This is a genomic window from Soonwooa sp., assembly GCF_032062245.1.
Lineage (GTDB): Bacteria > Bacteroidota > Bacteroidia > Flavobacteriales > Weeksellaceae > Soonwooa.
Window position 1 is genome coordinate 288,358 of sequence record NZ_DAMBQF010000001.1, and the last position, 54,059, is coordinate 342,416.

The 54,059-nt window shown below is 35.3% G+C and carries 53 protein-coding genes, 1 tRNA gene and 1 pseudogene (1 of these 55 running past the window's edge); 31 read left to right on the top strand and 24 right to left on the bottom strand.

Annotated features, from left to right (window positions below; all coding sequences use genetic code 11):
- Positions 1-532 carry the 5' portion of an ABC transporter ATP-binding protein gene (locus RT037_RS01300; protein WP_313027403.1) on the bottom strand. 170 nt of this gene lie to the left of the window's left edge, so 532 of the gene's 702 nt are visible here — the first part of the coding sequence; its start codon is at positions 530-532; the stop codon falls past the left edge of the window.
- 12 nt (positions 533-544) lie between these two features.
- Complete coding sequence (locus RT037_RS01305) at positions 545-2,011, bottom strand: DUF5687 family protein (protein ID WP_313027406.1); 1,467 nt, start codon at positions 2,009-2,011, stop codon at positions 545-547.
- 201 nt (positions 2,012-2,212) lie between these two features.
- On the opposite strand from RT037_RS01305, the gene dnaB reads away from it, so the two are divergent.
- From dnaB to RT037_RS01350, 9 genes are all read left to right on the top strand, one after another.
- Positions 2,213-3,832, top strand: coding sequence for a replicative DNA helicase (gene dnaB, locus RT037_RS01310; protein WP_312322188.1), 1,620 nt, complete (start codon positions 2,213-2,215; stop codon positions 3,830-3,832).
- A gap of 10 nt (positions 3,833-3,842) precedes the next feature.
- Positions 3,843-4,319: a ribonuclease HI gene (rnhA, locus tag RT037_RS01315; RefSeq protein WP_312322190.1), complete on the top strand. Its 477-nt coding sequence runs from the start codon at positions 3,843-3,845 to the stop codon at positions 4,317-4,319.
- A 170-nt stretch (positions 4,320-4,489) separates the two neighbouring features.
- Positions 4,490-5,137: an NAD(P)H-dependent oxidoreductase gene (locus RT037_RS01320; protein ID WP_312322192.1), complete on the top strand. Its 648-nt coding sequence runs from the start codon at positions 4,490-4,492 to the stop codon at positions 5,135-5,137.
- 17 nt (positions 5,138-5,154) lie between these two features.
- Entirely contained in the window at positions 5,155-6,726 is a 1,572-nt protein-coding gene (gene nadB, locus RT037_RS01325; protein WP_312322199.1) for an L-aspartate oxidase, read from the top strand.
- Positions 6,727-6,785: 59 nt separating this feature from the next.
- On the top strand, positions 6,786-7,646 hold the full coding sequence (nadC, locus tag RT037_RS01330; RefSeq protein ID WP_312322193.1) for a carboxylating nicotinate-nucleotide diphosphorylase: 861 nt from the start codon (positions 6,786-6,788) through the stop codon (positions 7,644-7,646).
- A gap of 142 nt (positions 7,647-7,788) precedes the next feature.
- A complete protein-coding gene (locus RT037_RS01335; protein WP_313027416.1) occupies positions 7,789-10,392 on the top strand; it encodes a TonB-dependent receptor domain-containing protein in 2,604 nt (867 codons plus the stop codon).
- A gap of 80 nt (positions 10,393-10,472) precedes the next feature.
- Positions 10,473-10,904 (top strand): hypothetical protein, encoded by a 432-nt coding sequence (locus tag RT037_RS01340; protein WP_312322195.1) that lies wholly within the window; start codon positions 10,473-10,475, stop codon positions 10,902-10,904.
- A gap of 94 nt (positions 10,905-10,998) precedes the next feature.
- Entirely contained in the window at positions 10,999-11,988 is a 990-nt protein-coding gene (locus RT037_RS01345; RefSeq protein WP_313027420.1) for an aspartate-semialdehyde dehydrogenase, read from the top strand.
- Positions 11,989-12,065: 77 nt separating this feature from the next.
- Positions 12,066-13,070 (top strand): cation diffusion facilitator family transporter, encoded by a 1,005-nt coding sequence (locus tag RT037_RS01350; protein WP_313027423.1) that lies wholly within the window; start codon positions 12,066-12,068, stop codon positions 13,068-13,070.
- Here RT037_RS01350 and RT037_RS01355 read toward each other — a convergent pair.
- Both RT037_RS01355 and xrtF read right to left on the bottom strand, forming a co-directional pair.
- On the bottom strand, positions 13,067-13,504 hold the full coding sequence (locus RT037_RS01355) for an exosortase F system-associated membrane protein (RefSeq protein WP_313027425.1): 438 nt from the start codon (positions 13,502-13,504) through the stop codon (positions 13,067-13,069). The two genes, RT037_RS01350 and RT037_RS01355, sit on opposite strands and share 4 nt — an antisense overlap.
- The gene (xrtF, locus tag RT037_RS01360) at positions 13,491-14,027 is read right to left on the bottom strand and encodes an exosortase family protein XrtF (RefSeq protein ID WP_313027430.1); all 537 of its coding nucleotides are present in this window, start codon (positions 14,025-14,027) and stop codon (positions 13,491-13,493) included. The genes RT037_RS01355 and xrtF overlap by 14 nt, the downstream gene beginning before the upstream one ends.
- Positions 14,028-14,104: 77 nt before the next feature.
- Between xrtF and RT037_RS01365 the strand changes: the two genes are divergently transcribed.
- Positions 14,105-15,118: a phosphotransferase gene (locus RT037_RS01365; RefSeq protein ID WP_313027434.1), complete on the top strand. Its 1,014-nt coding sequence runs from the start codon at positions 14,105-14,107 to the stop codon at positions 15,116-15,118.
- A gap of 52 nt (positions 15,119-15,170) precedes the next feature.
- On the opposite strand, the gene RT037_RS01370 is transcribed toward RT037_RS01365, so the two are convergent.
- The 3 genes from RT037_RS01370 to RT037_RS01380 form a co-directional block, all read right to left on the bottom strand.
- Positions 15,171-15,845 (bottom strand): NlpC/P60 family protein, encoded by a 675-nt coding sequence (locus RT037_RS01370; RefSeq protein ID WP_313027438.1) that lies wholly within the window; start codon positions 15,843-15,845, stop codon positions 15,171-15,173.
- A gap of 280 nt (positions 15,846-16,125) precedes the next feature.
- Entirely contained in the window at positions 16,126-16,395 is a 270-nt protein-coding gene (locus RT037_RS01375; RefSeq protein ID WP_313027441.1) for a GNAT family N-acetyltransferase, read from the bottom strand.
- A gap of 479 nt (positions 16,396-16,874) precedes the next feature.
- Positions 16,875-19,073, bottom strand: a complete 2,199-nt coding sequence (locus RT037_RS01380) for a glutamine synthetase III (protein ID WP_313027444.1) — start codon at positions 19,071-19,073, stop codon at positions 16,875-16,877.
- 308 nt (positions 19,074-19,381) lie between these two features.
- Between RT037_RS01380 and RT037_RS01385 the strand changes: the two genes are divergently transcribed.
- Positions 19,382-21,049, top strand: coding sequence for a DUF6909 family protein (locus tag RT037_RS01385; protein ID WP_312323804.1), 1,668 nt, complete (start codon positions 19,382-19,384; stop codon positions 21,047-21,049).
- 86 nt (positions 21,050-21,135) lie between these two features.
- On the opposite strand, the gene RT037_RS01390 is transcribed toward RT037_RS01385, so the two are convergent.
- Entirely contained in the window at positions 21,136-21,663 is a 528-nt protein-coding gene (locus RT037_RS01390; protein WP_313027447.1) for a hypothetical protein, read from the bottom strand.
- A gap of 276 nt (positions 21,664-21,939) precedes the next feature.
- On the opposite strand from RT037_RS01390, the gene mnmA reads away from it, so the two are divergent.
- Positions 21,940-23,127, top strand: a complete 1,188-nt coding sequence (mnmA, locus tag RT037_RS01395) for a tRNA 2-thiouridine(34) synthase MnmA (RefSeq protein ID WP_313027450.1) — start codon at positions 21,940-21,942, stop codon at positions 23,125-23,127.
- A 78-nt stretch (positions 23,128-23,205) separates the two neighbouring features.
- Here mnmA and RT037_RS01400 read toward each other — a convergent pair whose 3' ends face one another.
- From RT037_RS01400 to RT037_RS01415, 4 genes are all read right to left on the bottom strand, one after another.
- Entirely contained in the window at positions 23,206-23,952 is a 747-nt protein-coding gene (locus tag RT037_RS01400; protein WP_313027454.1) for a LytTR family DNA-binding domain-containing protein, read from the bottom strand.
- Between the two features lie 69 nt (positions 23,953-24,021).
- Positions 24,022-24,324 carry a 2TM domain-containing protein gene (locus RT037_RS01405; RefSeq protein ID WP_313027457.1) on the bottom strand — a complete coding sequence of 101 codons (303 nt, stop codon included), beginning with the start codon at positions 24,322-24,324 and terminating at the stop codon, positions 24,022-24,024.
- Between the two features lie 4 nt (positions 24,325-24,328).
- Positions 24,329-24,604, bottom strand: coding sequence for a 2TM domain-containing protein (locus RT037_RS01410; protein WP_313027461.1), 276 nt, complete (start codon positions 24,602-24,604; stop codon positions 24,329-24,331).
- 2 nt (positions 24,605-24,606) lie between these two features.
- Positions 24,607-25,833 carry a 2TM domain-containing protein gene (locus RT037_RS01415; RefSeq protein ID WP_313027465.1) on the bottom strand — a complete coding sequence of 409 codons (1,227 nt, stop codon included), beginning with the start codon at positions 25,831-25,833 and terminating at the stop codon, positions 24,607-24,609.
- 277 nt (positions 25,834-26,110) lie between these two features.
- Between RT037_RS01415 and RT037_RS01420 the strand changes: the two genes are divergently transcribed.
- The 3 genes and pseudogenes from RT037_RS01420 (at position 26,111) to RT037_RS01430 (ending at position 28,311) form a co-directional block, all read left to right on the top strand.
- Positions 26,111-26,308: a hypothetical protein gene (locus tag RT037_RS01420; protein ID WP_312322064.1), complete on the top strand. Its 198-nt coding sequence runs from the start codon at positions 26,111-26,113 to the stop codon at positions 26,306-26,308.
- 168 nt (positions 26,309-26,476) lie between these two features.
- Positions 26,477-27,518 (top strand): annotated as a pseudogene (locus tag RT037_RS01425) (PA0069 family radical SAM protein).
- Between the two features lie 34 nt (positions 27,519-27,552).
- A complete protein-coding gene (locus tag RT037_RS01430) occupies positions 27,553-28,311 on the top strand; it encodes an amidohydrolase (protein WP_313027470.1) in 759 nt (252 codons plus the stop codon).
- Between the two features lie 32 nt (positions 28,312-28,343).
- Here RT037_RS01430 and RT037_RS01435 read toward each other — a convergent pair whose 3' ends face one another.
- The 4 genes from RT037_RS01435 to RT037_RS01450 all read right to left on the bottom strand — a co-directional run bounded on the left by RT037_RS01435 (position 28,344) and on the right by RT037_RS01450 (position 31,025).
- Positions 28,344-28,643: a co-chaperone YbbN gene (locus RT037_RS01435; RefSeq protein WP_300673561.1), complete on the bottom strand. Its 300-nt coding sequence runs from the start codon at positions 28,641-28,643 to the stop codon at positions 28,344-28,346.
- A 26-nt stretch (positions 28,644-28,669) separates the two neighbouring features.
- Positions 28,670-29,050, bottom strand: a complete 381-nt coding sequence (locus RT037_RS01440) for a rhodanese-like domain-containing protein (RefSeq protein ID WP_313027475.1) — start codon at positions 29,048-29,050, stop codon at positions 28,670-28,672.
- Position 29,051: 1 nt separating this feature from the next.
- A complete protein-coding gene (locus RT037_RS01445) occupies positions 29,052-30,461 on the bottom strand; it encodes an MBL fold metallo-hydrolase (RefSeq protein ID WP_313027477.1) in 1,410 nt (469 codons plus the stop codon).
- Positions 30,462-30,581: 120 nt separating this feature from the next.
- Complete coding sequence (locus RT037_RS01450; protein WP_313027480.1) at positions 30,582-31,025, bottom strand: hypothetical protein; 444 nt, start codon at positions 31,023-31,025, stop codon at positions 30,582-30,584.
- 139 nt (positions 31,026-31,164) lie between these two features.
- Here RT037_RS01450 and RT037_RS01455 point away from each other — a divergent pair, with 139 nt between their 5' ends.
- From RT037_RS01455 to RT037_RS01470, 4 genes are all read left to right on the top strand, one after another.
- Positions 31,165-32,691, top strand: a complete 1,527-nt coding sequence (locus RT037_RS01455) for a helicase HerA-like domain-containing protein (RefSeq protein WP_313027483.1) — start codon at positions 31,165-31,167, stop codon at positions 32,689-32,691.
- Between the two features lie 34 nt (positions 32,692-32,725).
- Complete coding sequence (locus tag RT037_RS01460; RefSeq protein ID WP_313027486.1) at positions 32,726-33,952, top strand: 3'-5' exonuclease; 1,227 nt, start codon at positions 32,726-32,728, stop codon at positions 33,950-33,952.
- Positions 33,953-34,054: 102 nt separating this feature from the next.
- The gene (gene lysA, locus RT037_RS01465) at positions 34,055-35,254 is read left to right on the top strand and encodes a diaminopimelate decarboxylase (protein WP_313027491.1); all 1,200 of its coding nucleotides are present in this window, start codon (positions 34,055-34,057) and stop codon (positions 35,252-35,254) included.
- Between the two features lie 9 nt (positions 35,255-35,263).
- Positions 35,264-35,773: a hypothetical protein gene (locus tag RT037_RS01470; protein ID WP_312322054.1), complete on the top strand. Its 510-nt coding sequence runs from the start codon at positions 35,264-35,266 to the stop codon at positions 35,771-35,773.
- Between the two features lie 25 nt (positions 35,774-35,798).
- On the opposite strand, the gene RT037_RS01475 is transcribed toward RT037_RS01470, so the two are convergent.
- Positions 35,799-36,485 carry a class I SAM-dependent methyltransferase gene (locus RT037_RS01475; RefSeq protein ID WP_312322053.1) on the bottom strand — a complete coding sequence of 229 codons (687 nt, stop codon included), beginning with the start codon at positions 36,483-36,485 and terminating at the stop codon, positions 35,799-35,801.
- A gap of 108 nt (positions 36,486-36,593) precedes the next feature.
- Between RT037_RS01475 and RT037_RS01480 the strand changes: the two genes are divergently transcribed.
- The 4 genes from RT037_RS01480 to tsaB are packed head-to-tail and all read left to right on the top strand — an operon-like array spanning position 36,594 to position 39,142.
- Positions 36,594-37,343, top strand: coding sequence for an SDR family NAD(P)-dependent oxidoreductase (locus tag RT037_RS01480; RefSeq protein WP_313027498.1), 750 nt, complete (start codon positions 36,594-36,596; stop codon positions 37,341-37,343).
- Entirely contained in the window at positions 37,343-37,774 is a 432-nt protein-coding gene (locus RT037_RS01485) for a nuclear transport factor 2 family protein (protein ID WP_312322051.1), read from the top strand. The genes RT037_RS01480 and RT037_RS01485 overlap by 1 nt, the downstream gene beginning before the upstream one ends.
- A 22-nt stretch (positions 37,775-37,796) precedes the next feature.
- Positions 37,797-38,432, top strand: coding sequence for a hypothetical protein (locus RT037_RS01490; RefSeq protein ID WP_313027503.1), 636 nt, complete (start codon positions 37,797-37,799; stop codon positions 38,430-38,432).
- Positions 38,433-38,455: 23 nt separating this feature from the next.
- Positions 38,456-39,142 carry a tRNA (adenosine(37)-N6)-threonylcarbamoyltransferase complex dimerization subunit type 1 TsaB gene (tsaB, locus tag RT037_RS01495; protein WP_312323004.1) on the top strand — a complete coding sequence of 229 codons (687 nt, stop codon included), beginning with the start codon at positions 38,456-38,458 and terminating at the stop codon, positions 39,140-39,142.
- A 22-nt stretch (positions 39,143-39,164) separates the two neighbouring features.
- Here the strand turns inward: tsaB and RT037_RS01500 are convergent, their stop codons facing one another.
- Both RT037_RS01500 and RT037_RS01505 read right to left on the bottom strand, forming a co-directional pair.
- Positions 39,165-40,379: a PQQ-dependent sugar dehydrogenase gene (locus RT037_RS01500; protein WP_312323002.1), complete on the bottom strand. Its 1,215-nt coding sequence runs from the start codon at positions 40,377-40,379 to the stop codon at positions 39,165-39,167.
- Positions 40,380-40,544: 165 nt separating this feature from the next.
- Positions 40,545-42,341, bottom strand: coding sequence for a T9SS type A sorting domain-containing protein (locus tag RT037_RS01505; protein ID WP_313027509.1), 1,797 nt, complete (start codon positions 42,339-42,341; stop codon positions 40,545-40,547).
- A 292-nt stretch (positions 42,342-42,633) separates the two neighbouring features.
- Here RT037_RS01505 and uvrB point away from each other — a divergent pair, with 292 nt between their 5' ends.
- Positions 42,634-44,625: an excinuclease ABC subunit UvrB gene (uvrB, locus tag RT037_RS01510; RefSeq protein WP_313027513.1), complete on the top strand. Its 1,992-nt coding sequence runs from the start codon at positions 42,634-42,636 to the stop codon at positions 44,623-44,625.
- Between the two features lie 10 nt (positions 44,626-44,635).
- On the opposite strand, the gene RT037_RS01515 is transcribed toward uvrB, so the two are convergent.
- The 4 genes from RT037_RS01515 to RT037_RS01530 all read right to left on the bottom strand — a co-directional run bounded on the left by RT037_RS01515 (position 44,636) and on the right by RT037_RS01530 (position 47,519).
- Positions 44,636-44,890: a DUF3820 family protein gene (locus RT037_RS01515; RefSeq protein WP_312322996.1), complete on the bottom strand. Its 255-nt coding sequence runs from the start codon at positions 44,888-44,890 to the stop codon at positions 44,636-44,638.
- Position 44,891: 1 nt separating this feature from the next.
- Positions 44,892-45,986 carry an AI-2E family transporter gene (locus RT037_RS01520; protein ID WP_312322995.1) on the bottom strand — a complete coding sequence of 365 codons (1,095 nt, stop codon included), beginning with the start codon at positions 45,984-45,986 and terminating at the stop codon, positions 44,892-44,894.
- A 19-nt stretch (positions 45,987-46,005) separates the two neighbouring features.
- Positions 46,006-46,734 carry a beta-carotene 15,15'-monooxygenase gene (locus RT037_RS01525; RefSeq protein WP_312322994.1) on the bottom strand — a complete coding sequence of 243 codons (729 nt, stop codon included), beginning with the start codon at positions 46,732-46,734 and terminating at the stop codon, positions 46,006-46,008.
- A gap of 65 nt (positions 46,735-46,799) precedes the next feature.
- Positions 46,800-47,519 carry a hypothetical protein gene (locus RT037_RS01530; RefSeq protein ID WP_313027519.1) on the bottom strand — a complete coding sequence of 240 codons (720 nt, stop codon included), beginning with the start codon at positions 47,517-47,519 and terminating at the stop codon, positions 46,800-46,802.
- Positions 47,520-47,570: 51 nt separating this feature from the next.
- On the opposite strand from RT037_RS01530, the gene RT037_RS01535 reads away from it, so the two are divergent.
- Positions 47,571-48,548: an aminodeoxychorismate synthase component I gene (locus tag RT037_RS01535; protein WP_313027522.1), complete on the top strand. Its 978-nt coding sequence runs from the start codon at positions 47,571-47,573 to the stop codon at positions 48,546-48,548.
- Complete coding sequence (locus RT037_RS01540; RefSeq protein WP_313027526.1) at positions 48,532-49,161, top strand: aminotransferase class IV; 630 nt, start codon at positions 48,532-48,534, stop codon at positions 49,159-49,161. The genes RT037_RS01535 and RT037_RS01540 overlap by 17 nt, the downstream gene beginning before the upstream one ends.
- Here the strand turns inward: RT037_RS01540 and menD are convergent.
- A complete protein-coding gene (menD, locus tag RT037_RS01545; protein WP_313027530.1) occupies positions 49,156-50,829 on the bottom strand; it encodes a 2-succinyl-5-enolpyruvyl-6-hydroxy-3-cyclohexene-1-carboxylic-acid synthase in 1,674 nt (557 codons plus the stop codon). The two genes, RT037_RS01540 and menD, sit on opposite strands and share 6 nt — an antisense overlap.
- A 281-nt stretch (positions 50,830-51,110) precedes the next feature.
- Between menD and RT037_RS01550 the strand changes: the two genes are divergently transcribed.
- The 5 genes from RT037_RS01550 to RT037_RS01570 all read left to right on the top strand — a co-directional run bounded on the left by RT037_RS01550 (position 51,111) and on the right by RT037_RS01570 (position 54,043).
- A complete protein-coding gene (locus RT037_RS01550; protein WP_313027534.1) occupies positions 51,111-51,545 on the top strand; it encodes a DUF6646 family protein in 435 nt (144 codons plus the stop codon).
- 46 nt (positions 51,546-51,591) lie between these two features.
- Entirely contained in the window at positions 51,592-52,068 is a 477-nt protein-coding gene (locus tag RT037_RS01555; protein WP_313027536.1) for a hypothetical protein, read from the top strand.
- Between the two features lie 116 nt (positions 52,069-52,184).
- A complete protein-coding gene (gene rseP / locus RT037_RS01560; RefSeq protein WP_313027540.1) occupies positions 52,185-53,522 on the top strand; it encodes an RIP metalloprotease RseP in 1,338 nt (445 codons plus the stop codon).
- Positions 53,523-53,606: 84 nt separating this feature from the next.
- Positions 53,607-53,680 (top strand) — tRNA-Asn (locus RT037_RS01565).
- 54 nt (positions 53,681-53,734) lie between these two features.
- On the top strand, positions 53,735-54,043 hold the full coding sequence (locus RT037_RS01570; protein WP_313027548.1) for a GIY-YIG nuclease family protein: 309 nt from the start codon (positions 53,735-53,737) through the stop codon (positions 54,041-54,043).
- The last annotated feature ends 16 nt before the right edge of the window (positions 54,044-54,059 follow it).

Consider the following 54,059-nt stretch of genomic DNA (forward strand, 5'->3'; position numbering starts at 1 on the left):
AATTTCTAACTAAATTTTTAAGTTTAATTTGTGTCGTTGGATCGAGATTCGCAAAAGGCTCATCCAAAACAATAATTTCTGGTTTACCAATCAAAGCGCCAACAATGCCAACTTTTTTCATATTTCCTTTAGAAAGATCACGAATATATTTTTTTGAGTTTAAAATTTCACCATTAAAAAAATCATCAAATTGCTTAAGAAACTCATCAACACTCGCTTTGTTCTGTCCACGTAATTCGCCCAAGAAATAAAAATATTCTTCTGGCGTCAAATAGCCAATCAAAAAACTTTCGTCAATAAAAGCCGACACTTTATTTTTCCAATTTTCGGAGGTGTTGACTTTTTCGTCATCGATTGCTACAAATCCAGTTGTGGCTTCTATTAAATCCAAAAGCAAACTAAACAAAGTTGTCTTCCCAGCACCGTTATTACCCACTAAGCCAATCGTTTGACCTTTCGGGAATTCGAGGTTTTCAATTTTTAAAACCGTTCTGTCACCGTATGTTTTTGATAAATTATTTATAGATATCATGATTTTCTTTTTTTAAGTTGTTTTTTTGAAAGCGGTTAAAGTGTCGTATTTTTCCTTTTTGTAAAGTCGAACGATATAATCGAATATTTTTTCACGAATCAAAAATCCAATAACGCCCACAACTGCAATTGCTACAACCGCCGCAACTGTCCCGAAAAATGTAATTGTTACACCATAGATTAACATTGGCAATGCCATTTTCGGAATCGCTAACAATATATTTTTAAAACTAAAATTATTCTGTTGTCCCATCGATTTTTTTGCGGCATTAAGATCGATAGGATTTTTGTTAAACGCACCCGAAAGTAGCGTCACTTGGGAGTTAACTCCGATATTATAAAGTCCAGCAGCAAAGAAGGTGAAATAAACTTCCCAACCAAAAAACGCATAAAATAAAGCGAAAATCATCGACACAAAAGTTACAATATTTACGAGCCACCATTTGGCTTTAAGATAATCTTTGTAAGGGACATTTAGCGTCATCATCAACGGATAATATGAGCTATCGAAAGACGGCACTTTTTGTCCAAACAACATCTGGAAACCGCCAGTCACAAAAATCCCTAGAAACATCATCATTGTAGGCGTTTCGTAAGTTGGACTTGCAAACATCAATAATCCGTAAAATAGAAATAAAAATCCGCCCATCGCCACAGATTTTGCTGCTTTACTACGTTTCAACATTCGGATATCGTTGTTAAGAAAAGTTCCTAAAATCCCAAATCTATTCAAGAATTGAATATTCTCGGTTTTACCTTCTTCTTTTTTTAATTCAAGTCCTTTATCAAGATAAAAATTAGATTTAATTTGTTTAAAAACCAAAAATAATAAAGGAATAAATATCAAAACTGGAACAATACAAAGCCAAGGTTTTGTGTAAAACGAGTAAAATAATTGTCCAGAAAAATATCGAAAATTGATAATTCCATAATAATCTAAAGCCGCCAAAACCAACAAAGATCCTCCAATAATGTAAGCAACAATGTCTTTTCCATTCATCAAAATATTAATGAGGTTACTAATAAAGTACAGACACATAATAGCAAACAACCACGCCAAACTTCCTATAATACTGTAGCCATTTATCAATAACAAAACAACAAATGGTACATACAGAAAAGCATTCCCCCAAGTAAAAAATGACAAAAATGTTTTCGAAATCAAATATTTAACGACCGTATTTTTAGGAATATTCATGGTTAAAAAAGCCTTGATATTCTGCGTCGGCATCTGCTGCATAAAATATCTCAAAAACACATCCGCCAAAAAAGCATACAACAAAAACTGTCCAACAAAATACAAAGGATCTGTCAGAAGTTTTTCTTTCGGATAATAAAAAACCGCAACGCTAACCCCAACAAATGCTATCAGAAAATACACGATCAGCATCGCTTGCAAAATCTTCATTATAAGATTGGAAGCAAAACTGCTGGATCGCATAAAGTTCCTGAATTCTAAAACTGCAAAACGTTTGATCATATCTGTAAGATTTAAAATAAAAACTCGTATATAAATTTAGTTGAATTAAATACAACATTGTTACAGTTTCGGAACTAAATCTTGATTAAAATTTAAGTTATCAACATCAAAAACTCCTTTAACAAAAGAATTTTATCACTTTTACAATTTTTTGTGAAGAACTTGATTTTACACAATTTTTAAAAGCTCTATCTTTGTACAATGGCTCAGAAAGAAACCTTATCGTCGCTTACACAGGGCAATTTTGCTAAAGAATTATCGATTTCTGATGGCAAAATGCCACCTAATGCTGTTGATTTTGAAAAACTTGTAATCGGTACTTTTTTAATTGATAGAAAAGGGCTTGACCACTCTATCGACTTATTAACGCCCGAAGTTTTCTACGATCCTAGGCATCAGACGATATTTTCTGCCATTTTAAAACTTTACGAAAGCAACTCGCCGATCGATATGATGACGGTTATTCAGGAGTTAAAAAGAACTGAAAAACTAAATCTGGCAGGTGGCGACCATTATATCATCGACTTGACTTTGGGTGTCAGCTCGTCTGCACACATCGAATATCACGTTCGTGTGATTTTGGAGAAATATATTTTGCGTTCGTTAATTAATGTTTCGGCTAACGTTATCGATAGTTCTTACAAAGAATCTACGGACGTCTTCGAACTTCTTGACAAAGCAGAGCAATCCTTTTTCGAAATTACCAACGGAACGATCAAAAAAGGATTCGATACCGCAAACTCTTTGGTAAAAGAAGCGATTGACAAAATTAAATCGCTTAAAGATAAAGAAGGTCTTTCTGGTGTACCATCAGGATTTACAGCTTTGGATAAAGAAACGGGAGGTTGGCAAAACTCCGACCTTATCATTATTGCAGCACGTCCTGCGATGGGTAAAACTGCGTTTATTCTTTCGATGGCGAGAAATATCACGGTGGATAACAATATTCCACTTGCGCTTTTCTCTTTGGAGATGGCGTCTGTACAGTTGATTACAAGGATGATCGCTTCGGAAACTGGCATTTCATCAGAAAACTTAAGAAAAGGAACTTTGTCCGATCAAGAATGGAGTAGTCTTTTCACCAATGTCTCGGCTTTGGAAAATGCGCCTCTTTTCATTGATGAAACGCCGTCGCTTTCGATTTTTGACTTCCGTGCAAAATGCCGACGCCTTGTCATGCAACATGGCGTTAGGATTATCATGGTCGATTATCTTCAGCTGATGACAGCAAGTTCTGGAAAAGGCAGCGGAAATCGTGAACAAGAAATCGCAATGATTTCGCGATCTTTAAAAGCCATTGCAAAAGAACTTAACGTCCCAGTAATTGCACTTTCGCAGTTATCAAGAACTGTAGAAACGCGTCCAGGAAAGCGTCCAATGCTTTCGGATCTTAGAGAATCGGGAGCGATTGAGCAGGATGCCGATATCGTATCTTTTATTTTCCGTCCCGAGTATTATAAAATTGCTGTTTGGGATAATGACGAAGAAGGTGCAGAAACACAAACCGAAAACCAAGCCGAGATTATCATCGCAAAACACCGTAACGGTGCAACAGCCGATGTTAGATTGGCGTTCCATAAACATATTGGTAAGTTTGCAGATTTGGAAACTTTAGGCAATTCTTATTATGGTGGATTTGGTGGTGAAGCACCATCGCCTAGCGGTGGAGGATTTAGCGGTGGCGCTTTTGAGGCTCCAGATTTTGCTAAAATTACTGTAACTGGTGATCCTAATTTTGTTTTTGGACCACCGACACCTTCTAGCGGCCAAGTTTCTGGCTCAGCCATGAATGATGACGATGATGACGAAATGCCTTTCTAAAATTTAGAGTTTGAAAATCGAAATTTTTACTGACGGTGCATGTAGTGGCAATCCCGGAAAAGGCGGATTTGGAATTCTGATGCGCGTCCCCGAGAAACAATATCAAAAACATTTTTCGGCCGGCTTCCGATTAACAACCAATAACCGTATGGAATTGATGGCTGTTGTTGTGGCGCTTTCCAAAATAAAAGATGAAGGACACGACATCCATATCTTTACTGATAGCAAATATGTATCCGATGCGATTAACCAAAACTGGATTGCTGGTTGGGTAAAACGTGGTTGGAAAAATGTTAAAAACCCAGACCTTTGGCAAGCTTTAATTCCTTTTCTTAAAACACATTCTCCGAAGTTCCATTGGATAAAAGGTCACGCTGGACATCCTGAAAATGAATTGGTCGATCAACTTGCTGTTAAAGCTTCCCAAGGCGCTAATCTGCAAACTGACGATTTTTTTGAAAATCAAAACAAAGGCGGAATATTCTAAATTCTGCTCCTAAATTTTCTTTGGAAACCTAATCTCCTAGCCCAGATTGAACGGCATGTTGGATCTCATCTTGTATTATGCAGAGGCAAAAGCATGGTGAAATACAAGATAGCGACTAGTGAAAGCTGGAATTGCTCCTAATTAACAAAACTTTAGAATTAATTTTGAAGATGGTTGATTATCTTTGTTACATGAATTATCTAGAGGCTTTGGCTTGGCGCTATTCTGTAAAGAAATTTAGTGGTGAAAAAATCGATTCGCAATCCTTGCAAAATATTTTGGAAGCGGGGCGACTATCTGTAAGTTCTTTGGGTTTGCAACCTTACAAATTGATTGTTATCGAATCTGACGCGCAAAAAGAAAAGATAATACCAGCTTTTTATAACAAATCGCAAGTAAGCACGTGCTCTCATGTTGTTGCGATTGTTTCGAAAACGAAAATCGACTCTGAGTACGTGGATGGTTACTTTTCGCATATTTCGAAAGAGAGAAATATCGATTTGGAAATACTTGCAGCTTTTAGAAAAAACATCGAACAATACACTTCGAGCCATACTGAAAGTGACCTAAGACACTGGTCTGAAAAACAAGCTTATATACTTCTCGGAACCATGATTGTCGCAGCCGCAGAAGAAGGTGTTGACACTTGCCCCATGGAAGGTTTTAGTCAAGATGTTTTGTCTGAAATTTTGGAATTAAATATGGAAGAAGAACGCGTTGCGGTGGTTTTGACTTTAGGAAAAAGAGCTGATGATGATGGATTTCAGCATTTGAAAAAAGTTAGAAAACCTGTCGAAAAATTTATTAAATTTATTTGAAACTAGCACAAAACAATATGATAAAAACGGATGTTTTAGTAATAGGATCGGGCATTTCTGGATTGTCCTACGCTATAAAAATTTCGGAGAAGTTGCCAAACACCAAAATAATGATTGTCACTAAGGCAGACGAAGATGAAAGTAATACAAAATATGCACAGGGAGGACTCGCGGTAGTCACTGATTTTCAGAATGATAACTTCCAAAAACATATTGACGATACGATACGTGCTGGTGATGGCGAAAACGATCCCGACGTTGTAAAAATGGTGGTGGAAGAAGCGCCAAAACGCTTTAACGAAATCGTTGAATGGGGCGCAAAATTTGATCAAGAAAACGGAAAATTCGCTCTTGGACGCGAAGGCGGTCATACTGAAAATAGAATTGTCCATCACAAAGACATCACCGGTTTTGAAATCGAACGTGCTCTTTTGGAAACGGCGCGTAATTCTCCAAATATCGAAATCCTGCCTTACCATTATGTGATCGACTTGTTGACGCAACATCACGTTCCAGGAAAAGAGTTAGATCCAGAAAACATCCATTGCTACGGCGCATATATCTTGGACGAAAAGCAAAAACAAATCAAAAAAATCACAGCAAAAATAACTTTGGTGGCGACTGGCGGCGCTGGCCACGTTTATAAAAATACGACTAATCCAATTATCGCAACTGGCGACGGAATTGCCTTTGTAGCAAGAGCTTACGGCAAAGTTAGCAATATGCAATATTATCAATTCCATCCAACAGCGCTGTATTCGAAGCTTGACGGAATGTTATTTCTGATTTCGGAAGCTGTTCGAGGTGATGGCGCAAAACTTCGCACCAAGAACGGAAAAGCTTTTATGCAAAAATACGATCCGCGTGAAGAATTGGCTTCTCGTGACATCGTTGCACGTGCGATTGACAACGAAATGAAAACTTCTGGTGACGAATATGTTGGTCTTGATTGTCGCGAAATGGACAAGGAAAAATTCATGAAACATTTCCCAAACATCTATAATAAATGTCTGAGTGAAGGCATTGATCCCTTTAAACAACTGATTCCGGTAGTTCCTGCTGCACATTATTTGATGGGCGGTATTAACATTGATAAAGATGGACAATCGTCTATCAGAAATCTATTTGCTGTTGGAGAATGTACCAACTCTGGACTTCACGGCGCTAATAGATTAGCATCCAATTCGTTACTAGAAGGTTTAGTTTTCGGACATAATGCCGCTTTGAAATCCATGACTTTGCTTGAAGAGAATAATTTCAACTTTGATGATCTAAAAGCCATCCCCGAATGGAATGAAGACGGCATGAAAATAATGGATGAAATGGTTTTGGTAACTTATCTGAGAAAACAACTTCAAGAGATGATGAGCGATTTGGTAAGTATTGTTAGAAGCAACGAACGTCTTAAGATTGCAAAGAAAAAACATCAAGATATTTCCGAAGCGGTAAGCGAATTGTACAACTACTCTATTCTTTCGCCACAACTATCGGAGCTTAGAAATCTAGTTAGCGTTTCGGGACTTATCATCGATCAATCTTTAGAAATGAAACAAAACAAAGGCGCATTTTACAATAAAGAGCTTGCATAGACCTGTTAAAGTTAAACTTTAATTATTTAAAATAAATAATATATTTTCAAATATTTATCATGAAAAAACCATCATACGTAACCAACAAAGCATTACAGACTTTTATAAAAGCTGCGATACAAGAAGATATCAACACTGGTGACCACTCAACCTTAGCGACTATTCCCAAAGAACTTGAGCAACAAGCCAAGCTTTTGGTTAAGGAAAATTGTATCCTCGCAGGCGTTGATATGGCTTTAGAGATTTTCAAATATGTCGATAAAGATTTGAATGTTGAAGTTTTTATTAATGATGGTGAACAAGCAAAAGTTGGTGAAATTGCATTTTTAGTATCAGGAAAAGCACAATCTATCCTAACAGCCGAACGTTTGGTTCTCAATTGTATGCAACGTATGAGTGGCATCGCAACCTTAACGCACGAATGGGATCAAAGATTGGTTGGCACTAAAACAAAACTACTTGATACTCGTAAGACGACTCCTAATTTTAGAATCTGCGAAAAATGGGCTGTTGCTATCGGCGGCGGCACTAATCATAGATATGGATTATATGATATGATTATGTTAAAAGACAATCATATTGACTATAACGGAAGTATTACAAATGCAGTTAATATGGCAAAAGATTATATTCAAAAGAATAAATTGAAGCTAAAAATTGAAGTCGAAACTCGAAATCTAAAAGAAGTTTCTGAAGCCATCGATGCCAAAGTAGACCGAATAATGCTCGACAATATGGATGTAAAAACCATGAAAGAAGCTGTCGAATTAATCGATGGAAAATGTGAAAGTGAGGCTTCTGGAGGTATCACTAGAGATCAACTTAAAGAGATTGCTGCGACTGGTGTCACTTATATTTCGGCTGGAGCCTTAACACACTCTGCGGACAATATCGACCTGAGTCTCAAGGCTGTTAAGTAGCATTTGTTAATTGTTATTTAACATAATGTTAACTGAATATTAAATTTCTTGCAAACTGACAAATGTTAATTGTTTGTTAAAACGTCGTTCATTTATATTTCTGAAATTTGCAGAGTCAAATAAATATAGTAATTCATATCAAATGAAAAGCAACTTCGGAAGACGATCATTATCAATCGTTTTAACACTATCAACAGCGAGCATCTATTTTGCTCAGCAAAAACCGATCGACACACTAAAATCGAATGATATCGATGAAGTGGTTATCACAAAGGGGGTAACAGACATCGCTAAAGACAGAAAAACACCTGTAGCTGTTTCAACAATTAAGGCTGCACAGATTGTAGAAAGATTAGGTAACAAAGAATTGGTTGAAATCTTAAATACAACACCTTCAGTTTACGCTACAAAAGGTGGTGGTGGATTTGGAGATTCAGGTATTACAATGCGTGGTTTCGAAAGTAAGAATATCGCTGTTATGGTTAACGGTATGCCTGTTAACGATATGGAAGGAGGTTCTGTATACATGTCAAACTGGACAGGTCTTGCTGATGTAACTAGTACAATGCAAGTACAAAGAGGTTTAGGTTCTTCTAAACTAGCTATCGCTTCAGTTGGTGGTACGCTAAACTTCGTAACTAGATCTGCTGACATGAAACAAGGTGGTGTCGTAAGATTGGGTATTGGTAACAATGACTTCTTAAAAACATCTTTTGCTTATAATACTGGTAAATCAGAAAAGGGTTGGTCTTCATCATTCTTAATGGCTAGACAATCTGGTTCAACATACATTGAGAATACAGATTATGAAGCTTATACTTACTTCTTTGCTTTAGGTTTTCAACCTAGCAAAAAACATAACTTGCAGTTTATGATCACTTCATCGCCACAATGGCATGATCAAAGATCTTATGCGCCAACAATTTCTAATTACATTAAATACAATCCAGATAAAGATGGTACGCCATACAGACAGTACAATTCAGATTTTGGATATTTAACTCAACCAAATGGTAAAAGAGTTGGAATTGCTAACGCAATGAACTATTATGCAAAACCAGTACTGATGCTAAACTGGGATTGGAATATTAGTGATAAATCTACTTTAAGTACAGTTGCTTACATGTCTAACGGACGTGGTGGTGGAGCAAGAAATGCTGGAAAAGTTGGAGGAAAAGGAATGCAAGATTTTGTAGATAACGAAGGGCACTACAATTTTGATCAAATCTTTGCAGCAAATGCAGCAGTAACACCAACAGTTGGTGTACAAGGTAATACATTGGTTAGAACATCAAGTGTTAACTCACACAACTGGTATGGTATCTTAATGAATTTCCAACATAAAATTAATGATAATTGGAATTTCTCAATTGGTACAGATGATAGATATTACTATGGTTATCATTACCAAGTTTTATCGAATCTTTATGGAGCTTCTGGATATACAGATGCGACTAACAAAAATCTGCCAACAAATAACTTGATTAGAAAAACTTACGACTACAAAAAATTATCATGGAATCCTTTCGGTGGAGCTAATGCACCAATGGAAGACAGAATGGTATTTAGTAATGACGGAGAAGTGTTATGGTACAGTGGATTTGGACAAGTTGAATATTCAACAGAAAAAGTATCTGCATTCTTACAAGGATCAGTATCTAACCAGGCTTACCAAAGAATTGATGATTTCGTAAAACCAGGGACTTTACAACAAGGTCAAGCTGTAGTAAGAAAAACAGGTTTCAAAAACATCTTTGGTTATAATATCAAAGGGGGGGCCAACTATAATATCGATGAACAAAACAACGTTTTTGCTAACATCGGTTACTATAGCAAACAACCATTTATGTCAGCAGTATATCCAAGTAATCAACAAGTGCTTAACCCGAATTTAACTAATGAAAAAATCTTCTCTGCAGAATTAGGTTACGGATTCAGAGCGCACAATTTTAACGCAAAAGTTAACTTGTACAGAACTGAATGGAAAGACAGATTTTTTAGAAAAACTGGGATTAAAGATATCGACGGTCTAGGAAATAATGGTTACTCTGAGATCAGTGGAATTACTCAAATACATATGGGTGCTGAGTTTGAAGGAAACTACAAAGTAAACAAATATCTAGAATTCAACGGGATGTTCTCTTATGGCGATTACCAATATAAAGGTAATGCACAAGGATCTAATTTCCTAGATGACAACACGCCAGTTGCAATTAACGGATCTAATCAAACAACCCTTTACTTAGATAAAGTAAAAGTTGGTGGTTCTGGTAGCAACAGTATTCCACAGATGACAGCATCTTTAGGAGCAACAATTTCTCCAGTAACAGACCTTAAAATCTATGGAGATTGGCAGTATGTTGGCAAAATTTATTCTTCTTTAAATGTTGCTGAATTTGATAAACAAGGTAAAACAGCTCTTGAATTGCCTAACTTTAACTTACTTAATATTGGTGCTTCTTATAAGATTAAATTGAACGACAAATCACAGTTCTTCACAATTGGAGTTAATGTTAACAATTTATTGGATACTACTTACATCCAAGATGGTTCAACTAACATTAAAGTTAAAACTGTTGCTGACTTTACTGATAAAACTGTTGGGGGAGTTACAACAACTGCACAACAACAATTTGACACATACATCAACAATCCTAATAACTTCTATAAAGGATTGGATGCTTCAAACAGAGTTTATTTCGGATTTGGAAGAACTTGGTCAACAAGTTTATCATTCAATTTCTAAGAAATTTAATATTAATACATCTCAAATCCCGGCCTTTGGTCGGGATTTTTGCTATCTTTGTTAACCTAAAATAAAAGACTATGGAATTTTACAACATTTTAATTAACGCACACAAAGGATTCGCTTATCTTGAGCTTTTGTTAGTTGCCTTATTCTTAGTAGCCTTATTAATGACGATGTTCGGTTACAGTGGCAAAGTCAATAACTTTTTAAAGAAAACAACATTGTTTACAATGATTTTCTTCCACATTCAATTACTAATTGGTGTTATCATGTTAGCTGTAACTTTCTCAAAAGGCTTAGACATGGGCGCTGTAATGAAAAACGCAGATTTAAGATTCCAATATGTCGAGCATCCTTTCTCGATGTTAATTGGTGTAATCTTAATGACGATTATCAACAAAAAAGTTAAAACTGCCGAAACAATCAACTTAAAAGTGGTTATCATGGGTGTTTTAGCGATTGCATTATTTGCATTTGCATTCCCTTGGGCAAAAGTTTTCGGAGCTTAAAATAGTTTTGAATTATGAATTATAAGTTACTAAGGTTAAACTTATAATTTTTTACTCATTAAATATTAAACCTTAAAAACCTTTATTTAAATCAATGAAAATAGCAGTAGTTGGCGCTACCGGAATGGTAGGACAAGTGATGTTGAAAGTTCTTGAGGAAAGAAATTTCCCTATAACCGAGCTAATCCCCGTAGCTTCTGAAAAATCTATCGGTAGCAAGGTCAAATACAAAGGGAATGACTACGAAGTGGTATCCATGCAAACTGCTATTGACAAAAAGCCTGAAATAGCAATCTTCTCTGCTGGCGGAGGTACGTCTCTAGATTGGGCGCCAAAGTTTGCAGAAGCTGGTATTTTTGTGATTGATAATTCTTCTGCTTGGAGAATGAACCCTACTAAAAAATTGGTGGTTCCAGAAATCAATGCAGATGTTTTAGAAAAAGAAGATAAAATTATTGCAAATCCTAACTGCTCAACCATTCAGTTGGTAATGGTTCTTCATCCATTAAATAAAAAATACGATATCAAACGTGTTGTCGTTTCGACTTATCAATCGGTTACTGGTACTGGAAAAGCTGCTGTCGATCAATTGAACGCCGAGATCGAAGGTAAAGATGCAGACAAAGTTTATCCTTATCAAATTTTCAAAAATGCGTTGCCACATTGCGACGTATTTGATGATAACGACTACACCAAAGAGGAAATTAAATTAATGAAAGAACCTAAAAAGATTTTAGGTGATGACAGTTTTAATTTGACGGCGACTGCGGTTAGAGTTCCTGTACAAGGCGGACATTCTGAAAGTGTTAACATTGAATTCGAAAACGAATTTGATCTTGATGAAGTTAAAAAAATCCTTTCTGAAACTCCAGGGGTTACCGTTTTGGATGATGTTAAAAACAACCAATATCCAATGCCGTTAATGGCGGAAGGTAAAGACGATGTTTTTGTTGGAAGAATTCGTAGAGATATTTCGCAACCAAAAACACTTAACTGTTGGATTGTCGCAGACAACCTCCGAAAAGGCGCTGCAACCAACGCAGTACAAATCGCTGAATATCTTCTAGCTAAGAAATTAGTATAAACCAAATGCTCACCAAAAAGTGGGCATTTTTTTATTATTAGATTAACCGAACAAAAGACAAATCTATTTTCAAACTTATGAATTCTAGCGATCAAAATATCAGCAAAAATAATTTTCGATTCCAGCGAAATGTTGCCATCATCGGGATTGTATTATTTGTTGCAAAGCTCATTGCTTGGCGCTTAACAAATTCTGATGCTGTATTCTCCGACGCTATGGAAAGCATCGTCAACATCATTGCTGCCTTCATGGGACTTTACTCGCTTTATGTTGCAGCGAAACCAAAAGACGAAGATCATCCTTATGGCCACGGAAAAGTCGAGTTTATAACTTCTGGTGTCGAAGGCACACTAATTATATTTGCTGGTGTTGTCATCATCGTACAGGCGGTTAATTCTCTTTTAAGCAACAACATTCCAGGTAAATTGGATTGGGGAATGCTGATCGTTGCTATTACTGCAATTATAAATTATGTGATGGGTTATATTTCTTTACAGAAAGGTTTAAGAGAGAAATCATTAGTTCTGCAAAGTTCGGGCAAGCATTTGATGAGTGACACCATTACAACTGGTGGTGTAGTTCTGAGTTTAATCATAGTTTATTTTACAAAAATCTATTGGTTAGACGCTGTAGTAGCTTTGGTTTTTGGTATTTACATCATCTTTATTGGTTATAAAATCGTCCGTAAATCACTCAGCGGCATTATGGATGAACAAGACATACAACTGGTCGAAAAAGTGGCTGATGTACTTGAAAAAAATCGTGAGGAAGATTGGATTGATGTCCATAATATGAAAATTCAACAATTTGGGGCAAATCTTCACATTGATGCGCACATCACACTTCCCTACTATTACTCTCTGCGAGAAGCCCATCAAGAGATGGAAAAAGTGATTTTAGTTCTAGCTAAAAATGCAAAACGGCAAATAGAATTCAATTTCCACATGGATGACTGCAAGCCAAAATCTTGCGAAATATGTCAACTTAAAAACTGTCCTGTACGTGAAAAAGAATTTTTAAAAAAAATAACTTGGACCGCACAAAATATTACACAACACGACAAGCATGACAGAAATAACTAAGCCGATTTCGTCAACAAATGCTTTCTGTAATAAAATATCGGTACAACTAGCAACAAAGTCATCGGTTGAATAACGAATCTTCGGATGTAGAATGCGAACAGATTTCCGATTTCGAAATTGGTATAGATACAGTAAAGGTAGATCGGAAAGACAATTACAAAGACCAGAAGCATTAAAACAACCGCTTGTTTGGTCCAAATTTTATTTCGGAATAAATTCTGGATAATAATTGTTGACAAGATCAAATTAAGAAAAAACCTCAGCAAATAACTAAAAATAAGTTTTGTATCGTCAAATTTCGGAAAAGCTTTAGCTTTTAATTCATCTTTAAAATAAGCTAAAAACGGATCAAAAAATAACTTATCCTCCAAAAATCTCACAGCGATTAATCCTGCCAGTCCAAGAATAACGAAAAGAATATTAAGCGCTTTCATCTTCCTTTTTTAAAGCAAAAAACTTGATCCAAACAATCCATAAAACAATCACCGTTCCGTAAATAATCGCAGGAAAAACATAATCATGAAACATCTTCCCATACTGTGGAAAATCTGACATCACCATATTAAGACAAGCGATTCGGACGAAATTCATCACATGCAGCGCAACCAAGCCAAGAATAACAAATACAATGGTTTTTGCACCTTTATAAAACGCAAAGATGAATGCTACAAACATAATCATCACCGAAATCGCATTGCAACCTTCCACCATTCTGGTCAAATATTCGCCTTGAATAATAAACCGAATTCCCTCCTTCCCGACGCCATCCTGCAAGCATGATGTAAAACCGCAAGTATTTTGAAACCAATTTGCCTGTCCAGCTACCCAACGAGAGAACGGATCGATAACTGCGTTGTCGAACCGATTGAGATACAATTGGTACAATAAAAGTAAAACCAAATAAATCCCCACAAATCGTAGAAGAATTTTCAAAACTGGTTTTAGATCTTTTAGCATAAAACAAAACTACATAATTATTTGCTTCTTTCAATAATATCGACATTCTTAAAGTCTAAATAATTAAATTTGCTGTTATGGAATCACATATCAAAGAATTCTTTAACAACTTTTGTCACAGCGAAAACACCAATATTGTTGCACTGCCGCAAAGCGGATCTTCGCGCAAAAATTATATCGCAAGATTTGATGATAAAAAGTACGTTATCACAGACAACGACAATCTGCGAGAAAATGAAGTGTTCTTTTACTTCACAGAGGTTTTTTCAAAATTAAATCTTAATACACCTAAGATTTTTAAAATCTCAGAAAATCGTCAAGTTTACATCCAAGAATATTTAGGAGAACATACGCTTTCCGAAATTATTTCTACCGAATTTGATGAAACAAGAATTAAATCGCTTGCACGAAAAACACTAAAGCAACTATTTGATTTACAGCAAAAAAACATCAACAGAATCGATTACACAAAGACTTTCGATTACGAAGAATATGACGAGCTTGCCATTCTTCACGATTTATATTATTTCAAGAATTTTTTAGTGGATGTTTTAGAAATCAATTATCACAAATCGAAACTTCTAAAAGAATTTCAGACAATCACAAAAATAGTTTCAGAATTGGAACCAAAAGGCTTGATGATTCGCGATTTTCAAGCTAGGAATATTATGGTAGATGATAATGACGATGTTTTTTTTATCGATTATCAAGGTGCAATGTTTGGACCGCTGATATACGATGTAATCTCGTTTTTGTATCAAGCAAAGGCCAATTTTTCTACTGAATTTAAGCAAGAGATGTTAGATTATTATATTTCTCTATTCTCTGAAAAAAAAGAGCGAGAAATGCTTAAAAATTCTATTAAGCCAATTATTATGATGCGCTATCTTCAAGTATTGGGTGCGTATGGTTTCCGGGGTTTAATTCAAAGGAAAAAACATTTCATCAATAGTCTCGACCAAGGCATTAAAAATATTGTTGAATTATCTGCAACTTGGCCTGATCTACAAGCTTATCCCGAACTTCTAAATGTTATACAACAACTAGAAACGACGGATACGAAACTTAAAATCGAAAATATTCTACAATAATAATCAAAAAAAAACTTCAAATTACTTTGAAGTTTTTCTTTATTATTTAATCTTAATTTATTTGACTTTTAGTAGAGGTTTGATTAAGAACCAAGCTATTCTCTTTTAAAATCCTCTTTGCAAAACGATATCTCGGTCCCCAATATTTGTCATTAAGTGAAGATACCATCACACCTCTTGATGTTGCAGAATGTATAAATTTAACTTCCCCCTTCTCATCAACTTCTTCAACAATACCTACGTGAGAAATACGACCTCTACCATGAGAGAAGAATACTAAGTCTCCTTTTTTAAGGTCTGACTTATCAACAGAGTCTCCTTCTTGCGATTGTGCGGCAGCAACTCGTGGAAGGTTAACACCAGCGGCAGCGCCAAAAACTGAAAGTACAAAGGCAGAACAGTCGATTCCATTTCTAGTTGTACCTCCGTATCTGTAAGGCGTTCCTAGATAAGTACTTGCTTCGTCTAATATGCTGTCGATTGTTTTTTCGTGCTTGATAGCTTCTGCAATCATCGATGCTTTGATCGAGTTAGAAGCGTTATTAAGAGATGCCAACATTCTTTTTGCTTGAATGTTATCTGATGTTTCAGCTTTAACAACTACTGGAGTTACTTTGGCATCGGTTTTGTATATATTTGGTTGTGATACAACATAGTTTGATACACATGATTGTAGGGAGAATGTTGTAATGGTCGCTACTAAATAAAACAGAACTCTTTTCTTCATATATATTTATTTAAACGTGTTAAATAGGTTTCTTTTTGTTCAAATGCATGGCAAATTTAGAGAATACCGATAGAAGAGCTTTTCATATTGAATTATCAGAAGCTCGTTTTAACACATTTTAACATTTTTAATTAGAATGTTAATCAAAAACGAATCGCAAAGCACCATTTTAGGGACTTTGCGATTTTATTTTGTTTAAGATTCTTTAACAATTATCATAGACATCTATTTAGATTTTAGAAATCATCTATTTAGTTACAGTTTTATATTTTATAAAACACTAGCTTGTTCCAACGCCTTGATATTGTTCATAGTTTTCGATAACTTGATAGCCACACTTCTTGCACAAAGCAATTGCTTCCGGCTGATTAACGCCTGTTGCTAAGATTAAGTTTTCGAAATCTAGATACTTTGCCCAAGTTTCTAATCTTTTTAAAAGTTGATAAGAGAAACCTTGTCCGCGTTCGGACTCCAGAACGAACATTCTTTTTAACATCAGCAGCGCTGTAATCGTAAAATTTAATAACACCACCACCAACTGCTTTTTCATTTTTTAATAAAAGCAAACAATGTCTCAAAGTATCAATCCCATAAAACGGATGATAAAAGTCGTGATCGTCACCATCACGAATGACCAAGTCCTCATCCAAAAGCCTTACAAGCGATTGGAAATCTAGATTTGTACAATCTGTTTTCTTTATTTCAATCCTATACATATATATAAGATATAATTCTTTGATTTAAATGAAATTATTTCGGACGCCTAAAACTTCTATTTAAGTTCTCGATGCATTGCGCTGTCAGAATTATTGATATGTATAAAAACAATCTGTTAGTAGTCATTAGCCCCGATAAAAACGGCATCCTTTTGTGGTGGAGCGAGGCGACGGAGCGCAGCGGAGCGTCCGAGCGACACTACAAAAGATATAGTGGATAGCGGGAAAAAGCTCTCCATAAAAAATAATAAAATCTTTTCGACCTAGTCAAAAAGCTCAAAAAAAAAGACCTACGATTGTAGGCCTTCTTACTTTATCTTGTGAACAAAAGTTCTCTGTATTTGGTCATCGGCCAAAGCTCGTCGTCAACCATCATCTCCAAAGCGTCCGATCCTTCGCGAATCACATCAAATAAAGGCTTCACCTTGTTACAATAAGCGTCTGCTTGTTTGTGGCTGTCTTTCGTGTTCTTCGCAGTTTCTTTTTCTTTAAGAAGTTCGTCAACACCTAATTTGATTTTAGAAACGTTTTCAGAAATCTGAGTAATCAAGCTGATTTGCTCTTTTCCTAAAACCTTAAATTCTTTGTCACCAAAGATTTCTTTAAGACCTTTTACGTTTTCAATTAATCTATTTTGATAATTAAGCGCAGCTGGAATAATGTGGTTTCTTGCGATATCCGCCAAAACTCTAGCTTCGATATCAATTACGGTTGAATATTTTTCGAATTTAATTTCGTTTCTAGCTTCGAATTCTCTGTGAGAATAGATTTTTAATTCTTCAAAAAGCTCTGAAAATTTCGGATTTAATTCTTGTTTAAGCGCTTCTGGCGTCGTTTTATGATTGTTAAGACCTCTTTTTTTAGCTTCTTTTGCCCAATCATCAGAATAACCATCACCTTCAAACAAAATTGTTTTCGATTGTTTGATGTATTCTCTCAACACATTGAAAATCGCTTCGTCTTTCTTAAGTCCACCGTCGATTAGTGCATCAACTTCTGTTTTGAAAACTCGAAGCTGTTTTGCAACAATAGCGTTCATCACCGTCATTACTTCCGCACAGTTTGCAGAAGAACCAACCGCACGAATTTCAAATTTATTTCCTGTAAAAGCGAAAGGCGACGTTCTGTTTCTGTCTGTGTTATCCAAAAGGATTTCAGGAATTTTACCAACAACGTTCAGTTTTAATTCCGTTTTTTCTTCTGGAGATAGTTTTCCGTCGGTTACTTTTTCAAGTTCTTCCAAAACGCTAAACAATTGGCTTCCGATAAATGCGGAGATAATTGCTGGCGGCGCTTCGTTAGCTCCCAAACGATGGTCATTACTTGCCGACGCGATGCTTGCTCTCAACAAATCCGCATAATCATGAACTGCTTTCAATGAATTCACGAAGAATGTTAAGAATTGTAGGTTTTTCTTTGGATTTTTTCCTGGACTTAAAAGGTTTTCACCTGTATCTGTCGCCAAACTCCAGTTGTTGTGCTTTCCACTTCCGTTAACGCCTGCGAATGGTTTTTCATGGAACAAAATATGGAAATGATGTTTGTGTGCAATTCTCGCCATAATATCCATCAACAAAGAGTTGTGGTCAACCGCTACGTTACATTCTTCAAACATCGGCGCCAATTCGAACTGATTCGGAGCAACTTCGTTGTGACGTGTTGTAACTGGAATTCCCAACTTCATACATTCGATTTCCAATTCTTTCATGAAGTTCATCACTCTTGTAGGAATCGATCCGAAATAATGATCATCTAATTGTTGTCCTTTCGCTGGTGAATGCCCAAGTAAAGTTTTACCCGTTAACACTAAGTCTGGACGAGAAATATATAGGGCAGAATCTACCAAGAAATATTCTTGCTCCCAACCTAAAGTTGGCGTTACTTTGGTTACGTTCTTGTCGAAATAAGCCTTACAAACGTCTGTTGCAGCGTCGTCAACTGCGTTTAAAGCACGTAGTAAAGGTGTTTTGTAATCTAAAGTTTCTCCCGTATACGAAATGAAAATCGATGGAATACAAAGCGTCGTTCCCATGATAAACGCTGGTGACGTTGGATCCCAAGCCGTGTAACCTCTTGCTTCGAATGTGTTTCTGATTCCACCATTCGGGAAAGAAGAAGCGTCTGGCTCTTGTTGAATCAACATTCCTCCGTTGAAACGCTCGATTGCTCTATCGCCTTCAATTGGAGTAAAGAATGAATCGTGCTTTTCAGCAGTTGTTCCTGTTAAAGGTTGAAACCAGTGCGTGTAGTGTGTCACACCTTTGGACATCGCCCAATCCTTCATCGCAACTGCAACCTGATCCGCAATATGTCTTTGGATTTGAGTTCCTTTTTTAATCGCATCCATAATAGAATTGAATGCTTCTTTTGTTAAATACTCTCTCATGGTGTATTCTGAAAACACGTTGTTGCAGAATAATTCTGAAAGTTTTACGGGAACATCCACGAAATTGTCTTTTCTGTAATCTCTAAATGGAAGTTCTGCTAAGGCTTTAAATCTTAATGTTGACATCAGCTTATATTTTGATAGGGCAAAGTTAATAAAAAACTAAAAACAAAATCACATACCCCTAAAATTTTAATGTTAAATTAAAAAAAAATATAAATTCAGTAAACAACCCCTATAAATAAATGGCGTTTTAGACTTTAACTAACAAAATTTATATCCAATATTAATGCATTATGAATTTTTTGAAAACACAATCAAATATCATATTTAATACACACAAAATGCTTTTGATTAACAGTATCTTTACATAGAATTAGCTTTATATAATTAAATTTCGTAACTTTGCCCACTTTTCTAAAAACAAAAACATTATGGTAAATTCTAGAGCAAGAGAGACCACAGAAGCGATCGAAAGATTATATGTTTCTATGAGACACTTATTTTATAGAGGATTTTTTAAACCTTCTGGCGTTTCTGGTGAATCATTGAGAAAACTTCTTATGATTATCCAACCCGAAATCTATGGAAGCATGGGCAATCCACATAAAATAGAACTCAGCGGTCTACTTTATGTTTTGGATCGTTTGCCCGAAGGTATCGAAGAATGCGCTTTTATACATTTGACTTCTGATGAAGGATTTGAAAAAGGTAGCTTCGAGCCAATCGTTCCGAAAAAACGTCGTAGAAACTGTTACAGAATCGACGAACACCAAATGAACATTGAAGTTCTACTAGGTCGTTCCGAAATTTATGATATCCTTACCCACTTAACATTCTTATATCTAGAAGCAGACAAAATCAGAAATATTGGTTTTGATATGCAAGATGGCGGAAGACCAAGACGCGTTTGGAAAATCATCGAAGAGGTTGCTATTGGCGAGAAAAAATACAGTCGCAAAGAAAAAGAAGTTGCATTAATACATCTTTCGTCTTTATTAGGAAGAACTTTTGATGAGACTTTGGATGCTTACAACGACTTTGGTGACGATGCAAATCCTGATAGATTATTTAAGATTATTTATTGGTTAGGGCAAGTCAGTTTAGAAGATTGGAAGGAAGTTAGAAATCGTGAAATCTATTTTTCATCAATTCTTCAAGAACGTGTTGGCCATCACCTTTTCGGAGAAAGATGGGCAAACAAAATAAAGTCTGTTCTTTACGAAAACAACCTACACATGCGTCCGTTACACATCATTAGTGCTAACATGCATAGTGTGAAAAACATGTTGTATGCCAATGACGCACTTGGTAAAAAGGCGAAAAAAGAAATCGATTACAAACTTTTTGAAGAGATATCTAACAACAAAGCTTTACAAGACAAGATTCTTCATACATCGCAAGAGCAAGGTCTTATCTATATTAAAGACACAAGTGGAAGTAACATCGATGTACAAATAATTGATGTTTCTAAAACGAATCTTAAAAACACCGCTTTCGCAGATTCTGCACCGACAGGTGATGAAGTTATTTTGGTTTTCGATTATGCTTTTGGTGAGCAAGCTTACGAAGTTATGGACGAATTATTAAGACCATACGATGCAAACGGCGAAATCTACACTATGAAAGTAAAATCTATTTCAATCATGGGTAAAGCCGGAATTTTGGAAGGTAAAAAAGGGGACATTATGATTCCAACGTCTCACATTTTTGAAGGAACAGCGGACAACTATCCTTTCGTGAATGCTTTGGATTTGGAGGATTTCCAAGATGATGAATTAAAAGCTTTTGAAGGACCAATGATTACTGTATTAGGAACATCACTTCAGAATAAAGATATTCTTTCGTATTTTATGAACACTTCTTGGAAAGCTATCGGACTAGAAATGGAAGGTGCGCATTATCAAAAAGCCATCCAAGTTGCTAGCAAAATCCGTCACCACATTAGCGAAGATCTTTTCGTTTGTTATGCTTATTACGCATCGGATAATCCGTTAGAAACTGGTAGCACATTATCTTCTGGAGGTCTTGGACTAACAGGTGTAAAACCAACTTATCTTATTACTTTAAGAATCCTTGAAAAGATTTTTGGTAAAGTATAAGTCTAAAAATTAAACTTAAATTTTTCAATAAAAAAATCCCAATTCTGAGTAAGAATTGGGATTTTTGTTTTTAAGCTTTCAGTTTCTTAAAGCCCTACAACAAAACCAACACTTGGCATCAAACTACTAGAAAAAATACTTTTGTTTTCATTCCAAAGGACATTGTACATTAACCCGATTTGGAAGTAAGCGCCATTTCCGATTTGCGTCATATAACCGCCACCAAGATACAAAGCAGATTCGTCCGTACTAAATTTATAACCGTTGTCTTGTTTTATGTTGTAATTCACAAAATATTGTTGAAATGTACTTCCTAAATAAAAGTTACGTGCAAAATAATAGTTAGCAAAAGGACCAATACCAAACATTGTCGAATTGTAATAATTGCTGGTTTGGTAAGTGAAATTCCCCATAAGTCCTGCTTCGAAATCTTCGGTTACGCGATAACCAACTCTCGGCGAAATACCAATATTAAAAGAACTATTGCTTCCAAATCCTACACCAAGACCACCTCCATAAGTCCAACGGTTAGAACTAGCAGTTTGCGAAACGCCTATCTGCGAGAATGCAAACATATTTGCAAAGACTAAACAAAAAATAATAATTTTTCTCATATTATCGATTTTTTCAATGTGTAAAATTAAAGCTTTTTTAGCGATTATATTCGTCGTATTTTTGCATCGTGAAATTGGGCGCGAGCGAAGCGAGCGTCAAAGCAGTATGTTGATTGTCTTATTATTACAAAACTTCAACATAGCCCCGATGGAAGCGGCATCCTTTTTTTGGTGGCTGAGCGGAGCTGAAGCGACCAAAAAAAGATATAGCGGACAGCGGGCGAGGATTTTCCTAACGAAGAGAAAATCGTCCTGCTCCTAAAATTAGAAGACATTATGAAAGTAGTAGTTGGTTTGTCCGGAGGCGTAGATTCGAGCGTGACGGCGTATCTTTTGCAACAGCAAGGACATGAGGTTATCGCCCTATTTATGCGTAATTGGAATGATGCTTCGGTGACTTTGGAGGACGAATGTCCTTGGGTTGAAGATAGTAATGACGCGCTGATGGTGGCGCAAAAATTGGGAATTCCGTTTCAGGTGATTGATATGAGCGAACTTTATAAGGAGCGCATCGTCGATTATATGTTTGATGAGTATCAGAAAGGTCGTACACCAAATCCTGACGTGCTTTGTAACCGCGAAGTAAAGTTTGACGTGTTTATGAAAACCGCAATGTCTTTGGGTGCTGACAAAGTTGCGACAGGACATTATGCACGCGTGGATTCTACAATTGATGAAAACGGAAAAGAGGTTTTCCATCTTTTGGCGGGGAAAGATAACAACAAAGATCAGTCGTATTTCTTGTGTCAATTGAGTCAAGATCAGTTGTCGAAAGCGCTTTTCCCGATCGGTGAATTGACAAAGCCTGAAGTTAGAGAAATTGCTAAAGAAATTGGTCTGGTTACCGCTGATAAAAAGGATTCGCAAGGTCTATGTTTTATCGGAAAGGTAAGTCTTCCGACTTTCTTGCAACAACAATTGGTTCCGAAAGAAGGCGAAATCGTGGAAATTTTTAAAGACTTTAAGGGCTTTGGAGAAGAAGCACCGAATTTTGACAACAAAGAAGAAGAATTAAAATATCTGTCTCGCAACATAAAATACGAAAAGGCAGATGGTAAAGTAATTGGCAAGCATCAAGGTGCGCAATTCTACACGACCGGACAAAGTAAAGGTCTTGGCATCGGCGGTCACAAAGAAAGTTGTTTCGTGATTTCTCGTGATATGGAGAACAATATTATCTTCGTTGGCGAAAGTCACAGTTTCCCAGGACTGCATAAAAAAGCTTTGAAAATTGACAACTCGGAAGTGCATTGGGTTCGTGAAGATCTTCGTTTGAAAGCTGGCGAAAGCATGCGCGTTTTGGCGAGATATAGATATCGTCAAGATTTGCAGGAAGCGACAATTTTTCAGTTCGAAGATGCTTTCTATGTAGAATTTGACAAGCCTCAATCTGCAATTGCGGAAGGTCAATTTGCGGCTTGGTATTTGGACGATGAATTAATTGGAAGTGGCGTGATTTCTTAGGTTTAGAAATTGTTTTAAACATAAAATAGAAAAAGCTTTCTCATTTTCTGAGAAAGCTTTTTTTATTATAAATGAATTTTAGCTTGATAACCAATCTTTAAAATCTTTAACACGATCGCGACTTACAGTGATTTCTTCATCTGGTTGATAATCTAATTCGACTTTGCAGGTTGGCGACGTGTGAATGTTTTTTATAAATTTAGAATGAATAACGTATTGGCGATTAACTCGGAAAAAATCCTTTTCGTCCAAAACATTTTCTAATTCATCTAAAGTAAAATCGGTTGGAAAACTTCGTTCTGCTGTTTGTAGATATACGATTTTGTTTTGACTGAAAAAACAACTGATTTCGTTAGTTTGGACAATCTTGAGATTATAACCAATTTTAACCAAAACTCGAGAAAGTGTAGACTTATATTTCTTTAATATCTGTTTGATTTCCTGCGAATTAACAAATCCATCTTCTGGTAAAAATGACTTAAACTTTTCAATAGCTTTTGTTAAATCTTCTTCCATAATTGGTTTTAAAAGATAATCGATGCTATTTAATTTAAAAGCTTTAAGTGTATATTGATCGAAAGCGGTTGTATATATGATAAAAGCTTTAGTTGCTACCTTTTCGAAAATATCAAATGACAATCCATCTCCCAAAACGATATCAGAAAAAATTAATTGCGGATGTTCATTTTCGCTAAACCAAGCTATGGATTCTTCCACAGAATTTATCGTTGCAACCAATTCTAAATCAGCATAATTAGCTAACATTCTTTCCAACTTTCTAGCTGCCGGTTTTTCATCTTCGATGATGATTGTTTTAATGCTCATATTTTAATTTAGGATATTTAATTCGAGAAGTAATTTTCTTTAAATACAAACGATTTGCAAAAATAAGTCTTAATAATTTTCTTTCATCATCAACTCTCGAATTTTACGTTCTTCCCAATTTTTAGAAAAAATAAAACTCGGTACAAAAACAGTCATTGCATGGGTAAGAATACCAAGTCCCCACAATATTGGCGTAACCCAAATTTGCCATGACCAAAAGCTTTTCCCTACAGGAAGCTGATTGTAATTCATCACTAAAAGAAGAATGTTAACTACAAGATATACAAACAGATGCGTATAAAAACCTTTCAAATCTTTGACGCGCTTCGCTGCCATTTGGTATTTGATGATTTGCCTAGCGTTGGTATCCATCGTTTTAATCTTTTTTAAGTTCTTTATTTAACATATCCTTTTCCCAGTCAGAATTTAGAAGAAATAATTTAATAGCTCGTACAGCAAGTATAATTGCCAAAACAATGATAATAAATGATCTTCCTAAATTAACTTCGAAATTTCCTGTTTTTTGAAAATGCCAAAATACGATTGCCATTGACACGACTATAAAAATTGCTAGACTAGAATAAAATTTCTTAATGGCTTTAACGCGCTCTGAAGCAATTTCGAAGGCTAATTTTTCTTTAATATTTTCCATGATTATTTTTGATTTTCTTTTTCCATAAATTCTTTAATCTTGCGTTCTTCCCAGTTTTTCCCGATGGCAAAAACGTTCATTCCGTGGGCAACCAAGCCAATTCCCCAGCCCAACATCGGCCAATAAAACCAAATATGCTCCGGACGTGTCATTAGGTTGATGATGACTAAAAACGGAATTACAATACAATACGAAATTAGATTTCCGTAGAAGCCTTTTAGTTCTTTTACTCTTCTAGCCGCTTTTTCGTAGGCCAGACTTTCATTAGATGGGTTTATAATATTCATTGTGTTAATTTTTTGAGGTTCGGTTAACATTGGTATTTTGACTTTAAAATAGTCTTCTGATTTTTCAATAAAAACATTTTCTTTTGTTAAAAGCGAGTAACGCTGAACAATATTGGATAAGCCGATGCCGTCTCGATCTTTTGGAAGTTCTCGGGTTTGTAAATTATTTTCAATGCACAAAAATCCATTTTCGGTATAGATTTTCATAACCAAAGGTTTAGAAGATGTCGCAAAATTATGTTTGATACAATTTTCTAAAAGTAGCTGCAAAGACAATGGCACAACCTTTAATTGACACTCATGCTTCGGAACATTGAATTGGAACTCCACACTATCTTCAAACCTTGTTTTAAGCAATTCAGCGTATGTTTTTGCAAACTCCAATTCGTCTTCGACACTCACCAATTCTTTATCTTTTTGATCTAAAACGTAACGATAAATTTTAGACATTGACAAAGTAAATTTCTGCGCCTGGTCTTGGTTTTCGTCAATTAACGCGCTTAATACATTTAAAGAATTAAACAAAAAATGTGGATCCAGTTGGTTTTTAAGACTTTCAAATTGGGCATTGGCAGATTTAGCGATAATCTTTTGCTCGACAACTTCTTTACGCGTCACTTTTCTAAGTTCCTCCATAAAGCTTTTGGCGTGAAGAAAAGCCGAAATCATCAGCGCAAAATTGATCATAAACCAATTCGCATAATTATATTCTCCTGAAAAGAAAATATCCCAAGTCGTTACTTTTTGGATTAAAACGAAATTAATTCCGTTACATAAATAAGTCAAAAAAATATTAAGAACGATAGTCGCAATAACGCCAACAATCGTACGACGTTTTGTCTGGTTAACCCACGAGAATCTATTATTAAGATAGTTGTTAAGCGATCCATTGGGCACAGCCATCAAAAATGTGTACATCGTAGCAATCGATAAACTTATCAAAAAAGAATTCAGGCTTTTATCACTTGAGAAAAAAATGAAAAAAAACAACCCCGAAAAAAAGGAAATTGAAATATAAGTTTTAAACGATTTGCGAGTCATTATCTTGATTTATGAGACAAATTTATACGAAGCTTTTATAAATTCTAAAAAAAACTTACCGAATTGTCAAATTTGTCCTCCGAACCGTTTTATAGTTTTAATAAACATTAACAGTTGTTAGTTTTTATTATGTCTAAAAAGGAATAAAATTTGTATATTAACCTTCAAATAACATCTTATGAATAAAAATGTAGAAGTATTACTAGCAGGCGCTTTAGGACTATTCGCGATTGTTGGCGCAATTGCAGTAAGAAAGGTTTTAAAAGAAAAATCTTATATCGCAGACTATACAGATACACACAAATTATTTTCGAAAAAGTACAAAAATCAATTCACGGAACACGGAGATGGCATCGAAATTAATGCATTAATGTAAAGAATGACACTATATATTTGACCGAGCCAGCTTCGCAAGAGCTGGTTTTTTTGTGGAAAACTTTAAGTTAAAAGTCATTTTTATTTCGAAAATCTCTAATATTTTTACAATAGTTCTTGTTCAAAAAAAGAATTGATTTTCATTTAAATTAAATCCAAACTCAACAAAATGTCATCCCAAGCTCCCAAAGGTCAAGGCGCGCAACGCAACGTCAACAACAGATTCGACCGTTATACCTACGAGCCGGAAGAGGAAGATTTGGAAACGATGAAGACGCAGATTATTGAGGTTTTCCCAAAGACGATTCTTAATGTTGTCAAAAGTCCGGATCTTCCTTTGGACTATTCGATGAATCCTTACCAAGGTTGCGAGCACGGCTGTTCTTATTGTTTTGCTCGACCAACCCACGAATATTGGGGTTACAGCGCAGGAATCGATTTTGAACGAAAAATTATGGTAAAAAAAAAATGCAGCAGAACTTTTGGAGAAAACATTTCAGAAAAGAAATTATGTTCCAAAAACCATAATGCTTTCAGGGAATACCGATTGCTATCAACCTATTGAACGGCAATTCGAAATTACAAGAAGACTTTTGGAAGTCTGCCGCGACTATCGTCATCCAGTTGGTATCATTACAAAAAATGCTTTGGTGCTGCGCGATTTAGACATTCTAAAAGATATGTCGGAGAAAAATCTAGTTTCGGTGTCGTTGAGTATTCCAACACTTAATGAAAAGCTACGTCGTGTTATGGAACCAAGAACTTCGTCTGCTCAAAATAAATTAAAAGCCATCGAAATCCTTTCCCAAAACGGAATTCCCGTTAATATCATGGTTGCGCCGATTATTCCAGCATTGACAAGTGATGAGACTTTATCTATTCTAAAATCTGTTTCGGATGCTGGCGCAACAAGTGTTGGTTATACTTTGGTAAGGCTAAACGATACGGTTGAGCCTGTATTTGTGGATTGGTTGACAACGCATTTCCCAGATAGAAAGGACAAAGTCCTTAATCTTATTAAAAATATGCATGGTGGAAAATTGGGCGAAAAACGTTATTTCGAACGCTACAAAGGCGAAGGCAATATCGCCGAAATGATTCATAAAACTTTTGAAATTGGAAAAAAGAAATTCTTTGCAGGTAAAGAACGCGCCATACTTTCAACCGAAAACTTTACGGGCAGCCGAACGCAGCAACTTCGATTGTTTTAAACTAAATCCTTAACTTTAAGCAAGAATTTTAATTATGTCAAAACTTAAAATTGTTGGTCTTAACCTCGACATTGTTTGGAAAAATAAAACCGAAAATTACAAAAACATTGAACTTGCTTTAGCTAATGTTGAAGCCGATATTTTTCTTTTGCCAGAAATGTTTTCTACAGGTTTTTGTATGGATGCAGAAGAAATAGCAGACCGCAACAACGAAACACTTTATTGGATGCAAAGCTTTGGAAAACAACGAAATACAGCAGTTGCAGGAAGTGTTTCTATAAGCGAAAATGATAAATTCTATAATAGATTTTACTTTGTAAAACCTGATGGAAGTTTTGAGTTTTACGACAAAAAGCATTTGTTTTCTTATTCTGGAGAAGATAAAATTTATACTTCAGGTGATCAACGAAAAGTTATTGAATACAAAGGTTTTAAAATTCTATTGCAAGTTTGTTATGATTTGAGATTCCCTGTTTTTCAAAGAAATTTGGGCGATTATGACCTTATGTTAAATTTGGCGAATTGGCCAAACACTCGCGTCGAAGCTTGGAAAACTTTATTAAAAGCGCGTGCTATCGAAAATCAAGCTTTTGTTTTTGGTTTAAATAGAATCGGAACGGATGGCAACAATCTTAATTATGAAGAAAGTACTTTGGCTTTGTTTGCTGATGGCACCGAGATCTCGACAAGACAAAACAATCTAGTTATCGCCGAATTTGATTTGGACGAATTACAACAATTTCGAGACAGATATCCGTTCTTAAAAGATGCAGATAAGTTTGAATTAAAATAAAAAAATCCGGAAGCATGATCCGGATTTTTTGTTTATTGAAACTGCTTTAGAAGTGCCGTTAATCTGTTAACATCGTGGACGCCACTTTCTTTGTACAGCATTTCTCCTTTTTTGAAAATTGCTAAAGTCGGCACACCACGAACACCGTATTGATTAGCCAAAGCTGGATATTGATCCACGTCGACTTTTATAATTCTGGCACCCTCACCAATATTTTCTTTTACTGTTGTCAACACCGAAGATTGCACTTTACAAGGTTGACACCAAGTCGCAAAAAAATCGATAAGAACAGGTCTTTCAGAATCAATAATTTCTTGAAATTTTTGAGACATTTTATTTATAATTAATTGTTAATAAATTATTTAGCTTTACTTTCTTCTTGTATCGCTTTAACATTCTTCCAACTCGTCCCAGAATACACATTTTTAATTCCGTGTTTGTTAAGAAGTTCTTTTGCGGAAGCTGCTTGTTTTCCAGTATTACAGAAAACAACAATTTTATCTTTAGATTTTAAATCCTCAACTTGAGATTCTAAATCTTTTAAAGGAATATTAATCGCATCTTTTGCTGTTCCTTCCGAATATTGCTCCGGAATTCTAACGTCGATTAAAGTTGTTTGTGGGTCATTAACCAAAGATCTCATATCCACTTTTTGTTCAGACACATTTGCATTAGATACTGTTTGGCAAGATGTTAAACTTAATCCAACCAGCATCGACATCATCATATATTTCTTCATATTACAAAGTTTTAGACTGACAAACAAAATCTGTTGTCGCTACTTTTTCTGTTTTTTTAATTCCATTAAAACCTCCTTCAACTTCGGTAAAGTTTCTGATGCCTCGAGCATTGAAAATACTTGCAGCAATCATACTTCTATAACCGCCAGCACAATGTAAAAAGAAATGTTCTGTATCGTCAATGCTATCAACCCATTCGCTGATTTCGGCAAGCGGTCTGTGGTAGGCATCATTAATATGTTCTGCAGAATACTCTCCTATTTTTCTAACGTCAATAACTTTATCTTCTGGTTTGAAAGCTTCAGCAAATTCTTGCGGAGAAATTCTTTTAACCTCATCAATTTCTTTACCTGCATTTTTCCAAGCTTCGAAACTTCCGTCCAAATAACCCAAAACATTGTCAAATCCAACGCGACTCAATCTCGTAATAACTTCCTCTTCTGTCCCTGCATCACTAACCAAAATAATCGGTTGTTTAACATCAACAATCATCGCTCCTACCCAAGGCGCAAAATCGCCTTTCACACCAATATTAATAGAGTTTGGAATAAAACCTTTATGGAAATCTGCTGCACCACGTGTGTCCAAAATCAAAGCATCCGTATTTTCTGCAATCGTTTCAAAATCTTCAACAGACAATGGATTCTTTCCTTTTTTCATAACATCGTCAAAAGAAGCGTAACCGCCTTTATTCATCGCGACATTCATCCCAAAATATTTTGGCGGCGCCGAAAGTCCATCCAAAACTTCTGTGATAAAACTTTCTTTATCTGGTTGATTAAGTGCGTAGTTTGTTCGTTTTTGATTGCCTAAAGTATCAACGGTCTCCTTTTGCATATTCTTCCCACAAGCCGAACCTGCACCATGCGCTGGATATACTGTGATATCATCTGCAAGCGGCATAATTTTCTTTTGTAAACTGTCGTATAACAAACCAGCCAACTCTTCTTGCGTCATACTCGCAGATTTTTGAGCTAAATCTGGGCGACCTACATCACCTAAAAACAAAGTGTCTCCTGAGAAAATCGCTGTTTCTTTTCCGTTTTCGTCAATCAAAAGATAAGTTGTACTTTCCATGGTGTGACCTGGCGTATGAAGTGCTTTTATTTTCACTTTTCCGATTTCGAAAATTTGCTCATCGCCAGCAATAATAGCATCGAATTCTGGATTTGCTGTTGGTCCGTAAACAATTGGCGCACCCGTTTTTTGACTTAAATCCAAATGTCCAGATACAAAATCTGCATGGAAATGCGTTTCAAAAATATATTTTAGTTTTACTTTATCTTTTTCTAAACGTGCTATATAAGGCGATACCTCGCGAAGAGGATCAATAATTGCAGCTTCGTTTTCCGAAACTATATAATAAGCGCCTTGTGCTAAGCAACCGGTATAAATTTGTTCTACCTTCATATTTTCAGTTGTAAAATTTCTGTTTGTAGTGTTGCAAAAATCGTTCTTTAAACTTTAAAAATGTTAAAAATCAGGAATTGCAACAATCGATGTTGTCTATTTGGAATTAAAAAGAAGCTCTTACAGAATTTCTTTAATAGTATAAGACTGATTACCAAGATCTATCCTATCTCCAATTTTATGATTTTCTAAACTCTTAAATGCTGGAGCCTCTGTAGAAAAACTAATGACAGATTGGTTTTCAAACTCAAATTTTGGGACAGAAAGTCCGACAAAAACAATTACACCATCCAGCACGACCAAACTACCTTTCTCAATTTCATTGTGCGACAAATCTCTTTCAACCACCAAAAAGCTCATTTCGTCTTGGGCTTTATTTAGCAGCTGCTCAAAGCGAAGTTGCATATCTTTAGCTTGTACTTGTTGAGACAAGTCATCAGGATCAATCGTGTTGTCTTCTTCCAAATTTGAAGCCGTCACATATCTGTTAACTGAATATTCTAGATTATCAACTACTTTTTGTTGTTCATTGATAATGGCATCCATTATTGCTATTCTGTTCATCTTTAATTTTTTGGTATTTAACAAATTTAATAAAATAAAGCTAGATTAATATTGATTTACATCAAGCAAGCATTTTATTTATCCTTGCGTTTTTCAAATGAAATTATTTACCTTTATCTTTTTATTTAAATCCAAACAAATGGCGGACAAAGCAAAATTTATTGAAGAACTTAATTCCAGATATAGCCCAAAAGGCGAACATATTATTTTAGGAAAAGCCATGTTAGATGGTGAAGTGTTACCTGAAGTTAATGTAACTATCCCTCTGAAAACCATTAACAGACATGGTCTAATTGCTGGTGCAACGGGAACTGGTAAAACTAAAACGCTTCAAGTTTTTGCTGAACAATTGTCACATGCTGGTGTTCCGTCTTTGGTGCTCGATATTAAAGGCGATTTCTCAGGAATTGCAGAAGCAGGAACTCGAAATGCCATTATCGACGAACGTTATAACAAAACACAATTGCCCTACGAACCACAGGCTTTTCCAGTAGAATTGATGACAATCTCAGGCGAAAAAGGTGTTAAACTTCGTGCAACGGTAACAGAGTTTGGGCCGATTTTGTTAAGTAAAATTTTAGGATTAAATGACACGCAGCAAAGTATCATGTCCATCGTTTTTAAATATTGTGATGACAAAGGTTTGCCATTAATTGATTTGGATGATCTTAAAAAAGTTCTTCAATACGTCACTGACAATAAAGACGGCAAAGCGGAGTTAGCAGCGAGCTACGGATCGATTGCGCCAGCTTCTTTGGGAGCAATTTTGCGTTCTATTGTTGCTTTGGAACAACAAGGTGCAACTGCATTTTTTGGAGAACCAAGTTTTGACGTCCATGATTTGTTACAAACAAGAGATGGAAAAGGCGTCGTAAATATCTTAAGAGTAGCAAATATTCAAAATCAACCTCAGTTGTTTTCCACATTTATGCTTTCGCTTTTTGCTGAAATCTATATGACTTTCCCTGAAGAAGGCGACAGTGGGAAACCAAAATTGGTTTTATTTATTGATGAAGCGCATTTAATTTTTAATGAAGCTTCCAAAACGCTTTTATCGCAAATTGAAACGATGGTAAAATTAATCCGATCCAAAGGTGTTGGGATTTATTTTATCACACAAATTCCGGGTGATGTTCCAGAAAATGTATTGTCACAATTGGGTTTAAAAATTCAACATGCGTTAAGAGGTTTCACTGCAAAAGACAAAAAAGAGATTACAAAAGCGGTTGAAAACTATCCAACAACCGAATACTATAACGCTGCTAATCTGATTCAGAATTTAGGAATTGGTGAAGCTTTTGTAACCGCGTTGGACGAAAAAGGTATTCCGACGCCGTTGGTGCAGACTTATTTAATTTCCCCAGAATCGAGAATGGATGTCCTTAATGATGCCGAAGTTTCGGAACTGACAAGCAAATCTGCAATGGTTGCAAAATATGAGCAAAGCATTAATAAAGAATCTGCTTTTGAAATTTTGAGTCAAAGGATGAACCAAGCTGTTGAAGCTGCTACACCAACCCAAAAAACAAAACCGATAAAAGAAGAACCTGGCATGTTCGAATCTGTGATGAAATCGAGTGCGGGAAGAACCTTCACCAATACCTTGATGCGAGAAGGCGCAAAAGCGATCCTTGGGATGTTAGGCCTCGGTGGAAGAAGAAGATAAAACCCGTTTTTGGAAACGAAGAACTAGAATGTAGATGTATTCCGTAATAGATATAGAAAGTAATGGCGGGCCGTACCGCAAAGAAAACATCATAGAAATTGCAATTTACCGATATGATGGTCACGAGATTGTTGACCAGTTTATCTCTTTGGTTAATCCCGAAGCAGACATCACGTCTTTTGTGCAAAAACTGACCGGAATTACGCCAAATATGGTGAAAACTGCACCAAAATTTCATGAAATTGCGAAACGAATTGTAGAAATCACTAAAGATTCAACTTTGGTTGGACATAATATTGAGTTCGATTATCGAATGTTGCGTCAATCATTCAAAAGACTTGGTTACGATTTCAAAATCAACACTTTAGACACAATTCCTTTAGCGAAAAAATTAATTCCAAATGAAATAAGTTATTCATTAAGTAAACTTTGCAAATCGATTGGTATTCCGTTGTCGGAAGCGCATCGAGCAAGTGGTGATGCTAGAGCAACTTTAGACTTACTTAAATTACTGATTACCAAAGATAAAGATCACGAAATAATCGAGTCACAGTTTGAGGAAAGTAAAGCACAAAATTACGTCAACAAAATAAAAGAGCTAACTGAAGATTTGCCAGCAGATCGCGGTATTATTTATTTTCAAAACAAAGACGGGAAAATTATTTTCTACGATCTGGTAGACAACATTTATAAAGCAGCGAAAAAAGTGTTTAATTCTAATGCTAAAAAATTAAAAAGCATACAATCCGAAGTTGAGCAAATTCATTACGAATTAACTGGTAATGAAGTGATTGCACAACTCATTATGAAGACCAAAAATCTTAGTAAAGTTCAAAAACTAAGTTTTGGATTGTTTTTTAAAAACGGAAAATACAGCGTTGAAAAATTTAATAAAGAAACAGAACCGAAACCTTTTTTAAAATTCAAAAGTTATACGCAAGGGCTCAAAGCTTTGAGTTTTATTAAAAACCAACAAGAGCTTCATGATGTTATTAATCTTACAAAAAAAATCAATCTAAAATCACGCAACGAAGTTTGGACTTCACAAGGCAGACAACTTGGCGAGCGTGTTTTTATCGTTTTTGAAAAGGGAAAACTAAAAGGTTTTGGATTCTACGAACTTTATCATCAAATCCAAACTTTGGACAAAATCAACAAGTTGATTATTCCGATTTCTAGCGTTTCACCATATTTAAAAAACGAATTACAATTATCACTTCTGCGTGGTGACTTCGACATACAAGCACTTCCACAAGACTGATTTCAGGTTTAGTTTATATATTTCAAGTTTGTTTTGGTGTTTTTATCTAAAAATTACCGAAATTTGCACGTTTATTTTTTCAAAAAAATTTAGTTTAATCCAATGACCAATCAAGATTTATTAAAAATTGCTGACGAGTTCGGTACACCTGTGTATGTGTACGATGTAGAATCGATAAAAGTGCAGTACGAAAAGTTGACTGGTTCTTTCTCGAAGAACACACGATTTTTCTACGCTGCCAAGGCTTTGACCAACATTAATATCTTGAAATACGTTGAGAAACAGGGTGCTAATCTCGATTGTGTTTCGATCAACGAGGTCAAGCTTGGATTAAAAGCTGGTTTTTCATCAGACAGAATTCTCTTCACGCCAAATTGTATTGACATTACAGAAATCGAGGAAGCGATGGCCTTTAACGTCCATATCAACATCGATAACATTTCGATTTTGGAGCAATTCGGTAACAAACACGGTGGCAACTACCCTATTTTTATAAGAATTAATCCGCACATTTTTGCTGGCGGAAATTATAAAATTTCGACAGGACATATCGATAGCAAATTCGGAATTTCGATCCATCAAATGCGCCACATTGAGCGTATTGTAAAGTCAACAAACATCAATGTAGAAGGACTTCACATGCACACGGGTAGCGAGATTAAAGATCCAGATGTGTTTTTGCAAGGTTTAGAAATTATGTTCGAATTGGCTGATCATTTCCCAAATTTAAAATACATCGATATGGGAAGCGGTTTCAAAGTGCCTTTCCAAGATGGTGATCTAGAAACGGATGTTAAATCTTTAGGAAAAAAGGTTGACAAAGCGATGAAAGATTACACCAAAGAAACTGGAAAAGAATTCCAACTTTGGTTTGAACCAGGGAAATATTTAGTAAGTCAAAGTGGACATTTTTTAGTAAAATCAAATGTTATTAAACAAACAACAGCAACAGTTTTTGTTGGTGTTAACTCTGGTTTCAATCATTTGATTCGTCCAATGTTCTACGATGCTTATCACAAAATCGAAAATCTTTCTAACCCAAAAGGTCCAGAAAGAATCTACACAGTTGTCGGAAATATCTGTGAGACAGACACTTTCGCATGGGATAGAAAGCTGCACGAGGTTAGAGAAGGCGATGTCTTAGTGTTTAGAAATGCTGGTGCTTATGGTTTTGAAATGAGTTCAAATTTTAATTCAAGATTAAAACCAGCCGAAGTGATGTTCTTGGACGGAAAAGCAACTTTGATAAGAAAACGTGAAGAATTTGAAGATTTATTAAAAAATCAAATCGAAGTTTTGTAAATTAGAATTATGAAAAAAATAGCTTTAGTTTTTAGTTTGATTTCGGCTTTCTCTTTTGCGCAAACCGATGTTGAAGACCAAGCACCAGAAAGTATGGTAAGCTTGCAAACGGCACAAAATGTTATGACTTACGACCTGCGTGGTATTTATCAAATTGCTGATAAAACATGCGCTGTTGACCAAGGTCATACTTTTAATTCTGTAAAATATTCTGAGGGCGAACAACAATTAAGTACGGACCTTAAGAAAAGAATCAATCAATATCTTAATTCGGATGCTTATGCAGCAGACGGACATTTTTATATTGATTTAACCATCAGTAAATCTGGTGACATTAAGCAAATTAACGTTGGTCCAGATGTTCCTAATACACGTTATTTTTATGAAGATCTAAAATCTGCCGTAAAAAAACTAAAAGGAAAATGGATACCAGCAAGTTGCGACACAACGCCGATAGAATCTAAAGTGCGAGTTAAGCTACTTTTCGATTCTTTAGTTATTGACAACAATGCTAATTAATATAAAAGCTCGGTTAATCCGAGCTTTATTTTTTTAGTTCTACTAAATATTGATAATGATTATCTTCGAAAAGGACTTTCATTTCCCAGCCCAATTCTTCTGCAACTTCTCGCAATTTATCTTGGTCAATATATAACCATTTAAAGAAATCTGTTTTAAGATTTTTATAGGAATAAGCGCATTCTACTTCACCATAATAGCGTTCTGGCAAAATATCATGTTCGTACATATAGATCGTATCTGACGAGTCAAAAACCAATCTTCCATCTTCGTTAAGAAGTTCTTCCGCCTTTTTTAAAAACGTTTTTAGATTTTCAATTGTTCCGCAAAGTCCAATACCATTCATCAAAAGTAAAATCGTATCGTATTTTTCCTCTGAATTAAACTTAAAAAAATCGGCACAAATTACATGTTTTACGCCACGAGATTCCATAACTCCACAAGCCGAGGGCGAAATTTCTAATGCTGAAACGTCGAATCCTTTCACTTGCAAAGCCAAAGCGTGAGACCCTGCGCCTGCGCCAACATCAAGAACGCGACCTTCACAATTTTCTAACGCAATATCCTCCAATTCTGGCATTTCGACCTCATTGCGGAAATACATCGAAATCGGCATTTCTACTTTCGGACCAAATTGATCATGAACATAAAGTTTTGATTTTAATTTTTTTTCGTAAAAATCTTTGATGGCCAAGCCTGGAAGATCTGTCATAAACTGAATTTGAAAGTGTAAAAATACTCAAATCAACTGAAATTATCTATCGAAAAACAAAGCTTAAAACTCAAAAATGAAATAGCTTTGCAAAGAAATTTAATCTAAATGAAAACAACTCTCATAACCGGCGCAACGTCAGGAATTGGTAAAGCAACCGCTTATCTTTTAGCACAACAAAAGCATCAACTTATCCTTTGTGGACGAAACGAAGCTGCTTTAGAAACGATAAAAAACGAACTTTCTCAACTAACCGAAGTTTGCACCTTAACATTTGATGTTCGTGATCGCAATCAGGTTGAAAATGCTTTTAAAAACATTCCTGATCATTTTAAAAACATTGATATTCTCATCAACAACGCTGGAAATGCGAATGGTTTGGACTCTTTAGAAAACGGAGATTTGGACGATTGGGATGCGATGATAGATGGTAATGTGAAAGGTTTGCTTTATGTTTCAAAACAAGTTATTCCGCAGATGAAAACTAGAAACTCTGGACATATCGTGAACATTTCGTCTGTTGCAGCAAGACAAACTTACGCAAACGGCGTTGTCTATTGTGCGAGCAAAAAAGCAGTTGATACCATTTCCGAAGGCATGCGAATCGAGCTGACAGAATTCGGGATTAAAGTGACCAATATTCAGCCAGGTGCTGTGGCTACAGATTTTTCTAAAATTCGTTTCAAAGGCGATGAGGAAAGAGCTGCAACGGTCTACGCAGGTTACGAAGCTTTGAAAGCCGAAGATATTGCAGATGCCATTTCTTATTGTATTAATGCTCCTGATCGTGTTTCGATTGCAGAACTTTGCATTTATCCAAAAGCGCAAGCAGAACCAAGAACGATTTACAAAAAGTAATGATTTACAAATATTTAAGCTTATTTATTTTAGTATTTAGTTTAAGTCTATTTTCGGCACAAACTTTAGATAGAACTTTAGAAATTCAAGTCAGAACTTTGGACAGTTTGATGCAAACTAACAATCCTAATATTCTTAATTTGCTTGCTGAAGATGTTAGTTTTGGACATTCTAATGGTTGGATACAAAATATTCACGATTTTAAAAAAGATGTTATTTCTAAAAAAGTCGATTACAAATCTGTAAGCCAAATCGCATTAAAAGATTTTAAAACTTATAAAAAAACCGCTTCTATTCGCAGAATTGTTCATGTCGTCGGAACTTACAAAAGCTATGATTTTGCAATGGATTTGTCGGTTTTAGAAATTTGGATTAAAAAAGCTGGCGACTGGAAGTTGTGGTCACGACAAAGTGTGGAAATAAAAAACTAATTTTGACAAAGAATTTTACAAGATGACATTCGAACAAGATTTTAAGGACGCACTCGCCAATATTCCGGACAAGGAAAAGGATAAATTGATTTTAAGACTTTTAAAGAAGGATATTATTCTTGCTAAACGTCTTCAATACGAACTTTTGAGCGAAGAATCGGTTGAGGACAAACGCAACCAACTGCAAGAGATTCTTGACAAAAAAATTGAAAGCGCTATCAAACATTTTAAATCGCCAGGCTATCTGTCGATGGATGTTCGTTATATGAGCGGGATGATTACCGAACATGTCAAAATAACAAAAGACAAATTCGGTGATATTTGGCTTAACCTTTATATGTTGACGAAACTTGTCCCAAATCTGGAAGAACAACTCGCTTATTTCTCGAGAAGACAAGGCGAAAAATTCTACATTCCGGCTTTGGCAAGAATTTTTAAAATATTAATGGCGATTGTAAAACTGCATGAAGATGATCAATATGAGTTTAGAGAAAATTTACAAATTCTCGGGAACAGCATTGGCGACAACGACCACTTTATGATGACCGCGATGCATCACGGTCTAGACGTCAATTGGTTGACAAAAAACAACATTCCTGAAGATATTGCTGACATCCATAAAGAGATTAAAAACAATGGCTTTCTAAAGCTAAGTTAAACGATCAATTATTTACAAAAAAAATGAAAATTTTACATATCGAAACTTCTTCTAAAAACTGTTCTGTCGCTATTTCTGATGGTGATAAGTTACTTTGTCTTTGTGAGGAGGTTTCCGAAAATTATAAACAATCCGAAAGCCTACATACCTTTGTAGAATGGGCAATGGAAGGTGCCGAAATTGAGTTAAAAGATCTCAACGCTGTGTGCCTTGGGAAAGGTCCCGGATCTTACACAGGATTAAGAATTGGTGCAGCTTCTGCAAAGGGATTTTGTTTTGGATTAAACCTTCCTCTGCTATCAATTAATTCTTTAGATAGCATGGTTGAAAAATTTGTCAATCAAGGATTTGACAAAATAATTCCGTTGATTGATGCGCGAAGAATGGAAGTCTACACCGCAGCTTATGACGGAAAGACTGGCAACGAAATTTCGGCAACCGAAGCTTTGGTTTTGGATGAAAATTCTTTCCAAGATTTAAAAGAAGAAAAAGTTTTATTTGTTGGTGATGGCGTGACAAAAGCACAAGACATTCTTAATCTTCCCAATGCTAGTTTTGATGCTACAATTTATCCATCAGCTCAATATTTAATTAAAAAAGCGGTGGAAAAATTTAATAATAAAGATTTTGAAGATGTTGCTTATTTTGAACCATTTTATCTAAAAGATTTTCATGGTGTCAAAAGAGCCGATCGCATAAAAAAATCCTGAGCCACAACTCAGGATTTTGTTTTTATTTTTTAGAAATTTTATAAAGTTTTCCGCTGTCCGTAATGGCGTAAAGCGATCCATCTTTTGCATCCAAGACATCTCGAAAACGTTCGCCATCATCTTCTAATAGGCGTTCTTCTCCAACAACTTTATTATCTTTAATGACGATTCTGTCGATATGTTCGCCGCTGAGACAAGCGATAAACAGATTGTTTTTCCATTCGTCAATAGAGCCTGTGTAAAACGTAATTCCGCTCGGAGAAATCACTGGATCCCAATAATAAACGGGCTGCTCCATACCTTCTTTCTGAGAAATATGTTTTCCGATATTATCACCGCTATATTCGATGCCATAGGTAATTGTTGGCCAGCCGTAATTTTTTGCGGGTTTTATTAAATTAATTTCGTCGCCACCGCGTGGTCCAAATTCGGAGTTCCAAAGTTCTCCTGTCGAAGGATCGATCGCCAAACCTTGTACATTGCGATGTCCATAAGAATAGATTTCGGGTTTTGCATCTTTACTATGGAGGAAAGGATTTCCTGCAGCTGGTTTCCCGTCTTTTGTAATTCTAACAATTTTTCCGAGATAGGTTGTTAAATCTTGTGCCAAAGGTCGCGTAACTTTATCAGAACGCTCGCCTGTGCTCACAAAAAGATTTCCGTCTTTATCAAAAACGATACGACTTCCATAATGCAATTTGCCATCATAAGAAGGCGTTGCTCGAAAAATAACTTGGGGATTTTCAATTTTGGACTCGTCGGCAGAAAGTTTTCCTTTCGCAACTGATGTTAAATTTCCTTTCTCGAAAGGTTCGGAAAAAGTCCAAAAAATCATTTTATTATTTTGATAATCAGGATCGACTGCAACATCCAAAAGTCCGCCTTGCCCCGATGCATCAACTTTTGGAAAACCTTGAATTTTTTTGTTCGTTTTTCCATCAGCGCCAACCAAATTAACAAAGCCTGACTTTTCAGTTACCAAAAATCGTCCGTCAGGAAGTTGGGCTATTCCCCAAGGTTTTCCTAAAGAAGAATTGAGAACTTCGCTTTTATATTCGGTTTTGGATCTAACGGCAGGAATTCTTGTTTGTCCCGGAAATGCTGGCTCCAGATCCACAGAGTTTGGTTTCCCAGTTTCGACAGACTTTGTTGCGTTAGATTTATTTTGGGATTTGGAGTCGCAGGAACATAAAAAACTTAAGGCAACAACTGCAAATATTTTATAATTGATTTTCATAATTTTAAGTTTAAAATTTAACATTCAAAAAGCGTGATTCGTAAAGTTAGTTATTTTTTATTTTTTTGATTTAAACTTAAAAACAGTCTGAATTTCATTTAATAATAAAAACAAAAAAGCCCCGAAAAATCGAGGCTTATTGAGTTTAAAAATAAAAACTAAATTTTAATTTTTAATTACTTTAAGTGTTTGCGATTGTCCATCAGCAAGCTCAACTTTAAGAAGATAAGTTCCTGGCGCTAATTGTGACATATTAAGTTTCGCATCTTTAATCTGAGATTTTGAAGAAACGATTTGTCCCGCAATATTATAAACAACAACTTGTTTGATTTCTTTTTTAGTATTGAAATTAACAACATCTTTAACTGGGTTTGGATAGAATGTTAACCTTTCAGTTTTAACATCAGAAGTCGCTAATACCGAACATTCGATACCATAAATTAATTCTTGAGGAATTGTAATCCACATACCTGGCGCAGGGCTAATTGCCATACCAGCACCAATGTTACTAGGCCCTGTAATTTGCCATCCTCCAGTATTAGAATCTACAGACATCCAATAAGTTTTGTTAGCATCTAGAGTCATCGGCGTATCAAAACCTAAAACAAAATTATAAACATTACTACCTTCAGCATTTCCAACTAATGTTTTTCCCTTAATGCTTGCTGTTAAAGATTTTAGCTCAGTTCCAGGCACATTGTTACCTGCGTTGTCATATAACTTAACCGTGAAAGTTGGTGTCGCTGTAGCATCCGTTTCGTAAACGTTAATATTAACACCATAAGCGGTAAAACCTTGTGCACCAACTGGAATATCAAATGCTGATTTTGTTGATCCGAAAACCGCTGAACCGCCAAAATTATCTGCAGTTACTTTTTGCTCAGCACAAGAAAGAGAAGTTGGCAACTTAATCAAAAACGGAACATATTTGTTATTAGAATTTAGTCCGTTACCACTTATCATTTTACCATCACCAGAAATCCCTGTTGGGAAAGTAAGGTTAAGGCCATTTCTGTTCAGTCCTAAATTATCAACATACGTATTAAGAGATATACGACCTGTCGCTTGTGTCCAGATAAAGCCTTCATTAGGCAGTCCAACATTTTGAGTCGCACTTTGGTTACCTACAATCACGCTACCGTCATCACTAATTGCGTTTGCAAATCCAATGTAACCATCTTGTGCGTTAGGATGGGGGATAACAACAAGACCTGTTTCTTCGCTCCATTTCCAAGCATTATAGTTATAAGCTCCACCGATAATCCATTTACCGTTTGCAGAAATATCTAATGCTTCCCAAACTTTAGCACCTTGTTGATCTGTTATATAATGTTGTTGTCCATTTTTCCAATATACAGCATCCCAACTTCCGAAGTCGCTTTCTTGCCATCCAACAACAGTCGATCCATCTGCACTGATGCCATTGGCTCTTGTATTACGTTCTGCAATAGAACTTCCCAAATTAACCAAACCTGTAGCTGCAGTCCACTTGAAGGCGTTCATATTCATATTATTAATCCATCCGCCACCAACAATCGCAGTACCGTCCGCCGAAATAGCAAAAGGTGCAGTTGTATTGCCATCAATAGCTGCGCCCATTCCTCCAATAAAGTTATATTGTTTTGTTACGGGATTATAAGTTGCTGCTTCTACTTGATTATTCTGTGGATTGGTTGCTGCTAAAGCATAGACAGATCCATTGGCTGACAAAGAAGGATTACCAGGAATAAGGCTGTCATTCGATAAAGAATCTATCATTTTTAAACCTTGTTGCTCTGTCCACGTATAATTGGCTTTATTCGTTTTTAAAAGAACTAAGCCATCATTATTAACTTTTGATGCGTAAGTTACTGGTCCTGTGTCTCCTTTAGGGATTTCAAAAACTTGGGCATTCGCGATGCCACCTAGTAATGCAAAACTCAAAACTGAAAGTTTTACATTTCGTAAATAAAGGTATTTCATAAAAATTTTTTGTTGGCATAAAAGGTTATATTTTTAAGAATTTAGCATCAAAAAAAAATAATATTTTAACATACTATGACTAAATAACATTATATATAATTAAAATAACATACTTCTAATTATTACTAAACTAAACATAAGTAATCTTCATTCGCAATTAATATAAACATTCAACTGTATTTAACAGAATATTGTTTTTAAAAATCTGTGTGAAATTAATCACTTTTAAAACCAAGAAGAACTTAGCTAAAATAATTTTCAAAAGAAAAATTGCTTTTCGTAATTTTGATGTATGAATTTTAAACTTCAATCTGAATATCAACCGACTGGTGATCAACCACAAGCCATCGAAAAACTGGTAAAAGGCCTCCAAATTGGTGAAAAATATCAAACGCTACTCGGCGTAACGGGTTCTGGTAAAACCTTTACCATCGCAAATGTTGTCAACCAAATCCAACGGCCGACGATTGTCTTGGCGCATAATAAGACTTTGGCGGCACAGCTTTTTATGGAGTTTAAAGAGTTTTTTCCAGATAATGCGGTAGAATACTTTGTAAGTTACTACGACTATTATCAACCAGAAGCCTATATTGCAACGACTGGAACATACATCGAAAAAGACCTCAGCATCAACGAAGAAGTTGAAAAGCTTCGTCTATCGGCAACCGCTTCCCTACTTTCGGGACGTCGCGATGTGTTGATTGTCGCTTCTGTATCGTGTATTTATGGTATCGGAAATCCAACCGAATTTCATAAATCTTTGATTACAATTGAGAAAAATGAAAAAATATCAAGAACCAAACTTCTTCACTCGTTAGTTAACGCATTATATTCTAGAGCTTTAAATGATTTTCAGCGAGGAACTTTCCGAGTAAAAGGTGATGTTGTAGACATTTTTCCAGCTTATGCAGATAACGCAGTTAGAATTCAATTCTTCGGTGACGAAATTGAAAAAATCCAAAGCTTTGACCCTGTAAATGGAAATGTAGAAGCTAATTTTGAACAAATTAATATCTATCCTGCGAATCTGTTTGTTACTTCACCAGAAACCATGCAAGGTGCGATTCGAGATATACAGGATGACTTGGTTAAGCAAGTTGATTTTTTTAATTCGATCGAAAAACCTTTAGAAGCAAAACGTTTACAAGAGCGTACAGAATTAGATTTAGAAATGATAAAAGAACTTGGTTACTGTTCTGGTATCGAAAATTATTCTCGTTATATGGATGGCAGATTGCCTGGATCTCGACCTTTCTGTCTCCTGGACTACTTCCCGAAAGATTTTTTGATGGTTATTGATGAGAGCCATGTAACCATTCCTCAAGTTCATGCGATGTATGGCGGCGACCGAAGTCGCAAAGAATCTTTGGTTGAATATGGCTTCCGTTTGCCTGCAGCGATGGACAATCGTCCGTTGAAGTTTCCTGAGTTTGAACAAATGCAAAATCAGGTTATTTATGTATCAGCAACGCCAGCAGATTATGAATTAGAGAAAACTGGTGGTGAATATATCGAGCAAATTATCCGTCCGACTGGACTTTTAGACCCAATAATTGAAGTAAGACCAAGCCTTAATCAAATTGATGATTTAATTGAAGAAATACAAAAAAGATCAGAAGTTGATGAGCGAACTTTGGTAACAACTTTAACCAAAAAAATGGCGGAAGAGCTCACCAAATATTTCACAAAATTCGGAATAAGAACACGTTACATTCACTCTGATGTAGAAACACTTGAACGTATCCAGATTATGCAGGATTTGCGTTTAGGTCTTTTCGACGTGTTGATTGGTGTTAATTTATTAAGAGAAGGCTTGGATTTACCAGAAGTATCGTTGGTTGCGATTTTGGATGCAGATAAAGAAGGTATGTTAAGAAGTCGCCGATCGATGATACAAACTGTTGGTCGTGCAGCAAGAAATGTAAATGGTAAAGCGATTATGTATGCGGATAAAATAACAAAATCGATGCAAGCTACTATCGATGAAACCTTGTATCGACGCGAAAAACAAATCCGTTATAATGAAATAAACGGTCTGGTACCAACTGCCTTGAATAAAAAAATTAGTGAAAATCTTGTAGGTAGGAGCAAAGATTTCCCTGATGAAAAATATACTCAAAAATCTATATTACAAGAAGTTGCAGAAGTTAAAGCAACCTATGCGAATGAAGATATTCAGAAATTAATTGAGCAAAAACAAAAAGAAATGGAAGAAGCTGCCAAGAAATTAGACTTTATAGCAGCTGCCAAATTACGTGACGAAATCGCAGCTTTGAAAGCTTAATTGATTAAATTTACAATTTATAAACCCGAGGTTTAGAAGGAGCTTCGGGCTTTTTGTGCTCACGTATCGCTGTAAAGATATGATCTAAACCATTAAGTTTAACTTCATAAATCGTTGCTAACTGAGAACCTAATTTGTTTTGAGGAAAACCTTTGCGATTGAACCATTCTAGATAGGAAATTGGAAGATCAATAATCCACTCGTGTTTATACTTTCCAAATGGCATTTTTATCTTGCAAAGCTCTTGTAGAATTTCGGGCGTCATTTTATATAATTAATTCGACTTTTTGCTCAAGTTCTTCATTATCAGGTAATAAAATATCTTTCGGAGAATCGTCGTCATCGTCGGAAAATTCGTTGCGATAAACCTGAATTAATAAAACCGTCACAGACACCAAAATTGGCCCAAATATTAAACCTAAAAAACCAAAGATATTCATCCCTGCAATAATTCCGAAGACCGTATTTAGAGGGTGGATGTTTTCTAGTTTTTTTAATAATGTAAATCGAAGTAGATTGTCTGTTAAACCAACTACAACCAAACAATAAGCAGCTAATCCTAGCCCTGGACCTGTTTGGCCTTCCGCAATCATAAAAATACAAACCGGAACATAGACTAGTGCAGCTCCAACTATTGGGATCATACTTGCAACAAATGTCAAGGCAAATAAAAGGACTGGACTCGGTGCTCCAAAAATAAAATAACCGACTAATCCAACAATACCTTGTCCAAGTGCAACTACGGGAATTCCGATCGCATTTGCAATTACCATTTTTCGGATTTTTTCGCCTAATAAATTAATATTTGCTTTTTTGAAAGGTGCTGCATTTGTAAGTAATTTCTCAAACTTACGAGGATCAACCAGCATAAAATACAAGATAAAATACATCGAAAATATAATCGTGAATGTATTAAAAGTTGTACTAAGAGCCGATGTTGAAAACTTGCCAGCTGCAGCTTTTAGTTTGTCAAGATTTTCTTTGCTAAGAATATCAACATGTATTTGCGCATAGACATAATCATGCACTTTATCGATAAATGCATTGAATTTTCCCATATAAGCTTGGGCATTTCCCAACTTCTCAATGAGCATATCTACGATCCAATACACTGGTAGAATAAGAATTAGCAGCGTTGCAATTATTATAACTGTGGCAGCTAAAGATGGTTTCCAATTTTTAACTTCGAGAAGATACAAAAGATATTTTCGCGAGATGATATATAAAGTTAAAGCGCCTAGCAAAGAAGGTATAAATAAGGCGAGATTGTAGCAAATGAGCCCAACCAATATGACAATCAGTAAGATAAGGGCAATTTGTTTAATAACGTTTCCGCTAATTTGTTTTTCAGAGTTAGGCACTTTAATTGTTTTTATTTAATTAAGAATTGTAAGTAATTTGTTTTGGAAGTCCAACAAATGCAATATATAATGAATAAGCAGCAGTTAGATAAAATGGCGCTGTTGCCAAAAGTCCAATACCACAAAGGATAATACCAGCAAAACTAATAATCGCTGATAACACCGCAACACCTAAAAAGGTACCATAATTTTCTTTAGCGATGTTAAAAGCCTTTGTTATTGCATCAATTGCACTCGCTTTTTCGAAAATCAAAATTGGATAACCAATAAAAAATAATGGCATTAATAATAAACCAGGAATTAAACAAGCAGAGAATCCAATCGTTAAAATAATACCAGTTATTAAACTATAAACAATAATGTTAATTAAATTCTCTTTGTAAGCATAAAACAAATCTGAGAAAGAAACTTGTTGTTTAGTATTTACTTTATGAGAAATATAAATTAATCCCAAAAATAGTGGAGACAATAAAAGCCCAAAGAAAGACGAAATTGCATAATAAGTTTTAAGTCCTGGGATTGCTAAATAGTCAATCTGACCGCCACTTATCATAGCTTCTTCATAAATTGCTTGAGAGTTAAATCCAGAAATGGCTTGGATTATAAAAGAAATAATAAGGTAAAGAATCATCGTTACAATTGCGTAAAGCACTACACCTTTGTATGTCTCAAAAGCATGAGAAATAATGTCGCCCGTGTTCTTAGCTGGGACTTTTGCATGCGAATCAAATTCGTTAAATGTTTCCATATTTTATTTTTTGTTGTTCCAAATTACAATTTTTTCTAAAGATTTAGATTAATTATATAAAAATTTTAATTTTTCACAGTAAAAATCTGTCGAAAACACGAATAAATGATAGCATTCCAAAACGGAAAGGTCAATAATATTCCAAATCCAAACATCAAAATACCAGAATATGAAAATAAAATCGCAACAATTGTACAAACGAAAATAATGAAAAAGTTGTCACGAATCCCCTGAAAGCTCTTACCAATCGCCTGAAAACTATTAATGTTAGTAAAAAACATCAATGGACTAACAAAAAAAGTAACTAAAACCCAAACCAACAGCAAAGGCGCAAAAATAGAACATAGGTAATATACGCAACCCCAAAAAATCCCGTAGGTGAAATATTTGAAAAAACTAACGCCTTGGTAACCCGCCAACATATCGTTCAGACCAGGATTTTCGCCCATCTCCTTCATGGCATAGACTTTAAACATCCCAATATTAAGAGGGAAAACCAAAGCTTTTATCAAAACAATAACATACACAAAATTCGAATATTCTGGTGTCACCGCAAGTTCTCGAAGTTTTGCCATGAAAGCATCTGGATCCGACTGCATCAATGGTGCAAAGTCTTCAACCTTTTTATTAATTCCGAAATAATTAAACGCAAAAGATGCCAAAACTAAAAGTATCGCAAAATAAAAAATGCTAAAACTTATCTGGAACTTCATCGTATTGCTCCACAAAGCAAAAGCACGAGAAAGTACAATATTGATTTCAGAATTGTTGGGAGTATTCTCCATATTGGTTTATATTTGAGCTGCAAAAATAAAGCTTCAAAGCCTAATAAAAGAATGTTACAAGAAATTCATTTTGATTTCGCAGCTATTGACAAACTTTCTTTGTCAAAAATTCCGTTTGTGTTTTTTATTGATTTTCTAAAAGAAAAAATGATTCTTTTAACAGAAAGTGAACTTAAAAATTCGAATATTAAAATAGAATTTCCAAATATACAAAGTGCTAGTAAAGCAGTATTTAGTAATAAAAAATTCAATCTTAGCTTTAATGCTGAATCTTTAGAATCTTACCGAAAAGGATTTGATTTGGTTCAAGAAAATTTGAAGAAAGGCAACTCATATTTAGTAAATTATACCAGAAAAACACCGATCAAAATTAATTATACTTTAGAAGAAGTTTTTGCACATTCTAAAGCAAAATATAAAGCTTGCATTCCGAATAAATTTGTATTTTTTTCTCCCGAAACTTTTATTGAAATAAAAGACAATCAGATTGTTACACATCCAATGAAGGGTACAATAGATGCCGATATTCCTAATGCAAAAGAACTTCTGAAAGCCAACATTAAAGAAAAGGCTGAACATTATACCGTTGTAGATTTGCTGCGAAATGATCTAAGTATGGTCGCAAATGATGTTAAAGTGGATCAATTTCAACGGATTGATTATATCCAAACACAACAAAAAAATCTTTTTGCAATGAGTTCGGAAATTTCAGGAACATTAAAACCTAAATTTCAGAATAAAATCGGTAGCATTCTTAATCTTCTTTTGCCAGCTGGCTCCATTCTTGGCGCACCAAAAAAGAAAACTTTAGAAATAATTTTGGAAGCCGAAAATTATGATCGAGGTTTTTATTCTGGCATTTCTGGTTTTTTTGATGGCGAAAATTTAGATTCTTGCGTCATGATTCGTTTTATTGAAAAAGAAGGCGACAAGTTTGTTTTTAAAAGCGGCGGTGGCATTACGCATCAAAGCCAATTACTCGACGAATACGAAGAAGTGAAAAATAAAATTTATGCTCCAATTTATTGAAAGTATCAAAGTGGAAGATCAAAAAATCTTCCTTGCAGAATTGCATCAACAACGAATGATTGAGACTTTTTCGCACTTCGAAAAAGATTGTCGAATTGATGTTTTAGAAGTTTTTAAAAATTTGAATCATGACGAAGATGGCTTGTACAAATTCCGTTTAGTTTACGATTTAGAAAATAATTTTAAAACCCAAATGTTACCTTATTCTATCTCAGAAATTGAAGATTTCGAATTAGTTACTGATGATAATCTAAACTATCAATTTAAGTATATTGATAGAAAAAACTTAGATCTTTTAAAACAAAAATCGCACGCTAACGAAGTCATCATTCTACAAAACGGAAATGTAACTGATACCAGTTTTAGCAATTTGCTTTTCTTAAAAGATAAAACTTGGTACACGCCCGAAACTTATTTGTTAAATGGTGTACAAAGACAACATCTTTTAAAACAGAGACAAATAAAGTCAACAGCAATTTCGGTTGATAATATTTTGGAATTCTCTCATTTGCAAATCATTAATGCATTGAATGATTTTGATGAAAATTTCGTTTATCCTATTTCAAGAATTAAAAATCTACCTTCCAAAATTTTGGATATAGACGATTTATAAAGTTTGTGTTAAATTTTCAAAATAAGCTTTTAACTTATCTTCATTATGATGTCCTTTTGTCATCACTTCAAGGATTTTTGGCTTTTGACCAGGTTTAAAGAAAGACTCAATCACTCGATCTAGACTCAATTCGTCTTCCGCTTTTATGTAATCGAAACCGAAATGTTTTACTAAAAGTTCGGCACTTTTGTGATGTTGTGTGGCAATTAACTCATCGACCGCGTTGGTATCACTCGGTCCCGGAATAATTCTGAAAATGTTGCCTTCACCATTATTAAAAATCACAATTCGCGCAAACGGCGGAATGTATTGGTTCCAAAGTCCGTTGATGTCGTAGAAAAAGCTAATATCTCCAGTTATCAAAAGTGTTGGCTCATCAGTCATCATCGCAAATCCCATCGCAGTTGAGGTGCAACCATCGATGCCGCTTGTCCCGCGATTACAATAACAATCATATTTATTAAAATCAAAAAGTTGAGCATAACGAATAGCCGAACTGTTTGAAAAATGGACTTTATAATTGGCAGGAATAAAGTCCGAAAGCATGTTAAACAAGTAAAAATCTGAATAGCCAATTTTTGGAAGTGTAGCATCGTGACGCGCATCGGCTTTATCTCTCAAAACATCCCACAAATTGTAATATGGCGATGGTTCTAGATTGATATTATTCAACAATTTAGAGAAAAACACTTCTGGCTTTGCTTCAATATTTCGGTCTAAAACAAAGTAAGTGTCTGGTTGCCAGTTCTCATCAACATGCCAATGATGTTTTGGTTTTGCTTCACGTAAAAATTTCTTAACCTTCTTAGAAACAACATTTTGACCAACTGTAATCAACAAATCTGGCGCATAAGTTTTGAAATCTTCTTCATTAAAATTAAAAATATAACGATCAATATGTGAGAAGAATTTTTCGTTGTTTAAGTTCGAAGTTACTTCCGTTAAAACTACAACGCTATGATTTTTAACCAATTGCGACAATTGCATTTGCAACTCAGGATTTGGATCTTGACTTCCAACCAAAATCAAAATTCGTTTTGAAGTATTCCATTCTGCGGTCAAACTTGGTAAAAAATCGAATTTCTTTTTTTGAATCGTTGACTCAACACTTGGTAAAACAGGAAGTTCGTTGACTAGATTATAAAGAGGCTCACTTAACGGAATATTAATATGTACAGGTCCGCTTTTTTCAAAACATAATTCGACTGCTTTTTTCACAATATCAAGATTATAATCATAAGAACCTTCTTCTTTATCTTCTTTTAACTGAAAATCGCCGTAGGAATGTTGTTGATAAAGATGATTCTGGCGAATCGTTTGTCCATCAAAAATATCAACATAATTAGCAGGTCGATCTGCTGTTAAAATCAACAACGGGATATTTTGATAAAATGCTTCAACAATCGCAGGGTAATAATTAGTCGCTGCCGATCCACTGGTGCACGTTAATGCAACAGGTTTTTTAAGAGCTTTAGCCATCCCCATTCCTACAAAACCTGCAGAGCGCTCATCCACAATACTATAACATTGCATCTCGTCCATTTCGGAAAAATGAATTGCCAAAGGCGCGTTTCGAGAACCTGGTGATACAACAATCTTATCGATGCCATATTGTTGTAGAACATGTGCTAAAATCTGTACGCTTCGTATTGAGGAATATTGTTTCATTAGATATAATCTTAAGTTTGGCAAAATTAGTCAAAAAACATGGCATTTTTAGTTGCCATATATTTCAAAAATCGATAACAACAAGTTAAAAAGCTTATAAATATTGCAAAGATTTAATCCAATTAACATTAGAACAATTTAAAATAAACTATTATTTAAGAATCTAAAACACTTAATTATGACTATTTTAACACGATATTTTGTTATTTTTTATTAAAAAATTATGCGCTCCATAAATTCTTGGTCTTATTTTTGATTAGGACTTAAATAGAAGAAATAATATGAAGAAATTGATGTTAGCAGCTTTAGGTTGCTTTATGATGACAACAGCTTCGGCTCAGGCTTGGAATGGAAAAGGCGATCAAAAGGTACAAGCAGGTCTTAATTTTTATGGAAGTGAAGGTCTAGGTCTTAAAGGTAGTTACGATTATGGTATCGCAGATGCCATTTCGGTAGGAGCGGGATTAGGTCTCTATTTTGGAAAAAACGATTCTAAATCTGACTTTTCAATACATGGACGCTTTAATTATCACTTGCATGATTTACTTAATTTAGATAACAATTTGGATATTTATCCAGGTGTAACTCTAGGCGTTTTGGGCGATACTTTTGATTTTGGGGCACATGTTGGTGTTAGATACTTCTTCACAGAGAACTTTGGAGGTTTTGTAGAATTAGGAAACCGTGGCGGCTTAGGAGTCGTGGTTAATTTATAGAAAATCAGAATAAGAAATATTACACAAACTATTAAAATTTACAATAATGAAAAACTTAGTTAAATCAATCGCTTTATTAGGTGCATTAGCACTAGGGAGTCAATTTGCAAATGCGCAGTCATATAGAGACGCATTAGGTCTTGCAGTAGATTTAGGAGATGGTCCAACATTATTTGGTCCTCAATATAAGCACTCTTTCGATGGAAGAAATGCAGGTAACGTACAAGTATTGTTTGGAGATAACACTACTGTATTAGGTGCAGATTATACCTACAATCAAAAATTCAACGGTGCTGGTGGTCTTGGATGGTACATCGGTGTTGGTCCACAACTTACATTTTGGAAAGCTGGAGGAGATAGCGATACTTCGTTTGCTATTAGACCACAATTAGGTTTAGAATACAAAATCGCATCTGCTCCATTAGCAATGAGCTTTGACTGGAAGCCTTGGTGGAATCTTTCTAATGATTCTAACTTCGAAGCAGGACGCTTTACTTTAGGATTCAAATATGTTTTGAAATAAGAAATTATTTATAAAAATAGTTAAAAAAGACCTTATCTACGGATAGGGTCTTTTTCTTGTAAACAAATGTAACTCCAATTGCTTACCTTTGCATAATTTAATTTTAAACAAAATAAATGGCACCAGAACAGTTATTTCAATTTATACTGAGTATTTCTATCCTTGTTATTCTACATGAGCTTGGTCACTTTATCCCAGCAAAACTTTTTAAAACTAAAGTTGAGAAGTTCTATCTATTCTTTGATCCCTGGTTTTCGATTGCTAAAAAGAAAATCGGCGAAACCGAATATGGTATTGGTTGGCTTCCATTCGGTGGTTATGTGAAAATCGCAGGTATGGTTGATGAAAGTATGGACACCGATCAACTTAAAAAACCAGCAGAACCTTGGGAATTCCGTAGCAAGCCAGCTTGGCAACGTCTTATCATTATGTTAGGAGGTGTTACGGTTAACTTCTTTTTGGCGTGGCTAATTTATTCTTGTCTTTCTTATTTTAAAGGTGAAAAATATTACGACAATTCAAAGTTTGAAGCTGGAATCGCAGTCACTCCAGAAGGCGAAAAAATGGGTCTTAAAACTGGAGATAAAATTTTAAAAATAGATGGTAAGCCTGCAGAGCGCATGCAAACTTCTATTATGAATATGCTTTTTGCAAATAATGTAACTGTATTGCGTGATGGTAAGGAGGTGACTTTCCCTGTTAATGAAGATGGTGTTGCAGAAGTCTTGAAAGCAAATGAAGCAAAATTGTATTTCAGTAACCGTTTTCCAGCAGTTGTAGATAGCATTGCACCTAATCTTCCTGCAGCGGCAATGGGACTGAAAAAGGGTGACAAAATTATTGAGATTAATAATCAACCAACACAATATTACGATCAAGTGACTACAGCTTTATTACAAAATGCTGGAAAACCAATTACAGTAAAAGTTGATCGAAATAATCAAGTTGAAACTTTACAAACGACACTTGGTAAAGATGGTAAATTAGGTTTCGGTATTAATGGGGCTTTAGCGCAAAAAGAACTTGATAAAACGCAAGTTGTTAAAAGCTACACTTTCCTAGAGTCTATCCCAAGAGGCTTTGAAAGAACTATCGATGTATTGGTAATGCAGGTTAAGCAGTTCAAAATTATCTTTAACAGTAAAACTGAAGGCTACAAAAAAGTATCTGGACCAATTGGTATCATCAAACAAATGCCAGAGACTATTAATTGGGAGTTTTTCTGGAGCTTTACCGCTATGTTCTCTGTTTGGTTGGCATTCCTTAACCTTATTCCGATTCCGGGCTTAGATGGTGGTCATGTTGTTTTCACATTGTGGGAATTGATTACAGGAAAGCCTGTTCCGCAAAAAGTTTTAGAAAATGCACAAATGATAGGTGTTATTTTCTTACTTGGACTAATGGTGTTAATCTTTGGAAACGACATCGTTAAGTGGATAACAGGGAGGTTCTAAAAAATATTTTCAAAAAAAGTTCAAAATAAATTTGGTGCGAATATAAAATCGTTATATATTTGCACCACTTTAAACGAAGGACATTCCTCCTTAGCTCAGTTGGTTAGAGCATCTGACTGTTAATCAGAGGGTCGCTGGTTCGAGCCCAGCAGGAGGAGCTTCTTTACTAAAACACTTACTTTAATAGTAAGTGTTTTTTTGTATACTTAATTATGTATTTTATTTACATTATTTATTCAGAAACTGGCAATCTTTACTATGTTGGATATACTTCAAACATAGAATTAAGATTGCAACAGCATAACGAACAAAACTACTTTAATACTTTTACATCTAAACATCGACCTTGGAAGCTTGCAGCACTTTTCTCTTGCGGAGATCAAGAAAAAGATGCTATTTCGATGGAACGATTTATTAAAAAACAGCATAGTAGAAAGATTATAGAAAAGCTCGTCGATCCAGATTTTAGTCCAGACGGAACACTTAGTCAGTTGGTTAGAGTCCCGAAACTTCGGGATTAATCAGAGGGTCGCTGGT

Bases quoted from the DNA above. Each gene is read 5' to 3' on its own strand.
- RT037_RS01305 (WP_313027406.1), bottom strand. From the start codon at position 2,011: ATGATCAAACGTTTTGCAGTTTTAGAATTCAGGAACTTTATGCGATCC.
- dnaB (WP_312322188.1), top strand. From the start codon at position 2,213: ATGGCTCAGAAAGAAACCTTATCGTCGCTTACACAGGGCAATTTTGCT.
- RT037_RS01320 (WP_312322192.1), top strand. From the start codon at position 4,490: ATGGTTGATTATCTTTGTTACATGAATTATCTAGAGGCTTTGGCTTGG.
- nadB (WP_312322199.1), top strand. From the start codon at position 5,155: ATGATAAAAACGGATGTTTTAGTAATAGGATCGGGCATTTCTGGATTG.
- nadC (WP_312322193.1), top strand. From the start codon at position 6,786: ATGAAAAAACCATCATACGTAACCAACAAAGCATTACAGACTTTTATA.
- RT037_RS01335 (WP_313027416.1), top strand. From the start codon at position 7,789: ATGAAAAGCAACTTCGGAAGACGATCATTATCAATCGTTTTAACACTA.
- RT037_RS01340 (WP_312322195.1), top strand. From the start codon at position 10,473: ATGGAATTTTACAACATTTTAATTAACGCACACAAAGGATTCGCTTAT.
- RT037_RS01345 (WP_313027420.1), top strand. From the start codon at position 10,999: ATGAAAATAGCAGTAGTTGGCGCTACCGGAATGGTAGGACAAGTGATG.
- RT037_RS01350 (WP_313027423.1), top strand. From the start codon at position 12,066: ATGAATTCTAGCGATCAAAATATCAGCAAAAATAATTTTCGATTCCAG.
- RT037_RS01355 (WP_313027425.1), bottom strand. From the start codon at position 13,504: ATGAAAGCGCTTAATATTCTTTTCGTTATTCTTGGACTGGCAGGATTA.
- xrtF (WP_313027430.1), bottom strand. From the start codon at position 14,027: ATGCTAAAAGATCTAAAACCAGTTTTGAAAATTCTTCTACGATTTGTG.
- RT037_RS01365 (WP_313027434.1), top strand. From the start codon at position 14,105: ATGGAATCACATATCAAAGAATTCTTTAACAACTTTTGTCACAGCGAA.
- RT037_RS01370 (WP_313027438.1), bottom strand. From the start codon at position 15,845: ATGAAGAAAAGAGTTCTGTTTTATTTAGTAGCGACCATTACAACATTC.
- RT037_RS01375 (WP_313027441.1), bottom strand. From the start codon at position 16,395: ATGAAAAAGCAGTTGGTGGTGGTGTTATTAAATTTTACGATTACAGCG.
- RT037_RS01380 (WP_313027444.1), bottom strand. From the start codon at position 19,073: ATGTCAACATTAAGATTTAAAGCCTTAGCAGAACTTCCATTTAGAGAT.
- RT037_RS01385 (WP_312323804.1), top strand. From the start codon at position 19,382: ATGGTAAATTCTAGAGCAAGAGAGACCACAGAAGCGATCGAAAGATTA.
- RT037_RS01390 (WP_313027447.1), bottom strand. From the start codon at position 21,663: ATGAGAAAAATTATTATTTTTTGTTTAGTCTTTGCAAATATGTTTGCA.
- mnmA (WP_313027450.1), top strand. From the start codon at position 21,940: ATGAAAGTAGTAGTTGGTTTGTCCGGAGGCGTAGATTCGAGCGTGACG.
- RT037_RS01400 (WP_313027454.1), bottom strand. From the start codon at position 23,952: ATGAGCATTAAAACAATCATCATCGAAGATGAAAAACCGGCAGCTAGA.
- RT037_RS01405 (WP_313027457.1), bottom strand. From the start codon at position 24,324: ATGGATACCAACGCTAGGCAAATCATCAAATACCAAATGGCAGCGAAG.
- RT037_RS01410 (WP_313027461.1), bottom strand. From the start codon at position 24,604: ATGGAAAATATTAAAGAAAAATTAGCCTTCGAAATTGCTTCAGAGCGC.
- RT037_RS01420 (WP_312322064.1), top strand. From the start codon at position 26,111: ATGAATAAAAATGTAGAAGTATTACTAGCAGGCGCTTTAGGACTATTC.
- RT037_RS01430 (WP_313027470.1), top strand. From the start codon at position 27,553: ATGTCAAAACTTAAAATTGTTGGTCTTAACCTCGACATTGTTTGGAAA.
- RT037_RS01435 (WP_300673561.1), bottom strand. From the start codon at position 28,643: ATGTCTCAAAAATTTCAAGAAATTATTGATTCTGAAAGACCTGTTCTT.
- RT037_RS01440 (WP_313027475.1), bottom strand. From the start codon at position 29,050: ATGAAGAAATATATGATGATGTCGATGCTGGTTGGATTAAGTTTAACA.
- RT037_RS01445 (WP_313027477.1), bottom strand. From the start codon at position 30,461: ATGAAGGTAGAACAAATTTATACCGGTTGCTTAGCACAAGGCGCTTAT.
- RT037_RS01450 (WP_313027480.1), bottom strand. From the start codon at position 31,025: ATGAACAGAATAGCAATAATGGATGCCATTATCAATGAACAACAAAAA.
- RT037_RS01455 (WP_313027483.1), top strand. From the start codon at position 31,165: ATGGCGGACAAAGCAAAATTTATTGAAGAACTTAATTCCAGATATAGC.
- RT037_RS01460 (WP_313027486.1), top strand. From the start codon at position 32,726: ATGTATTCCGTAATAGATATAGAAAGTAATGGCGGGCCGTACCGCAAA.
- lysA (WP_313027491.1), top strand. From the start codon at position 34,055: ATGACCAATCAAGATTTATTAAAAATTGCTGACGAGTTCGGTACACCT.
- RT037_RS01470 (WP_312322054.1), top strand. From the start codon at position 35,264: ATGAAAAAAATAGCTTTAGTTTTTAGTTTGATTTCGGCTTTCTCTTTT.
- RT037_RS01475 (WP_312322053.1), bottom strand. From the start codon at position 36,485: ATGACAGATCTTCCAGGCTTGGCCATCAAAGATTTTTACGAAAAAAAA.
- RT037_RS01480 (WP_313027498.1), top strand. From the start codon at position 36,594: ATGAAAACAACTCTCATAACCGGCGCAACGTCAGGAATTGGTAAAGCA.
- RT037_RS01485 (WP_312322051.1), top strand. From the start codon at position 37,343: ATGATTTACAAATATTTAAGCTTATTTATTTTAGTATTTAGTTTAAGT.
- RT037_RS01490 (WP_313027503.1), top strand. From the start codon at position 37,797: ATGACATTCGAACAAGATTTTAAGGACGCACTCGCCAATATTCCGGAC.
- tsaB (WP_312323004.1), top strand. From the start codon at position 38,456: ATGAAAATTTTACATATCGAAACTTCTTCTAAAAACTGTTCTGTCGCT.
- RT037_RS01500 (WP_312323002.1), bottom strand. From the start codon at position 40,379: ATGAAAATCAATTATAAAATATTTGCAGTTGTTGCCTTAAGTTTTTTA.
- RT037_RS01505 (WP_313027509.1), bottom strand. From the start codon at position 42,341: ATGAAATACCTTTATTTACGAAATGTAAAACTTTCAGTTTTGAGTTTT.
- uvrB (WP_313027513.1), top strand. From the start codon at position 42,634: ATGAATTTTAAACTTCAATCTGAATATCAACCGACTGGTGATCAACCA.
- RT037_RS01515 (WP_312322996.1), bottom strand. From the start codon at position 44,890: ATGACGCCCGAAATTCTACAAGAGCTTTGCAAGATAAAAATGCCATTT.
- RT037_RS01525 (WP_312322994.1), bottom strand. From the start codon at position 46,734: ATGGAAACATTTAACGAATTTGATTCGCATGCAAAAGTCCCAGCTAAG.
- RT037_RS01530 (WP_313027519.1), bottom strand. From the start codon at position 47,519: ATGGAGAATACTCCCAACAATTCTGAAATCAATATTGTACTTTCTCGT.
- RT037_RS01535 (WP_313027522.1), top strand. From the start codon at position 47,571: ATGTTACAAGAAATTCATTTTGATTTCGCAGCTATTGACAAACTTTCT.
- RT037_RS01540 (WP_313027526.1), top strand. From the start codon at position 48,532: ATGCTCCAATTTATTGAAAGTATCAAAGTGGAAGATCAAAAAATCTTC.
- menD (WP_313027530.1), bottom strand. From the start codon at position 50,829: ATGAAACAATATTCCTCAATACGAAGCGTACAGATTTTAGCACATGTT.
- RT037_RS01550 (WP_313027534.1), top strand. From the start codon at position 51,111: ATGAAGAAATTGATGTTAGCAGCTTTAGGTTGCTTTATGATGACAACA.
- RT037_RS01555 (WP_313027536.1), top strand. From the start codon at position 51,592: ATGAAAAACTTAGTTAAATCAATCGCTTTATTAGGTGCATTAGCACTA.
- rseP (WP_313027540.1), top strand. From the start codon at position 52,185: ATGGCACCAGAACAGTTATTTCAATTTATACTGAGTATTTCTATCCTT.
- RT037_RS01570 (WP_313027548.1), top strand. From the start codon at position 53,735: ATGTATTTTATTTACATTATTTATTCAGAAACTGGCAATCTTTACTAT.